The organism is Microcoleus sp. S1D4 (genome assembly GCF_036700765.1).
Taxonomy (GTDB): Bacteria; Cyanobacteriota; Cyanobacteriia; order Cyanobacteriales; family Microcoleaceae; genus Microcoleus.
This window is the reverse complement of record NZ_JAUBPP010000024.1, coordinates 57,672-103,288: the sequence shown is the minus strand read 5'-3', so window position 1 is coordinate 103,288 and position 45,617 is coordinate 57,672. Positions and strand designations below refer to the sequence as shown.

At 45.6% G+C, this 45,617-nt stretch carries 45 protein-coding genes (1 of these 45 only partly in view); 27 read left to right on the top strand and 18 right to left on the bottom strand.

The window, feature by feature from the left end; genetic code table 11:
- Positions 1-131 precede the first annotated feature (131 nt).
- A complete protein-coding gene (locus QT998_RS22110) occupies positions 132-332 on the bottom strand; it encodes a hypothetical protein (protein WP_333117721.1) in 201 nt (66 codons plus the stop codon).
- 227 nt (positions 333-559) lie between these two features.
- Between QT998_RS22110 and QT998_RS22105 the strand changes: the two genes are divergently transcribed.
- Positions 560-1,060 carry a helix-turn-helix transcriptional regulator gene (locus tag QT998_RS22105; RefSeq protein WP_333089592.1) on the top strand — a complete coding sequence of 167 codons (501 nt, stop codon included), beginning with the start codon at positions 560-562 and terminating at the stop codon, positions 1,058-1,060.
- A gap of 125 nt (positions 1,061-1,185) precedes the next feature.
- A complete protein-coding gene (locus tag QT998_RS22100; RefSeq protein WP_333089590.1) occupies positions 1,186-2,046 on the top strand; it encodes an Rpn family recombination-promoting nuclease/putative transposase in 861 nt (286 codons plus the stop codon).
- Positions 2,047-2,060: 14 nt separating this feature from the next.
- On the opposite strand, the gene QT998_RS22095 is transcribed toward QT998_RS22100, so the two are convergent.
- The 4 genes from QT998_RS22095 to msrA all read right to left on the bottom strand — a co-directional run bounded on the left by QT998_RS22095 (position 2,061) and on the right by msrA (position 4,186).
- Positions 2,061-2,636 carry a DUF948 domain-containing protein gene (locus tag QT998_RS22095; protein ID WP_333089588.1) on the bottom strand — a complete coding sequence of 192 codons (576 nt, stop codon included), beginning with the start codon at positions 2,634-2,636 and terminating at the stop codon, positions 2,061-2,063.
- A 37-nt stretch (positions 2,637-2,673) separates the two neighbouring features.
- Positions 2,674-3,015: a YtxH domain-containing protein gene (locus tag QT998_RS22090; RefSeq protein ID WP_265236682.1), complete on the bottom strand. Its 342-nt coding sequence runs from the start codon at positions 3,013-3,015 to the stop codon at positions 2,674-2,676.
- A 38-nt stretch (positions 3,016-3,053) separates the two neighbouring features.
- Positions 3,054-3,359, bottom strand: coding sequence for a hypothetical protein (locus QT998_RS22085; protein ID WP_194067960.1), 306 nt, complete (start codon positions 3,357-3,359; stop codon positions 3,054-3,056).
- A 173-nt stretch (positions 3,360-3,532) separates the two neighbouring features.
- Positions 3,533-4,186: a peptide-methionine (S)-S-oxide reductase MsrA gene (msrA, locus tag QT998_RS22080; RefSeq protein WP_333117722.1), complete on the bottom strand. Its 654-nt coding sequence runs from the start codon at positions 4,184-4,186 to the stop codon at positions 3,533-3,535.
- Between the two features lie 317 nt (positions 4,187-4,503).
- On the opposite strand from msrA, the gene QT998_RS22075 reads away from it, so the two are divergent.
- Positions 4,504-4,638: a hypothetical protein gene (locus QT998_RS22075; RefSeq protein WP_255515882.1), complete on the top strand. Its 135-nt coding sequence runs from the start codon at positions 4,504-4,506 to the stop codon at positions 4,636-4,638.
- A 308-nt stretch (positions 4,639-4,946) separates the two neighbouring features.
- On the opposite strand, the gene QT998_RS22070 is transcribed toward QT998_RS22075, so the two are convergent.
- Positions 4,947-5,873, bottom strand: coding sequence for a DUF6999 family protein (locus QT998_RS22070; RefSeq protein WP_333117723.1), 927 nt, complete (start codon positions 5,871-5,873; stop codon positions 4,947-4,949).
- Positions 5,873-7,741, bottom strand: coding sequence for a 3-oxoacyl-[acyl-carrier-protein] synthase III C-terminal domain-containing protein (locus QT998_RS22065; RefSeq protein WP_333089578.1), 1,869 nt, complete (start codon positions 7,739-7,741; stop codon positions 5,873-5,875). Before QT998_RS22065 ends, QT998_RS22070 begins: the two co-directional genes overlap by 1 nt.
- Before the next feature lie 235 nt (positions 7,742-7,976).
- Between QT998_RS22065 and QT998_RS22060 the strand changes: the two genes are divergently transcribed.
- The gene (locus QT998_RS22060; RefSeq protein ID WP_333117725.1) at positions 7,977-8,996 is read left to right on the top strand and encodes a hypothetical protein; all 1,020 of its coding nucleotides are present in this window, start codon (positions 7,977-7,979) and stop codon (positions 8,994-8,996) included.
- A 32-nt stretch (positions 8,997-9,028) separates the two neighbouring features.
- Here the strand turns inward: QT998_RS22060 and serS are convergent, their stop codons facing one another.
- The gene (serS, locus tag QT998_RS22055) at positions 9,029-10,309 is read right to left on the bottom strand and encodes a serine--tRNA ligase (RefSeq protein WP_333089575.1); all 1,281 of its coding nucleotides are present in this window, start codon (positions 10,307-10,309) and stop codon (positions 9,029-9,031) included.
- Positions 10,310-10,712: 403 nt separating this feature from the next.
- Here serS and QT998_RS22050 point away from each other — a divergent pair, with 403 nt between their 5' ends.
- Together QT998_RS22050 and QT998_RS22045 are read left to right on the top strand one after the other, a co-directional pair.
- The gene (locus QT998_RS22050; RefSeq protein WP_333117727.1) at positions 10,713-11,834 is read left to right on the top strand and encodes a glycosyltransferase family 4 protein; all 1,122 of its coding nucleotides are present in this window, start codon (positions 10,713-10,715) and stop codon (positions 11,832-11,834) included.
- Between the two features lie 136 nt (positions 11,835-11,970).
- Positions 11,971-12,351, top strand: a complete 381-nt coding sequence (locus tag QT998_RS22045) for a hypothetical protein (protein WP_194009028.1) — start codon at positions 11,971-11,973, stop codon at positions 12,349-12,351.
- Positions 12,352-12,463: 112 nt separating this feature from the next.
- Here QT998_RS22045 and QT998_RS22040 read toward each other — a convergent pair whose 3' ends face one another.
- Entirely contained in the window at positions 12,464-12,712 is a 249-nt protein-coding gene (locus tag QT998_RS22040) for a chlororespiratory reduction protein 7 (RefSeq protein WP_333089572.1), read from the bottom strand.
- A gap of 286 nt (positions 12,713-12,998) precedes the next feature.
- On the opposite strand from QT998_RS22040, the gene sir reads away from it, so the two are divergent.
- The 7 genes from sir (at position 12,999) to QT998_RS22005 (ending at position 19,424) form a co-directional block, all read left to right on the top strand.
- Entirely contained in the window at positions 12,999-14,984 is a 1,986-nt protein-coding gene (gene sir / locus QT998_RS22035) for a sulfite reductase, ferredoxin dependent (RefSeq protein WP_333089570.1), read from the top strand.
- Between the two features lie 318 nt (positions 14,985-15,302).
- The gene (locus tag QT998_RS22030) at positions 15,303-16,136 is read left to right on the top strand and encodes an RsmE family RNA methyltransferase (protein ID WP_333089569.1); all 834 of its coding nucleotides are present in this window, start codon (positions 15,303-15,305) and stop codon (positions 16,134-16,136) included.
- 59 nt (positions 16,137-16,195) lie between these two features.
- Positions 16,196-16,426, top strand: a complete 231-nt coding sequence (locus QT998_RS22025; RefSeq protein WP_333089568.1) for a hypothetical protein — start codon at positions 16,196-16,198, stop codon at positions 16,424-16,426.
- Complete coding sequence (locus QT998_RS22020) at positions 16,416-16,805, top strand: type II toxin-antitoxin system PemK/MazF family toxin (RefSeq protein ID WP_333089567.1); 390 nt, start codon at positions 16,416-16,418, stop codon at positions 16,803-16,805. Before QT998_RS22025 ends, QT998_RS22020 begins: the two co-directional genes overlap by 11 nt.
- A 62-nt stretch (positions 16,806-16,867) precedes the next feature.
- Positions 16,868-17,284: a lysozyme inhibitor LprI family protein gene (locus tag QT998_RS22015; protein ID WP_333117730.1), complete on the top strand. Its 417-nt coding sequence runs from the start codon at positions 16,868-16,870 to the stop codon at positions 17,282-17,284.
- Between the two features lie 53 nt (positions 17,285-17,337).
- Complete coding sequence (locus QT998_RS22010; RefSeq protein ID WP_333089564.1) at positions 17,338-17,808, top strand: hypothetical protein; 471 nt, start codon at positions 17,338-17,340, stop codon at positions 17,806-17,808.
- A gap of 458 nt (positions 17,809-18,266) precedes the next feature.
- Entirely contained in the window at positions 18,267-19,424 is a 1,158-nt protein-coding gene (locus QT998_RS22005) for a tetratricopeptide repeat protein (protein WP_333117731.1), read from the top strand.
- A gap of 110 nt (positions 19,425-19,534) precedes the next feature.
- Here the strand turns inward: QT998_RS22005 and QT998_RS22000 are convergent, their stop codons facing one another.
- Positions 19,535-20,056, bottom strand: coding sequence for a hypothetical protein (locus tag QT998_RS22000; RefSeq protein WP_333089560.1), 522 nt, complete (start codon positions 20,054-20,056; stop codon positions 19,535-19,537).
- 315 nt (positions 20,057-20,371) lie between these two features.
- On the opposite strand from QT998_RS22000, the gene QT998_RS21995 reads away from it, so the two are divergent.
- Together QT998_RS21995 and QT998_RS21990 are read left to right on the top strand one after the other, a co-directional pair.
- Positions 20,372-20,989, top strand: a complete 618-nt coding sequence (locus QT998_RS21995; protein ID WP_333089557.1) for an esterase/lipase family protein — start codon at positions 20,372-20,374, stop codon at positions 20,987-20,989.
- A 2-nt stretch (positions 20,990-20,991) separates the two neighbouring features.
- The gene (locus tag QT998_RS21990; protein ID WP_333089556.1) at positions 20,992-21,603 is read left to right on the top strand and encodes an esterase/lipase family protein; all 612 of its coding nucleotides are present in this window, start codon (positions 20,992-20,994) and stop codon (positions 21,601-21,603) included.
- A gap of 126 nt (positions 21,604-21,729) precedes the next feature.
- Here the strand turns inward: QT998_RS21990 and QT998_RS21985 are convergent, their stop codons facing one another.
- Complete coding sequence (locus QT998_RS21985; RefSeq protein ID WP_333089555.1) at positions 21,730-22,161, bottom strand: VOC family protein; 432 nt, start codon at positions 22,159-22,161, stop codon at positions 21,730-21,732.
- A 19-nt stretch (positions 22,162-22,180) separates the two neighbouring features.
- Here QT998_RS21985 and QT998_RS21980 point away from each other — a divergent pair, with 19 nt between their 5' ends.
- Positions 22,181-22,993, top strand: a complete 813-nt coding sequence (locus QT998_RS21980; protein WP_333089821.1) for a TIGR00297 family protein — start codon at positions 22,181-22,183, stop codon at positions 22,991-22,993.
- Between the two features lie 354 nt (positions 22,994-23,347).
- Here the strand turns inward: QT998_RS21980 and hetR are convergent, their stop codons facing one another.
- The 3 genes from hetR to QT998_RS21965 all read right to left on the bottom strand — a co-directional run bounded on the left by hetR (position 23,348) and on the right by QT998_RS21965 (position 27,076).
- Positions 23,348-24,253 carry a heterocyst differentiation master regulator HetR gene (gene hetR / locus QT998_RS21975; protein WP_333089819.1) on the bottom strand — a complete coding sequence of 302 codons (906 nt, stop codon included), beginning with the start codon at positions 24,251-24,253 and terminating at the stop codon, positions 23,348-23,350.
- Positions 24,254-24,867: 614 nt separating this feature from the next.
- Positions 24,868-25,095 carry a heterocyst-inhibiting protein PatX gene (gene patX / locus QT998_RS21970; protein ID WP_194011834.1) on the bottom strand — a complete coding sequence of 76 codons (228 nt, stop codon included), beginning with the start codon at positions 25,093-25,095 and terminating at the stop codon, positions 24,868-24,870.
- Positions 25,096-25,189: 94 nt separating this feature from the next.
- On the bottom strand, positions 25,190-27,076 hold the full coding sequence (locus tag QT998_RS21965) for an FAD-dependent oxidoreductase (RefSeq protein WP_333117733.1): 1,887 nt from the start codon (positions 27,074-27,076) through the stop codon (positions 25,190-25,192).
- A gap of 290 nt (positions 27,077-27,366) precedes the next feature.
- Here QT998_RS21965 and cysC point away from each other — a divergent pair, with 290 nt between their 5' ends.
- The 7 genes from cysC (at position 27,367) to QT998_RS21930 (ending at position 36,699) form a co-directional block, all read left to right on the top strand.
- Positions 27,367-27,891 (top strand): adenylyl-sulfate kinase, encoded by a 525-nt coding sequence (gene cysC, locus QT998_RS21960; protein ID WP_333089551.1) that lies wholly within the window; start codon positions 27,367-27,369, stop codon positions 27,889-27,891.
- Positions 27,892-27,934: 43 nt separating this feature from the next.
- Complete coding sequence (locus QT998_RS21955; protein WP_442921991.1) at positions 27,935-29,653, top strand: SLBB domain-containing protein; 1,719 nt, start codon at positions 27,935-27,937, stop codon at positions 29,651-29,653.
- Between the two features lie 142 nt (positions 29,654-29,795).
- Positions 29,796-32,123: a GumC family protein gene (locus QT998_RS21950; protein WP_333117737.1), complete on the top strand. Its 2,328-nt coding sequence runs from the start codon at positions 29,796-29,798 to the stop codon at positions 32,121-32,123.
- A 382-nt stretch (positions 32,124-32,505) separates the two neighbouring features.
- On the top strand, positions 32,506-33,873 hold the full coding sequence (locus tag QT998_RS21945) for an NAD-dependent succinate-semialdehyde dehydrogenase (protein WP_333117739.1): 1,368 nt from the start codon (positions 32,506-32,508) through the stop codon (positions 33,871-33,873).
- A gap of 138 nt (positions 33,874-34,011) precedes the next feature.
- The gene (locus tag QT998_RS21940) at positions 34,012-35,652 is read left to right on the top strand and encodes an acetolactate synthase large subunit (RefSeq protein ID WP_194067973.1); all 1,641 of its coding nucleotides are present in this window, start codon (positions 34,012-34,014) and stop codon (positions 35,650-35,652) included.
- 407 nt (positions 35,653-36,059) lie between these two features.
- Positions 36,060-36,398 (top strand): UPF0175 family protein, encoded by a 339-nt coding sequence (locus tag QT998_RS21935; protein ID WP_333117741.1) that lies wholly within the window; start codon positions 36,060-36,062, stop codon positions 36,396-36,398.
- The gene (locus tag QT998_RS21930) at positions 36,355-36,699 is read left to right on the top strand and encodes a type II toxin-antitoxin system RelE/ParE family toxin (RefSeq protein WP_333117743.1); all 345 of its coding nucleotides are present in this window, start codon (positions 36,355-36,357) and stop codon (positions 36,697-36,699) included. The genes QT998_RS21935 and QT998_RS21930 overlap by 44 nt, the downstream gene beginning before the upstream one ends.
- Before the next feature lie 44 nt (positions 36,700-36,743).
- On the opposite strand, the gene QT998_RS21925 is transcribed toward QT998_RS21930, so the two are convergent.
- Positions 36,744-37,460, bottom strand: coding sequence for a leucine-rich repeat domain-containing protein (locus QT998_RS21925; protein WP_333117745.1), 717 nt, complete (start codon positions 37,458-37,460; stop codon positions 36,744-36,746).
- Positions 37,461-37,595: 135 nt separating this feature from the next.
- On the opposite strand from QT998_RS21925, the gene QT998_RS21920 reads away from it, so the two are divergent.
- The 3 genes from QT998_RS21920 to QT998_RS21910 all read left to right on the top strand — a co-directional run bounded on the left by QT998_RS21920 (position 37,596) and on the right by QT998_RS21910 (position 41,842).
- A complete protein-coding gene (locus QT998_RS21920; protein ID WP_333089541.1) occupies positions 37,596-39,545 on the top strand; it encodes a long-chain fatty acid--CoA ligase in 1,950 nt (649 codons plus the stop codon).
- A 393-nt stretch (positions 39,546-39,938) separates the two neighbouring features.
- On the top strand, positions 39,939-40,379 hold the full coding sequence (locus QT998_RS21915; RefSeq protein WP_194011841.1) for a YlqD family protein: 441 nt from the start codon (positions 39,939-39,941) through the stop codon (positions 40,377-40,379).
- Between the two features lie 176 nt (positions 40,380-40,555).
- On the top strand, positions 40,556-41,842 hold the full coding sequence (locus QT998_RS21910) for a dihydrolipoamide acetyltransferase family protein (protein WP_333089816.1): 1,287 nt from the start codon (positions 40,556-40,558) through the stop codon (positions 41,840-41,842).
- Between the two features lie 607 nt (positions 41,843-42,449).
- Here the strand turns inward: QT998_RS21910 and mscL are convergent.
- Positions 42,450-42,887 carry a large conductance mechanosensitive channel protein MscL gene (gene mscL / locus QT998_RS21905; protein ID WP_194067975.1) on the bottom strand — a complete coding sequence of 146 codons (438 nt, stop codon included), beginning with the start codon at positions 42,885-42,887 and terminating at the stop codon, positions 42,450-42,452.
- A gap of 428 nt (positions 42,888-43,315) precedes the next feature.
- Between mscL and QT998_RS27580 the strand changes: the two genes are divergently transcribed.
- Positions 43,316-43,477: a transposase gene (locus QT998_RS27580; protein ID WP_194067976.1), complete on the top strand. Its 162-nt coding sequence runs from the start codon at positions 43,316-43,318 to the stop codon at positions 43,475-43,477.
- A 201-nt stretch (positions 43,478-43,678) separates the two neighbouring features.
- Here QT998_RS27580 and QT998_RS21900 read toward each other — a convergent pair whose 3' ends face one another.
- Together QT998_RS21900 and QT998_RS21895 are read right to left on the bottom strand one after the other, a co-directional pair.
- Positions 43,679-45,112, bottom strand: a complete 1,434-nt coding sequence (locus tag QT998_RS21900) for a DUF3370 domain-containing protein (RefSeq protein WP_442921992.1) — start codon at positions 45,110-45,112, stop codon at positions 43,679-43,681.
- A gap of 298 nt (positions 45,113-45,410) precedes the next feature.
- Positions 45,411-45,617: the final stretch of a PEP-CTERM sorting domain-containing protein gene (locus QT998_RS21895; protein ID WP_333117749.1), read on the bottom strand. The gene runs 528 nt beyond the window's last position; the window shows 207 of its 735 coding nt (coding positions 529-735); its start codon lies beyond the right edge, outside the window; the stop codon is at positions 45,411-45,413.

The window sequence follows — 45,617 nt, the reverse complement described above, 5'->3', positions numbered from 1 at the left end:
GGTTATTAAATGGGATCGAAAAATCAAAAATAAAGGCAATGCTATTTTATCCGGTTTAGCTGCGTAGCAGCTTATCAACAACAGACTTTAGTTATTAGCCAGAAACTTAAGTCTCTGGCGCGAGTCAATGTTTAGTCAGAAAGAGCCTTGCTAATCCCATAAAATGCCAAACCAGCCAACGCACCTACGGCTACACCAACGGGGCCAGCAGCAGCACCCATACCAGCACCTCCACCAATAGCACCAATTGCCGTAAAACCAGAAGCAGCTACCACAGCAGCACCCGCAGCAGCGGAACCTGCTGCTTTCGCTATTTCATCACCTTTAGCCATTGAAATACCTCAGTGTAAGGAACAAAAACTAACTGTCTGACTAACGAAAGTTAACTAAACAGGCAAAATTTGAAATATTGAGATCGCACTTTCCCGCTTATCTAAGTATTTGCACTTAGACAATGAGTCGGTAATTTAATACTAGACTACCTATTGTTAGCCAGCAACTAACAAACGCTAGCAATTTCGGTTATGCTATCGTTAGCCACATCTCAACACACCCGACAATGGCATCAAAAGAAGACTTATTTGCCGAAGCCGGCAAACACTGGGACTTAGAAAGGCTATACCAAGCTTTCGCAGAAGCTAAACGGCAAATCTCACCCCGATCGCGCCGAGGACTCACAGAAACCGAAAAACTCTACCTCCGAGGCTTGCTTTCCGGTTGCAGCCCCGCCGAAATCGCCCGCCAACTGTTTCAGACTTCCAAAAGTGCAGAGGTTTATTTATGTAAAACTTTATACCAATATGTGAAAAAACTCGCCGATGTACCTAACGAACCTGTAGGAAATTGGCGCAATATTTGCGATCGGCTACAGGAAGCCGGATATAAAATACTCTCTTCTCCAGAATTTAAAATAAATAATTCTATACCTACAGAAGCATTAGTAAAAATAGTTAATATAGGTTTTAAAGAAAGTACAGTATCAATTGATATTAACATTCGACTAGAATTCCCCTCAACTTCAGAAACCCCAAAAACCGAAGACTTGAATCAAGACGGTTAGATGGGCGATTCCCCCTCAACCAGCAATCTTACAGAAAAGCTTGAAGGTCTGAGAATAACATATAAAACAGTATAAATGGTATAATTACAATCGAGAGCAATTCCTTCACGGTGGAGGTTTGAAAAATGAGATTTATCAATCCCAAAACAGATTTTGCCTTTAAAAAAATCTTCGGCGACGAACAAAACAAAGACATCCTCATCAGTTTTCTCAACGCCATCCTCTATCAAGGCAATTCTGCGATCGAATCTTTAGAAATCCTCAATCCCTATCAACCACCCAAAATTAGAGGAGTTAAAGATACTTACTTAGATATCCGAGCCAAGCTGAATAATGAGCAAACAGTTATTATCGAAATGCAGGTATTGAATGTAGAAGGCTTTGAAAAGCGGATTTTGTACAATGCTGCTAAAGCTTATTCGATTCAACTCGATACGGGAGCAGATTACACGCTACTAAATCCGGTAATTGCCTTAACTATTACTGACTTTGAAATGTTCCCCACTCTCGACAAAGTAATTTCCCGCTTTGTCCTAAAAGAAAGAGATTATCTGGTTGACTATCTAATTTATGATATTGAGTTAGTATTTGTCGAATTACCTAAATTCGGCAAAAAACTAGAGGAATTAGAAACGCTAACCGATAAGTGGATATATTTCCTGAGAAATGCCAAAAGTTTAGAACTCGTACCGGAACAAATGGGAGAAGTGCCAGCAATTCAGAAAGCTTTTGAAGTTGCAAATCGCGCCGCTTTAACCCGCGAAGAGTTGGAAGATTTAGAACATCAGGAAATTTACATACAAGACCAGCGGAATGCTATTACTAAAGCTGTTAAGCAGGCTGTTTCACAGGCTGTTTCACAGGCAATGAAGGAAAAAGCGCTTGAAATTGCCAAAGGACTTCTGGATGTGTTAGATGAAGCAACGATCGCCCAAACAACCGGATTGAGTATTGAGGAAATTCAAAAGTTGAAACAATCAAGGTAAAAAGCGATCGACTATCAAGAATCCTTCGACACTTGCTCAAAATCTTCCGAATCCCCCGCTAAACCAGAACCCTCGCCATTCCTCAACCGTGGCGATTCCCCATTACCCGCACTCGCAGCGTAACTCCCAGAATACCTGTCATCCAAACCCGAATCCCTCAGCGAAATCGCACTTCTTTGACTCGCCGACAATCTATCTGATCGGCGATTTGTCCCAGAAATCGGCGGCTTCCGAGTTAAACTTTTCCAAGCTGCCATCACCCCAGTCACCACGCTGCGAGTTGTCACCTGCACGTTGTGCGCCTGCTTCTTGGCGCTACCAATACTGCGATCGACCTGTTTGACAACCTCCCCCGCACTTTGCACCCCATCGCTAACATCATCCGTCAACTCGCTAATTTCCAGCCCCGTCAACCGAATCGCCTCCAAAGTAGGCGGAAACTCGCGCGCAAGCGTGTCAGCGAGCTTTTCGACGCTGCGGGCTGCCCTTGCTAGCGCTTGCACCGCAGGTATTAAAGTCACTAAAACAGCAGTTAGGCTAACCGCCACTAGCAAAATTGAAAGTCCTAGCCAGAATATGGGATCACTCACTTGAATCTCGGATTTGGGGTTTGGGATTTCATGTAATTTAGCGGACAGGAGGGCGCAACGGAGGACTTACTTCGACTTCAGTTTCCGACAGTGTTTGGCGTTCCCGCTGAGTTGCTTCCAAACCGGCCGCGATCGCCTCTTTGAGTCTAACCAAAGTTTCGTCCCAATTACGCAGTGCAGTTTCCGAAAGTCGATCGGCCTGCAACTGCACGCTACTCGATAAATCCTCCGCCAACTCCGGCAAAGCATCGGCCGATTTTTTCAATATCTGCCGCGTCTCCTTGCCCGGTCGCGGCGCCATCAGCAACCCAGTCACGGCCCCGATCGCAGAACCCACCAACAGACCGCCAATAAATAATCCCGAACGTTTAGATGACATTTTTATAACTACTCTCTCTCCATACGTTTTAGGATAGCTTACCTCAAAGCTCGATCGCGCCTGGACCAGAGCATTCGCCCCAAACCCACCAATCCCAAAAGTTGCCGAACCTGTTGCAGTTGCAATTCCAGTTGTTGATAATTCCGTCGCAGTTGATGAGCACCTTGTTGCCTTTTAGCAAAAAAATTCGGTGATTTACCGAGGACATTGCTGCTGCAGCGATCGATTGCTGCAATCCGAAACTCCAAAAGTGCGATCGTCCGCCTAATTTTCCACACTCTCGCAGCTATATAAAAACACACCAGAGATATTAGTAGATTGATAATTACAACACCCGTCAGCATTTCTCACCTATTTTCAACTACTAATCTACCCGGATATTTGTGGCGGGCTAGCAGCAACAGCCCGCCAAATATTTTTTAGACATACCACAATGTTGTGTCATAAAATATGTTGTAGAGACGCAACATTGTGGTGTCCCAATCTATTTGTCCCTATCCATCAGGCGCGTAAAATTTTAAGCCTGAGACATAGCAGGCAAACAAACCTTAGTACCGCCCAAACCGCAATAACCGTTCGGGTTTTTAGCAAGATATTGCTGGTGATAGCTTTCTGCGTAATAAAACTCAGGAGCCTCCAGAATTTCCGTGGTAATCTTGCCGTAACCTTCCGCCGTCAGAGCTTGCTGGTAAGCATCGCGCGAAGCTTCAGCTAGCTGTTTTTGGTTGGCTGAATAGGTGTAAATGCCCGATCGATATTGAGTACCCGAATCATTACCCTGCTTCATTCCTTGAGTCGGATTGTGACTTTCCCAAAAAACTTTAAGCAGCGTTTCGTAACTAACTACTTTCGGATCGAACACAACCAAAACAACTTCATTGTGTCCCGTCATCCCGCTGCAAACTTCGTTATAAGTAGGATTCGGAGTAATCCCCGCCGCGTAACCCGCAGCAGTCGAAAAAACTCCATTTTGCTGCCAAAATTTCCGTTCCGCGCCCCAAAAACAGCCCAAACCAAACAGGGCAATCTCCATGCCGTTTGGAAAGGGAGGTTTGAGCGGATTGCCGTTAACAAAATGAGTTGCCGGTACCGACATCGACTCTGCCCGTCCCGGTAAGGCCTCTTGGGGAGAGGGCAGGCTCGACTTTTTGCCAAATCCAAATAGCACCATAAATTTGTGAGGGCGATCTCTGATAAACGTCTTTACCTTACTTAATAATATCAGATATTCACTGAAAATAGTGGCACTTTTGAAGGTAAAGGCTAAGGAGCATAAGGCTGAGTTGTTTTTCCGAGTGTTGGTGATACTGCTCACATCCAATGCAGCTTGCAATCACATTAAGCCGTGTTATGTATCACCCAAAATAACCTAAAATATCACTTATTCTTGAGAAATAAATCACGCAGATTTTAGGCAAAATAGCCGATTATTAAATTATGGGGTTGTAGTAGAAGTTATGGAAAACAATTTCTAAGGAGTGTGGAAAAATGGCAATTAAATCTTGCAGTGAACCTTTAAAATCTAATCCGTTTATTACTTACCGCGATCCGATTACAGGTAAGTGGATTGTGGTTCAGGAATTGTCGAAAGTAGCGGAAAATTCACAGCTAGCAGCAGCTTGATATTTCTTTGTGATTCGAGCTAAAAATCAACAATGTTTGGCAACTCCTTGGGTACATAAGCTTAGAGGTTTTCGATGATTAAGCAAATCCTATCATATCGAGCAATTGTTCCGAGTAAAATTGGGAGCATTTCATTTTTACAAAACTGAGATGCTCTCCTTTATTATTTTGGGTTTTATGCGGATTAAAGTCCTCACTACGAACCTATTTATAGCGGTTATCAAAAAAGTGATGTATGCCCTATGCCGCATAGTACCTCATCTTTCTGATAAAGGCTATAATTGTTTTTATGCCAGAGCTAATGAATTCTAATTTTCAGCATTGCTCATATCTTTTCGCAGTTCCAAGTACCGATAGAGATATTCCGAAATTATCCCATGCAAAAACAAGTCGCGCGCTGCATTAAACGGACTGTTTGGCGCTAGCGGATGGCGGTTCACAATGACATGATTCCAATCGCAATTTTCCGTAATTTCGCTGACGTACACTCCGAAGTTTTCATCTAACTGAAGCGACATCACTGCTCGCGCAAATTCGTCGCTAGTCAAACACAGAGAATAAAATACTTTAAACAATTCGATCGCCGATTCTAAATCCAGAATCCTCAGCCACCTCAGTCTTTCAAAATCAATTGCAACTTCCACAGGTTGAATGCTATCATAATTTATTCCCCGTTTTTTGACAACCTGCAACCAATTGGGATTTGTCAGCATTGCCTGGTTGTAATCCCAGACAAAGTTATACAGAATTAAGTCGTGTTCGAGAAAGGCATTATCAGCTAAATCGCTAACTGTGCGCGGATAAAGTTTTGATTTTTCAATCTGGGTGTCCGGGCCGTTATCAATCAAGAAGTTGATAATGTTTGAACCCGCGTTTATATGCCGCACAATTAAATAACAAGCTTCTGGCGAGACAAAGTTATTTAGGAAAAATGCGGCCGATTTGTGCATTAAAGTGTAAGCGCGAAATTGAAAGGGCAACAGGCGCTTTGTTGTCATAATTACCGCCAGCAACAAGTTAGCAATTACTTTGATCGGGATGAGCAAATAACTGCGAGTCCAGTTTTGTAAATCCCGGATCATGTATGCTTTTGCAACTAAATCGACGGGAATTGACCGATCGCAAAACAGGACATCCCAAACATTCGGATCGCGGCGGTTGTAGGGTTTCGTAACATAAGGGATTTTTCGCTCATCCTGGAGATTTTCCGTATCTTGTTTTTGCAGCTTTTGCATTAGCGGATTTCCTCCAATTGCAGCAAATATAAACGAGCAGTAACGCGGGCAGTTTTGACAATGCGGTGGGCGATATCATCCGTCATCCATTCGGCATTAATTAAATTTTCTAGTTTAGCTAAATGCGACTCGTCATTAACTCCGTGATAAGCTAAAAACGATACTTGTTCGTCTTGCAAACCGAGAGTTTCCTTAATTTCTTTTGCCCACTTGAGAGCCAACCGATTTCCCAATCCTTCGATTATAAACATACTACCAATTAAATCGACCGGATTTTCCCGCGATGCTTGGTGGAAGATAAAAGCTGATAGAGCTTCGCTGCCAATATTCTTATCATATTCGACAATTTTTGACAACTCGCCGCCGACAGAAACATAATTTTTTTCTAGCATTTGATAGTCGCGGTGTTCGTCTTGGGCGTGGCCGATAAAAGTCGATCGCAGGCGAAAGTCAGTCATGTTAGAAGCAGCACGCGCAATCCAGCGAGCACCCTCGACAACTTGCGGGCGGAGATTGCACAGCAATGCTTGATAGTCTTCTATTGTAAACTCTCCCCGGTACAATTTGCGGACAATGGGAACAGAACGAATTTCGCGATCGAACTTCAGCCAAATCCAGGCTAACTCCCGCAACAAATAAGCTTGCGGAGAGTTGGGCTGTTGCGGTTTAACACTTTCGAGAGGCGAAGCTTCGGGAACATCAACGGATTTAGAGATTTGAGAAATCATAGATTTCTTGGCATTTTCCACAACAGTTAACATCATGTAAGCTGTTGTAAAGCGGCCGCTTTCCGGGACAAAACAAAAGATTTTTTGTCCCGGCTGCAATTTGCCAGAATTGAACAATTCTTCTAACATTAAATAAATCGAGGCGCAGCCTGTATTTCCTCTGGTGTACAAGTTGGTAAACCATTTTTCTTCAGGAATCATGCAGCCTGCTTGTTCCAGAAGTTCCACAATTTGTTCCCGAAAAAAGTGAGAGGAATAGTGGCACAACAGCCAGTCGATTTCCTGCGGAAAAACTTTTCCTGCTTTAATCAATCTCAGCCAACCTTCAACGCCTAATTGCATTACATTGTCGAGCAAGCGAATATTTTGCCGCAAGTCAAAAGCTCCTGCTGCGGCTGCATCGAGGTAGGAAGAATAATCTAACCAGCTTTTGGTTGCTGTGGGGCTGGCTAATCCTGAATACATACAAACTGGATAGGCGTTGGCGTGGGAAATTAATTCAATCCATTCTATTTTTAAGCTAATTCCTGTGTTGTTGGGATGGTTTTGCAGCAAAAATGCTCCGGCACCGTCTGATAGCATCCAGCGCAGAAATTCTGTATCGAAAGGCAGGGGTTTTCCGGCTTGGACTGATGTTTCTGCTTCAAATTTGGTGTTTTTGAACAGGCGCGAGGGAAATTCGGAGGCGACGGCGATTGCTGTTTGTTTTTTGCCGAGTTCGAGTTGAGATGCGGCGTAGTTTAAGGCGGTAATTCCGGCACAGCAAACTCCTTGAGTGGAAACTATTTCTAGGGGAGATAATTCGGAAAGTTCGCCGTGTACTGTGCTGGCAAATCCCGGTACTAATAAGTCTGGTAAAGTGGTGGCGCAGGCTAGCAAGTCGATCGCCCTTGGTTCCAAATTAGCTTGGGCGATCGCGTCACGGACGGCAAAAGCTGCCATTTGGCTGTTAGAATACAGTGTTTGCTGCTGTTTGTCGATCGCGTAATAGCGCTGTTTAATCCCGTTGCTGTTGAGAATGCGCTGTCTGACTCGCGAAGGGCGCGAGGCAATTTTGCCCAAATACTCCTCCATCTCATCATTATTAATTGGTTTTCCCGGCAAAAATTTTCCAATCCGATTGATATAAGCACTGTACATCGCGTCAACCTCTAAAATTGCTAATTTACTTTGTTAAATCAAGCCCGAAAATATCTAAAATTAATTGTGCTTTGGGAAGCAGCGAACTTGCAATGAGCAACCAGTTATATTGTAGAGTTGGGCGAAATCAGACAAGTTGACCAACAATAGCAAGAAGTAATGTGAAGCGGGGTGAAGTTTTTTGTAAAATTGAGCCAATATGTAACTAAAGTTCCTTCGCTGCTTCCCGACTCAAATGGATATTGCTTCACTAGATGCTTGGTATTCTCAATCACAGCGCCGCGCGGCTGTTTCGCTGTTGATGAAACGAGTAGGCGTAACTCGCACTAGGGCTGAATGTTTTATACGGCTTTGGATTTACCTATCAGTCAAACAGCTTCAGGAAAGCCAGCCCAGCCTCAAACCGCCGCTGGCTAAACTGGAATTGCTAGCAACAGAAGTGCAGTGCACTCATCGGGAAGCAGCAGAACTATTTTACTCTGATTCCGATCGCGGGAGCGATCGCGCCGCCGGCATGATGTTAGACAAATTAGCAGCACTAGGATTGATCGCAAAACACTTTGACGGTAACGCTACAGCAATTCAAATTCAACCAGTTTCCGACATTTTAGATCCCGCGCCGCCGGAAAATTCAGTCAAACTCAAATTAGATAATTTTAATCCTCGGTGCGATGCAATTCCCGTTGCAAATTTACTAGCAACCAATTACAACTGGATGAATCGCAGCACTAACGCAGTTCCCTACCAAATCGCTAAAATTCTCCGACTTTTGGCAGGCAAATATTCAAAAGGAATGCGAGTTTTGCGCCGCTGCGACAATCTGAATCCTGTAGGTTTTTACTTATTGTATCCCACCGCAGCCGAATCGGAAGTTAATTTTTTTAACGCACCCAGTAAAAGCCTGCATTTAAGTTCGGTTGCTGCTGAGATCGATCCTTTTATCATGGCACTTCCGGGAGATGAAAATTGCCAGTCAGTATTTGTTCGCAGTTGGATGATAGATCCGCAATATTTAGAAGAATACCGCGTTATTTTTCTCGAACACATCCAGAAAGTTTTAGTAGAAATGAAACAAGATTTTCCCAATCTTTGCGATTTGCACACGCTAATCATTCACCCGATGTACGAAAAAATGAGTTTTGCTTTGGGGTTTCAAAAGACTAATAGTGATGCTCAACTATCTCTTTATTGGATGTATTTAGCGTTGGATAGATTTTTAGCGCTGGATATTAAGGAAGCGCTAAAAAATTTGTAAGTCGGCGGTTTTAACCGCCCCGTCTTCGTAGTTTACAAAACCTCGCGATTGAGATAAGGTTGCAGCACTTCCGGCACTTTTACCGTCCCGTCCGGCTGCTGGTAATTCTCCAAAATTGCCGCCATTGTCCGGCCCACAGCTAAACCGGAACCGTTGAGGGCGTGCACGAATTGAGTGCCTTTTTTCCCCGCTTCTTTAAAGCGAATATTAGCCCGCCGCGCCTGAAAATCTGCGACGTTGGAACAACTGGAAATCTCGCGGTATTTGCCGGCATTCGGCAGCCACACCTCTAAATCGTAGGTTTTTGCTGCTGCGAAACCCAAGTCGCCGGTACAAAGCTCGATCGTCCGATAAGGCAATTTTAGCGCCTGCAAAACTCCCTCAGCATCCTGCACGAGCTTTTCGTGTTCTGCCTCGGAGGTACTCGGATGCACCAGTTTCACCAATTCTACCTTATTAAATTGGTGCAACCGAATTAATCCCCGCGTATCTTTGCCGTAACTGCCAGCTTCTCGGCGAAAGCAAGGAGTGAAAGAACAGTGATAAATTGGCAACTGTTCCGCTGTTAATATTTCACCTCTGTACAAATTCACCACCGGAACTTCGGAAGTAGGAATTAACCACAAATCGTCTCTATCGCACTTGAAACTTTCTTCGGCAAATTTTGGCAATTGACCCGTAGCAGTCAGAGATTCTGAGTTGACTAAAAATGGGGGAATTACTTCTATATAACCAGCTTTAGTGTGGCGGTCGAGCATGAATTGAATAATCGCTCTTTCCAGGGCTGCACCAGCTCCAATTAAGGTAATAAATCGAGGCGCTGCGATTTTTACTGCCCGTTCAAAGTTAATGATTCCTAGTTTTTCGCCAATTTCCCAGTGCGGCAAAATATCGGGATTTTGGGGAATGTATTCGTCTCCCCAGCGCCGAATTTCGATGTTTTCTTCTTCGTTTTTGCCCAAGGGGGTTGATTTACCCGGCAAGTTGGGCAAGGGCAGCAATAGAACTTCTATTTGAGCTTTGAGGTCTTTTTCCTGTGCTTGCAATTCGTTCGACTGCGCGCCGACTTCGTTGCCTTCTGCTTGCAAAGTCTGAATTTCGGGGGATTCGAGGGGTAAACCCGATTTTCTTTTTTGGCCGATGAGTTTGGCTATTTCGTTGCTGCGGGCTTGCAGTTGCGATCGCTTGCCTTCCAACTCCCGCTGCTGTTTGTCTAACTGCAAAATCGGCTCGATTTCATAGTTGCCTCCTCTAGTGTTGAGGCTTTCTTGCACGGCTTGCGGGTTTTCTCGGATTAATTTGAGGTCTAGCACAGATTTTTTCTAAATTTTCAATTTTATAAGGATTTGCGATCGGAAACCCGATTTCGTGGAAAATATTGGCTTTGGCAAGCATAAATCTACGAATTCACAGGGTTTCTGAGGATTCTTGCGTCTGTCTTATCTTAGGTTAACAGGGACTATATCCTCAGACATACAAGCTTTGGCAATCATTTAGCACCTCAACGATAACTTATTCTCATTGAAAAATTTGCTTGGTGTCACCCATGATGGGTGACACCCCACAAAATGATGCTATAGTAAGCACATTAGTAGATGCACCCTGATAATTTTCTCCCCTAACCAGCGATGGTGAGGGGATTTTTGTTTTGGGGATCGCAGGAAAGTTAAGATAAGACGGCGGTTGAAACCGCCCAGTCTTCTTATCGGGAGAAAAATGCGATCGACAAATCACCTATTCTGTTTCCTAGAAATATTTTCCAGCGAAGGCGGCATTCAATCCTACGCCCGAGACATCCTGAAAGCTTACCTGTCACTAACCGCAGCCAACAACTTTCCGCCACAAGCAGAAGTTTTGCTATTGCGAGATTCTCCTGATTGCCAAAATCCCTTCGAGTCAAAAAATCTCAAATTCTCTTACCTAAAAACTCATCTCGTTTGGCTTGGTCGTCTTAAGTTTGCCGCAAAATTGCTAACTTGTTTGCTGCAAAAACGACCGGAACGGGTTTTTTGCGGTCACATCAAACTCGCACCGCTAATTAAAACCTTATGCCAGCCGCTGGGAATTCCCTACACAATTTTAACTTACGGCAAGGAAGTTTGGGAACTGCTGCCACCAAAATATCAAATAGCAATGAGAGACGCTGACAGCATTTGGACGATTAGCAGGTACACGCGCGATCACACTTGCGAACTTAACAATTTAAATCCTGACAAATTCCAAATAGTGCCTTGTACTGTAGATGAAAATATATTTACGACTGGGCCCAAACCTTTGCATTTATTAGAAAAATACGATCTGGTTGGTGCTAAAATATTAATAACTGTAGCTAGATTGCGATCGCACGATAGTTACAAAGGAGTCGATGTCACAATTCAAGCTTTGCCGGAAATTGCCAAAAGTTTTCCCAATGTGAAATACTTAGTTATTGGACGCGGGGACGATCGCCCGAGATTAGCTAAACTCGCCGCCGATTTGGGAGTTACCGAAAGAGTAATATTTGCGGGTTTTGTACCGACACAAAATTTAGCAGAACATTACCAGTTGGCGGATGCTTATGTAATGCCCTCCCAGGAAGGCTTCGGTATAGCTTATTTAGAAGCTTTAGCTTGCGGAGTACCGGTGCTGGCGGGGGACGCGGACGGTTCGGCAGATCCGCTGCAAGATGGTAAACTGGGATGGCGAGTTCCTCACCGAGATTCGGCAGCAGTAGCGGTTGCTTGTGTAGAAATTTTGCGAGGAGAGGATCAAAGGTGCGATCGCCCTTGGTTGAGGGAACAAACCCTGGCAAAATTTAGTTTTCAATCGCTTTGTCAATCTTTACAAGGGATTTTTTAACCCTCTGACTCCGATCGACTTATGCTGTAGAGAGCGGTTTTGGCCTGTACAATAGCCAAATTAACTCGATCGACCGCGTGAATTTCTCAGTAGGATAGAGTTATGCCTACCCGCAAAGACACCAAAGGAGACCACCGTGAACCAAGGCACCCCCAAAATATCTTTAAATCTACCCCGTATTAGCAATTGGCTGATACTGCTGGGCATCGCCTGCGTGTTGGGATCAATTGGTTTGGGTTGGATAGTTAAATCAGTATTGATTGTAGTAGGTTTGTTGCTGCTGACACCTGTAGTCGCATTTTTCGCACTTCAGTGGTGGCTGAAACGCAATTTAATTGAAGACAATTGTCCAGTTTGTCAATACGAATTTACAGCTTTAAATCAAACTCAGTTTCAGTGTGCTAATTGTGGCGAACCTCTGAAAATAGAGGAAGGTCATTTTAGCCGTTTGACGCCGCCCGGTACGATCGATGTTACCGCCGTGGAAGTATCATCAGTACAACAGTTGGAAGAATAGTTAGTTCTTATTGGTTATTGGTGATTAGTGTTATTGGTGATTGGTTATTATAACTAACAAATAACAAGCAACAAATAACAACTAACAACTAACAACTAACCAATAACAAAAATTATTTTTCTAAACGCACTGCATACCACTGCAAAAATTTTCCGGGACCGACATCTAATTCACAATAAGTATCAATTAAATACTTAGCTTGTTCTTCCACAGAAGATAATTTGAGCAAATCCTGTGGCAAATCTTCGTGTTCCCCGGCTAAAACCTCTTTCAGCTTTTCTAATAATTCCGCCGCCGTCAAAAACTGCTCCGGCTGGTTTGTTTCTAACACCACAAAAGTGTCTTCGTCATACAGTGACATAATTTCAAAGGTTCAGGTTAATTATTTCTAAAGTTTCGTCAAGTTAAGCGATCGAAAGTATACACTCTGAATTACCATTTTTCAGCCCCGGTTCGATCGTGTTACAATTGAACAACATCAGAATTCCTACCGGATTACCGTTGTTAACTTAGTTATTAACCGAGTTATCAACAGATCCGACACAGCATTTCTGAGGAGATTTGTCAAGTAAAAACTTGTCAAGTGTCAAATTGTCAAGAAATATTCGATCGGCTGTATCTAATTATAACTGGCACTATACATTCCCATGATCACATCTTCCACTTCAACCCCCGTGGCGCGCAAGCCCTCAAAATCAGAAGGTCTCAAAGAACGCAGCAACTATTTGCGAGAACCCGTTGCGAGTGAACTGTTAGAAGAGACAACCCACTTCACCGAAGAAGGGCTTCAGATTCTAAAATTTCACGGTTCGTACCAGCAAGACAACCGCGACAATCGAGTTAAAGGACAAGAAAAAGACTATCAGTTCATGCTCCGCACCCGCAATCCCGGCGGTTTCGTACCCCCAGAACTATATCTTACCCTAGACAAGCTATCCGAAGAATACGGCAACCACACGCTCCGCGTCACAACGCGCCAAGGTTTCCAAGTGCACGGCGTGTTGAAGAAAAATCTTAAAGCAGTGTTTTCCTCAATTATAAAAAATATGGGGTCAACCTTGGGAGCTTGCGGCGACTTGAACCGCAACGTCATGGCACCGCCAGCACCGTACAAAAATCGCCCAGAATACGAGTATGCGCTGCAATACGCCAACAATGTAGCCGATTTGCTGGCACCGCAAACCGGTGCTTATTACGAAATTTGGCTGGATGGCGAAAAGGCTGTTTCAGGCGAGGAAGACCCAGCAGTCAAGGCCGCCAGACAGCGAAACGGTAACGGCACAATCTTTCACGACAAGGAAGAACCGATTTACGGCACCCATTATATGCCGCGCAAGTTCAAGTGTTCTGTTACTGTACCGGGAGACAATTCGGTTGATTTGTACTCTCAAGATTTGAGCTTGGTGGTAATTACCAATGAAGCTGGCGAGTTGCAAGGTTTTGATGTGTATGCCGGCGGCGGTTTGGGACGTACTCACAATAAAGAAGAAACTTTTGCGCGGCTTGCGGATGAGATTTGCTATGTTGCCAAGGATGATGTTTACGATTTGGTCAAGGCAATTGTAGCAACGCAAAGAGATTTTGGCGATCGCACAGACAGACGACACGCGCGACTGAAATATCTGATTAACGACAAAGGCTTGCAGTGGTTCCGGGCAAAAGTAGCCGAATATTTTGGCAAGCCGCTAGAAGCATTTAAACCCCTGCCTGATTGGAAGTATTTGGATTTCTTGGGCTGGCAGGAACAAGGCGACGGCAAGCTGTTTGTCGGCATTTCCATAGACAATGGCCGAATTAAGGACGAAGGTTCGTTTCAGTTAAAAACGGCTTTGCGGGAAATCGTGCAGAAGTACAATGTGCCGATGCTGGTAACGCCCCACCAAAACGTTTTGATTTACGATATTTCGCCGGATTTCAAACAGGAAATTCAGGGAATACTCGATCGCTGCGGCATTCAGCGGGAAACAGCGATCGACCCCATAGTACGCTATGCGATGGCCTGTCCGGCATTCCCGACTTGCGGGCTGGCGATTACCGAGTCCGAGCGCGTGATGCCGAGCTTTTTAGAGCGAATTCGGGCACTTTTGACCAAAGTTGGTTTAGAAGACGAGCATTTTGTGGTGCGGATGACCGGTTGCCCCAACGGATGCGCCCGCCCTTATTTAGCAGAATTGGCGTTTGTCGGGAGTGCGCCGGAATCCTACCAGATTTGGCTGGGAGGTTCCCCAGACCAAACGCGGCTGGCACAACCAATTGAGCAAAAGCTGCACGTAAATGATTTTGAAGCTTTTCTGGAGCCAATTTTTGTTTATTTTAAGCAAAAACGGCACTTGAGCGAGAGTTTTGGCAATTTTTGCGATCGTGTTGGGTTAGAATCTATCCGTCAATTTGTAACCAATCACCAATCTGCTGACTCGATGACAACTGAGATAAATGATTTAGATGTTACGTCTAGTAACGGCGAAGAGAATGAGACTGCTACTGCTGGCGGCAAAGTCCGTCGTCGAATTAGCGTCCGCGATGAAATCTACAACGAACTCAAGGAAGAAGCCGCCCGTCAGAGCAAGCCGATTACACAGCTAGCGACAGAAGCGATTTCCACTTATCTGAAGAAGATTAAGGAGGAAGGATAAGCCGATTTACGATTGTCAATTTTCCATCGCATCAAATAGAGTTTAGGCAAAAGTAACATAAGGGCAGAGCATTTGCAGAAAAAAAACTTGAATTTGTCAAATAATTCCGGTTGTAAATGCTTTGCCTTTAATATTTATGAGGTGCTTGGTTTTTAGATAAAAACGGCGATTGAAATCACTTCTAGACAAACGATGTCCGCCTGCGCGGACTAAGAAATACATCAGGTAAACAATCCATCTCCTCTCTTCCTCTGCGTTCTCTGCGCTCTCTGCGGTTAAATAAAAAAATCTAATAGAAAACGAGCAATCTAAAATTCAATGGCTCAATTACAAAGATTAGCAGTTACCGCAGCCCAAATTTGTGCTAACCAAATCGATTTAACTAAGGAACAACAGCATTATTTAAATCGGGTGTTGCGGTTGCAAGCGGGCGATCGATTTATTGCGATGGACGGCCGCGGACATTGGTGGTTAGCAATTCTAGCCGCCACGGAAACCGGGTTATTTGCCTCGATAACAGAGGAGATTGCCGCGAACGGGGAGCTTCCGGTGACAGTAACTTTGATGGCGGCATTGCCCAAGGGAAACGGCTTTGATGAGGTTGTCAGGCAGGCGACGGAGTTGGGTGTGGCTAGTATTGTGCCGGTGACGAGCGATCGCACTTTGCTCAAACCTAGTTCTCAAAAGGTCGATCGTTGGAGAAGGATTGCTGCAGAGGCCGCAGAACAGTCGGAACGTCAAATTGTCCCAGAAATTTTAGAGCCTGTTTCCTTTGATTTGGCTGTGAAAAATTGCGGTCAAAAACATCGATTTATTTGTGTGGCTCGCGGGGGAAATCGCCATTTGTGGGACTGCGTGAGCGGTTTAGAACCCCCCCAGCCCCCCTTGTTAAGGGGGGAGCAAGAACCGGAGGAATCCCCCCAGCCCCGCTTGCTAAGGGGGGAGCAAGAAACGGAGGAATTATCGATCGCGATTGCGGTTGGCCCGGAGGGTGGGTGGACTGATGGTGAAGTGGAAAGGGCGATCGAATTTGGTTTTGAGCCTGTCTCTTTGGGTAGTAGAATTTTGAGGGCGGTAACAGCGCCGATGGTGGCTTTATCTTTGGTGGGAGCCGCTTTTGAAAAGTGTCAATCCCCAAAAATATTTCCCTGAGCTGCTAGATATCCTAAACAAAGCTAAAATGTCAATAAGTCGTTGGGCATAAAAGTAAAATGTTAAAATCAGTAAAGGGTATATATCGAGACGGCAAAGTTGTGTTATTAGAAACTCCTGGCGACTTAACAGAAGGGAAAGTTATTGTTACTTTTCTCGCCGAATCAGGATTAGTCGAACTACAATCTCGCGGTATAGATCGCGAACAAGCAGGAGATTTACGCATCAGGTTGAGCAGATTTGCCGAGGATTGGGAACAACCGGAAATGGATGCTTACGATGATTTATAAACGCGGTGATGTAGCGCTGGTTCTGTTTCCCAATGCTGATTTGCGTACTGCGAAGCGCCGCCCAGTTTTGATAGTTCAAGCTAATAATTTGGGGACTGGTTTAGGACAAACCATTACAGCAATGATTACTAGCAATTTAGCTCGTGTTGGACACCCAAGCCGGGTTTTTGTTTCCCTCGCCACAAGGGAGGGCCAGCAAACACGATTGTTGGCTGACTCGGTAATCATGACAGACAATCTGGTGACACTTCTAGAAGTTGAAATCGATCGCAAAATTGGTATTTGGTCAAATATGGCCGCAGTAGATGCAGCTATCAAGCATACTTTGGGAATTCGACCGACAGAGCCAACCCTCGCCCAATCTAAAAATAATCTTTAAATTTATTGAATAAAATCTGTCTTGTGTTATAAAAAATCGTAAAATACGTGGGTTTTATGGTAATGAAAATAAATTTACCGAAAAACCGATCGCCCTTGTGGTCGATCGCACTTGTGACAATCTTAGCTACAGCATCAATTTTCGCACGATCGGGGCAATCTGTCATTGCTCAACAGATTAATTGCGATCGGCCGCAGGGAGATGTGGAAGCCAGAACTTGTATTAGGTTTAGGTATGAAGCCTCAGACAAACGGCTGAATGAGGTTTACAAGCAACTGGTTGCTAAATTGAGTCCCGAAGAGCGATCGATCCTTGCAGAAGCACAATTAGGGTGGATTCAGTTAAGAGATAAAACCTGCGAATTTGAAGTTTATAAAAATCGCGGCGGTACTGGTTATGGAGGTTTTCTCAATGAATGTTTGGATCGGATGACAAAAGCCCGCACAGCGGAATTAGAACAGTATTTAAAAGAAAGATAAAATACCAAGTACACTGTACAACACTTGATACAAATAAATAGAGGCAAGTATTTATGAATAGCCGATCGTCCTTCACCCTCACCCTCAGCCTCATCTCAGCAATTGTTACCGCGATTGCACCAGGAGTTTTCGCCCAACAATTGCAACTACCAGCCAACGCAACCTACATCGATAAAAATTGCAACCTCAACCAACAATTAGCCCCACTTGAAAGATACACTATATTTAGCAGAGAGGAATTTACAACTAACCGTAAAAAATATTGGTTCTACGCAGCCCGCTATCAAGACGGAGCCTCACTTTTCTGTATTTCCGAAAGAATTTTCATCAGGCCTCAAGTTTTAAATGTCGAAAAAATACAAAGACAATTTATTGACAAAGTAGTCCGAGACCCCAAAAACCCAACTGGCTTTATTATCACAGTCCGAGGAGGCAACGGGCCTGGTGCAACAACAACAAATTATCGCTTAGATTTGAGCAATGTCGATCGACCAAAACTCACCCCTCTGTCCGTCCCAAAATAGCGGACGACTCTATCCCCAAATCTTCTATCCATCCTTCAACCGCAGATATAAGGCAGATAAACACACCCCATAGCAGATAATTTCAGGAATTGAAAGCCAATGAAGGCAAGAAATCCAATCAACTTTCACAAAAAACCGCCCAAATATTAGACCAATTTAATAAATACTTCCTAATATATGAAGTTCTAGCCCCTTAATAAGGGGGCGGTTGGGGCGTTCTATGTAGCACTTATTTTGCTCGCATGGTATTACATATTTGCTCGTTACCAGGCTTTGCCTGGTAATGCAGATCCGCAGGCTATGCCTTCTTTGAACTCACAACTTACAGGAGAGAAGACTGCAAAAGATGCTTAAGTTATTAAGTTTTATATCCTAATATAAAAGCCAAACCTATTAACCACTAGCCAAAGCAACAAAACATCAGCCAAGATAGAAACAACCCCATTCCCGCAACCGCCATGACAGACATCCAGGAAATAGTCGCCTCCCTAGAAAGCCAAAACTACAAACAAGCCGCCCAACTCATCAAACAACTGCAAAAAAAATCCCCCGAAAACCCCTGGGTGCAATACTACATCGGCCGCTACTACGAACTCACCAACAACCCCGACAAAGCCCAAACAACCTACAAACAAATACTCCGCGACATCACCAACCCCAAAATCGTCACCCAAGCCCGCCAAGGCATTCAACGCATTGAAACCGCACAACAAAACCTCCGCCAACAAGCCATCGAAACCGCCAAAAACGACCCCAGCAGCCTCGAACCCGGACTCCTGATCCTCGAACCCGTGAGTCCCGAAGACAAGCCCGCCGCCGTACAAAATATCAGCAGAATCTTCAAAATCGATGCCTACACCACCCGGATGCAAATCCAAAGCCGTGGCTGGAGACTCTACAAAACCGGCCCCATCGCCGAACTCCGAATTTACGGTCAAGAACTTCTCAGCGCCGGGATTCCCGTATTTTGGACAACCCTAGCCGACATTCAAAAAATCCAAATTTTCCGCGTTCAACACTTCCAGTCTCTCTCTTCCCCAGCCGTTGTTTGCAAAGATCATCTAAATCGACTCGGTTCTATAGAATTCAATTGGTCAGAAGTCAGCCAAAGAGTAGAAGGTTTGTTACCGATGTTCATGGAAATCATGGACTACTCACCCAACCGCAGAACCGATCAATTTCGCCACAAAGAAATTACCCAAGATTACGCTCAAATCTGCGACTTGCACATTCCCAGCCGCAACTGCATCCTGCGAATTTGCGACCAAAGTTACGAATTTAAAGTAGGTGTTGACTTCACCCAAATTTCAGCAGCTATCCCAGCTTCACCGAACCTGAAAAACCCAACTTCCAGAGTCGAAAAATCCCCACAAATTCCTCAAAGTACCACCCGAATTAACTGGAATCGCTTACTGGAAATATTCGATCGCCAGCTTGACGTTACAGTGTGGTCAGAATTTACGCCCTTTGCTGAGACAGTCCTCGATTACACGCATATGTTGAGCAAAATTAAATCTCACGTAGAGGTCGATCGCAAATCCGAAACTCCTTGGGATCCCGCTTTCCAGCTATACAGCACCCTAGCCTTTCTCAGAAACCAAGGAAATAGGGAATAGAACCAAAAAAAGAGTTAAAAATTAAAAATGCCATTGCTCATTTTTAAATTTTTAACCCCAGCATTTGCAATTGTCAAATGCCAAATTCCCTATTACCAAATCCCTAACTTCTACTTCATTTTCACCTGACGAGCCATTTCCCGGAAATTGTTCATGCTAGGGCCAGGGCTGCGACGAGTGGTAGTTGGTATCGGCATTAAATTATTAGGAGCAAAAGTGCGATCGGATTCAGCTTGACTCGACACTTTCCCGTTAGTTACAGCAGCAGGAACCTTCGCCGGTTCCGAAGTCTTAGCAGGAAGACTAGCGACTGCTTCCTTTTCTTTCTTCTTAGACTTTTTCTCTACCTTAGCCTTCTTCGCCGGTTCAGACTTGTCTGACATAACAGCCTCAACTTTTGCAGGTACAGCCGCAACAGCATCCTCTACCTTCGCAACAGCATCACCTACCTTCGCAGGTGCAGCCTCTACCTTCTTCGCAACAGCAGCCTCTACCTTCGCCGGTGCAACCTTAGCGGGTTCCTTCGCGGAAGATTCGCCTAAATCCATGAAATATTCAGACTTTTTCAAGCCCAACAGTCTGCCGAAAAAGCCGAAAATACCGCCGAAGAAATTTTTGATAAAACCAAACATTAGACTTACTCCTTTTGTTCTTTTAGAGAAATTTGTACAAGCTTGTCAACAAGGTTAGCCTACGAGGTTGGGCAACTTTTGTCTATATTTCTTAATCAAAATTAACAATATTTTGATTAAAAACAGGGACATTCTAGTAATTTTTACTCAAGAATCCCAATTTTACTTTGCACTTGTTTACGATTATCTCAGAATTTATGAGATATTGCCTACTAGCCTGGGATACATCGAGCCGATTCGCTAGCTGTCCCAATATGGGTAAAATTACCTAGGCGATCGATTTATGCTTTAATCTGTAAGCAATTTTTTAGTAAAATGAACAGTACGCTCGATCGCAATCCTGTCATCCTGATCCACGGAATCTGGGACACAAAGGCTATTTTCAGCAAAATGTCCGCCCGCCTCACCGAACTCGGATGGTGTGTCCACAGCCTCAACCTCACCCCCAACGACGGCAGCCTCAGCCTCGACTCGCTAGCGAAACAACTAGCAGACTACATCTCTCAAAACTTCGAGCCACAACAGACTTTAGACATAGTAGGCTACAGCATGGGAGGCATCATCAGCCGCTACTACGTGCAGCGACTCGGAGGAATTAACCGAGTACAGCGTTTCATCACCATATCTGCCCCTCACAGCGGCACCCTCACCGCCTATTGCCTATCTTTACCAGGATACCTGGATATGCGGCTCAATAGCGACTTGCTGCGCGATTTAAATCAAGATGTGATGGATCTCAGACGAATAAACTTTACATCAATTTGGACCCCGTTTGACATCATGATTGTACCGTCGAAAAGCTCCAAAATGCCAGTAGGTAAAGAAGTTAAACTCAATGTAATGCTGCACCGCCAAATGGTGACAGACGACCAAAGTATTAACGCATTAATTGAAGAACTAAAAGCACCAATTAAAAATAAAATTTCCCCTTAAAAATGAATAGCAATTTCAGCCGCAACCCAGTCTTGCTAATTCATGGCATATTCAGAAAATCGGGAATCTTTCACAAAATGTCTGCCTACCTCAGAGATTTAGGCTGGTCAGTCTACAGCCTAGATCTTTCGCCCCACTGGGGCAACGCCAGCATCGACGAATTAGCCCAACAAATGGCAAATTATATAGACAAAAACTTCGAGCCACAACAGCCTTTAGATATAGTAGGATTGAGCATGGGCGGCTTAGTAACTCGCTATTACTTGCAAAGGTTAGGCGGAATTAACCGAGTCCAGCGCTTTATTGCGATATCTTCCCCTCACAACGGTACTTGGACGGCCTACACTCTCTGGGGAAAAGGCTGCGTTCAAATGCGTCCCGGCAGTGCTTTTCTGGAAGATTTAAATCGAGATGCTGAATTGTTGGCAAAGCTCAATTTTACTTCGATTTGGACAGATTGGGATTTTATCATCGTCCCGGCTTCTAGTTCCCAAATATCCGCAGCCAAAGAAGTAAAAGTTTCTGTATTCGCCCATGCTATGATGGTGAGACATGACCGCAGTTTAAAAGCGGTTGCTGAAGCACTTTCAGAACCATTGAAAGTTCATGATTAACCGTTTGATTCATTCTTGTATAAGGTCAAATTTTGTAGGGCGGGTGTCACCTACAATAATTGCCTAAAACCAACAATCTTGTAAACCCGCCCCCACGAACACGGCAAATCGCTACCGGACTAGATATCAAACAGCATCGCCGACTTCAGCGTATTCGCTGAGGCCAAAAATTGCTTCAGCTTCGCAGTAATACTTGAACTCTAGTATATTGTGGAAAGGGTCTTCTAAGAAGAAGGTGCGGTGCTCTGTAGGCAAACCGACAAATCGCCTTCTGGCTTCTTGATAGAAATTTAAGTTGTTTTGCTGTGCTTTTTCTAGCAATCCTTCCCAGTCAGCTTCTGAAGTGAAAATTAACCCAAAATGCCGGGGATAGATGCCTCGCTGAGGTGTCAAGGGTTCGCGGCTGACGTGGGCGACAATTTGATGGCCGCACAAACCCATAATCGCAGAATTCGGGGATTCGCGACCTAATGTGCAGCCGAGCCCGTCTACGTAGAAGGCTTTTGTTTGGGCAAGATCCGTTACGGGGAAGGCAAGATGAAATAAGATTTGGCTCATGGAGGTATATAAAGTGACTGTGCAGAATTCAGAATTGTTCTTTAATTATTTATCTTGGTCTAATCCTTGGTTGGTGGCGATCGCCCTTAATACATTTTTACTCGCGATCGCCACAGTTGCTCCCAAAAAATTGCTCACTCCCGCCGGACAATTTCACGGCTGGCTGCTAGGTGTAATTATCTGGGCGAGTTTGGGATGGCGGGGCTATGCGGTGGTGATGTTTTACTTTCTTGTGGGATCGGGAGTTACCCGCATCGGCAAAGCCCAGAAAGAAGCAGAAGGGATTGCTGAAAAGCGATCGGGCGCGCGAGGGCCGGAAAATGTCTGGGGTTCGGCTTTAACAGCTACTTTTTGTGCTGTGGGAGTTTTGGCATTATCTATTTTCGGAGATACGGGCAATATGCCTGTGCCACAAGATGTGATTTCTCTGTTGTTGCTGGGTTATGCCGCGAGTTTTTGTACCAAACTTTCCGATACCTGCGCTAGCGAAATCGGCAAAGCTTACGGCAAACATACGTTTTTGATTACTACGCTGCAGCCTGTACCTAGGGGTACGGAAGGGGCGGTAAGTCTGGAAGGAACGATCGCGGGCATTGTCGGTTCGATCCTGATTGCGTTTTTGAGTTGGGCTGTGGGTTTAATTGACTTGACAGGAGTTGTTTTTTGTATTATTGCAGCTTTTATTGCTACCAACATCGAGAGCGTGATTGGCGCGACGGTGCAATCAAAGTTTGAATGGCTGACGAATGAGGTAGTGAATTTTTTTAATACGCTGATCGGAGCGATTTGTGCGATCGTCTTGGCCTATGTCTGGAAAGCTTTTTTAGTTTAGTAATTTTTGAATGTCGCAAACTCAAGAAACCGGGTTTTTTACCAGCATTCAAGGCATTAACGCAGTATTTGCGGAAAACAACCCGGTTTCTGCACTATTAGTGATTAATCATTAATCATTAGTTTCGAGCGATCGACTAATAACTAATGACTAATCACTGAATTGTTGACTGTTGACTGTTGACTGTTAACTGCTAACTGTTGACTGTTGACTGTTGACTGTTAATTACTAACAACTGCCAACTGCCAACTACCAACTACCAACTGCCAACTACCAACTACCAACTACCAACTGCCAACTGCCAACTACCAACTAACAACTGCCAACTACCAACTACCAACTGCTTTCCTGACATTAAGCGTCGTCGTCTTGCGGCCCAAAAACCATTTGTACAACCATCGTTGGTTCGCCTCGCTTGTGATAGCGATCGGCCCAATTGCGAATAATTTCATCTAATTCTTCAACAGCTTGATCCAGCCGTTCCGGTGGGATATCCAAAGTCTCCATAACTCGCATCACGTTCGGTTGCTTTTCCGCCCAATCTTTCATCAGCCGGAAATATCTAGCCGTATCCTCCACCATCGTAAACGTGCGCTCTTCCTGCTCTGCGGGAGAGTAGGTAGCACGGGTGAGAGCATAAAACGGCATTCCCCAAGGAGAATCTATGCGAGTAACTGTTCCCGAATAGATCAAGCGGCGCTTGATGTGTTCTGCTAGAGCTTCGCTCAAAGGCATTCGCCTTTCTGGGTGCATCTCTTCTTGCGATCGCCTGTGCAGAAACTCGATCAACTCCATAAACTGAAAAGAATTGATCAGTTGAGCATCAGGCGGATTAGCAGGAACCTTGCCTTCGAGATATTTTTTTTCATCAGCATTCAAACTATTTCCCGGAATGCGGGGGCGGCCCGGCAACCAAGCATACTGTTCCAGCCAGACATAGGGAAACTGAATCAAATATCTAGGTTCTTGGGAACCCAACATTTTCAGCAATTTTCCCTTAGTCAGAGCTTCCTGAACTTCTTCGACAATCACCTTCACCCGTTTAGGCTCAATGTGATGCAAGTGTCCGGTCATCCGCAGGTTATCCTGCTCCATATAAGTCATATAAATGGCACACTTAGCCGCCGTTGCGGCCGCGTCTAGAAACGCCCCGTGCCTGTGCCCGCTGGTTCTCATGGCGCTAAACGCCAGATATAGCATGATCTGATCCATTGCACTAGGGCTGAGGCTTTTGACCAGATCTAAAGAGTCATTTTTCATCACAATCCCCGAAATAGCCAAACTAGGAGGCATCTTGCGATCCTCCATTAAATTATTGCGAGAGCGCCGAATCTAGCATAGCCGACTGTCGCCGGAAAGCTTGGCAGGTATCCTAATATTCAGGCCTATTAATTTCCCTGAGTTCACTGGGGCATTGGCTTAAATGCGACCGACACCAAATAAGTGGTTCTTATTGGCGAATTTAAGTAGATTGCTCTACCCTCTGCACTCAGGGTTTACCTATATTTAAGTTAGTTATCGCACGTTAATTATAATACAGCCGTTGAAAATTCAACCGCACCTGGGGGCGGCAAACGTAAATAAGTATTGCGATCGCAGGAATTTGAAGTGGCTCCGACAACGGGCGAGGGTCTGATGGGGCAGAGGAAAGCGTTTTCAAAACAAAACCGCCAAATACTAGAATCTATCTCTAGCTAGATGGCGGTTGCAGATTTATATGCTAACATATATCGCACACAAAGAATCTCCTAAGAAGTGTCAACAAAAAGTGCAGTTACCGTTTAACCTGAAAAATTAGAATTTCAGAAAATCAGATCCATCGAACCAACGGCCCGAACCAACTCAGTTGTGGCACTCGCTGAGATAGATTAATATTAGAAATCTTGTAGCGCATGAGTAACATTAGGCTCGATAAAGCTTCTGCGTCCGCTGCCTCTCTCTGGGCCACGCTCGCCCTTTTGTTGAGTTTGCGCTGACAACATATAATATTGGGCGGTAGCAGTTTCGAGCATTGGGGCGGGAGATTCAAAAGCTCGAGCGGCGCTGGCACTCAAGGTAATGCCCAACAGGCTCAGTAAAGCAATTGCAGTGTAGGTTTGCATGGGTAGTATCCGTGTCAGTGTCTATTACCTGATACGGACTTGGCCCGATCGATCAGGATAGATTTCTGCCAATTTCGGAACTTTGCAAAAAACCTTACTCTTGTAATGCTACAGATGTCAGCCGCAGCCAACCACCGGCTTTATTGGGCCAGCCCCACACTACGATCGGCTGTTCGGTTTCGCAATTGTCTAAAAAGCTGTCAGTTTCCCAGTCCAAAGTCACGAGTTGCCAAGTTTGACAGGCTAAGGATGCGGGACTTGTCAGGGTTAGCGTCCAGTCTTGCGAGCCTTTTCGGCGGAAAATGCCCGAAAATTCGTTGTGGGTATTTGCTGTCTGACTGCTGGGGTTTGGGCAGAAACTAAGTTCAGATGTCAAGGTTCTGGGTTCAAACACAGAAGTTTCGTTGAGAAACCGGGTTTGTCGCGATATTCGATCTGAGGAAGGACATTCGCCGCTGGCGGGATATGCTTGAGGTCGATCGAGATAATAGCGCTGGCGATCGAGCCAATCCGATCGATCCGGTGTCAAATTAAATAAAGGAACAACCGCCGCCCTCGCCTCGGAATCTTGCAGCAAAGCTTCCTGCAAAACCCTCACCGACAAATCGCGCGGCCCACATCCAGCTTCCACGCACAAAGCCGCCGCCATCCCCGCCGCCTGTCCGATATTCATCACCACCGGCTGCAAGCGAGTTGCACCGTTGGCGATGTGAGAGACAGAAATATTTTTTTCGCAAACCAGCAATCCGTCTGCACTCGCAGGAATTAACGCGCTGTAAGGAATTGTAAAAGTTGTGCCAGTCCAGCGGCCGCCCCAGCGGATAGATTTTGGCTGCAAGGGAATGTCGCCGCAGGGATAGTGATGATCGTTGGCGTAGTTGCCGATCGCAATTGTCTCACAAATTCCCTGAGAATTTATCGGCAATTTCGCAACTCTGCCGCCGACAATGGGCAAAATATCTTGTTCTGTGACTGTACAGAGTCCCCGCAAACGGCGGCTTTCTCGGTAGTAAGGATGCAGCGCGAAAGCAGAGGAAAGCAGGGGAGAATTTGGTGAATTTTCGGGCTGGGAAATCGGGAAAATATTCTGTGCTAAACCGTAGCGGCGGCCGAGTTGAGTTTGAATGAAGCGGGCGAAACTTTGACTGTGCCAGAGACTTTCTTGGTAGAATGCTTGTCGAGATGCTGTTGATTCAATTAGTCGATCGACCCCTTCACCATAATCATTACCGCGAATCGGCCAATTAATCATCAACAATCCCCCCGGTAGCCTGCCGTAGTTGAGAAATTGTTCGGGAGTGTAATCTTTCCAAGCACCGAAAAATCGATCGGGATTGTCAACAGGAGGCGCGGGAATTTCTGGTGCCGCAGCACCTTCCCCAAAATCCTGCATGACAACCACCCGAGTCGGAGCTTGCACCGAATACCGTTGTGTGAGATCGTTAGGGGCGATCGGCGCGCTGGGTTCTCCCCACTCGGCTTGAAATTCCCAACCCCAGCGGTGCCCGACTTCCGCTAAAGCCAATAAATCTCCTAATTCCGTTGCATCCAAAGTGACTTTTGCCAAAACAGTAACATCTGCAAACCGAACGCCAGAAATTCTGTTACCTTCGCAAATCACATCGCGAGCTATTTGTCCAGAAATCCAGTGCAAGTTCGGCAAACACTTAACCCAATCAGCAAAAATTTCCGCACCGACGCGGGGATCGTAAGTAAAAAAACTGACCCAGCCCCAATCCAAACCTCCCGGCTGTCGCTGCTGAAGTTCCCGGAGAAATGCACCCCACAAACCAGTTTGAAAAGCTGCTAATTCGTTACCATCCGGCGCACAAACGCCAGCGGAAGTCAGCATTCCTCCCAGCCAAGGGAATTCGCTGACTAAAATAGTTTTGGCACCGTGGCGGGCTGCTTGCACGGCTGCTGCAGTGCCGCCGGTGCCGCCACCGACGACTAAAACATCTGCTTTTAAGAGAGAAGACATGAAGATTTTAGATTTTAGTTACGCATGGGGCCAGAAACCGGGTTTTTTGCGAAAAGACGGCTCGCAGCCGACAGGCGATCGTAAAAATTGTACAACGGATTTTAAGACTACCTATTTTTCCTCCCTTTCCTTCCCCCTTCCTCTGCGTCCTCTGCGTCCTCTGCGGTTAATAAAAATCTGAAAATTAGAGCGCATCTCAAATCAAAAACAATCAGAAAATGGGAACCAAAAGATTAAAATAATAAATCCCACTATTTCCTCACTATTCACTACTAACCAAGCAATTAAAAATGGAAAAAGGTTTTATTTTGTGGTTCACCGGCCTGAGCGGTTCCGGTAAGACAACTATCAGCGAAGCTCTCGAACCAGAATTGAAGCGTCGAGGCTGCAAAGTGGAAATCTTGGATGGAGATGTCGTGCGTACCAACTTGTCAAAAGGTTTGGGATTTAGCCAAGAAGACCGGGATACTAATATTCGGCGGATTGGATTTGTCGCTCACCTGCTGAGCCGCAATGGAGTTGCCGCAATGACCGCAGCTATTAGCCCCTACAGAGCAATTCGCGACGAAATTAGAGCGATGGAGCCAAATTTTGTTGAGGTGTATGTCAAAGCGCCCTTAGCAGTGTGCGAAGGTCGCGATGTCAAGGGGCTGTACGCTAAGGCGAGAGCCGGAGAAATTAAGGGTTTTACCGGAATTGACGATCCTTATGAAGAACCGCTCAATCCTGAGATTATTTGCTACACAGAGCAAGAAAGTGTAGAAGAGAGTGTTAAAAAAGTTCTGAACAAGTTAGAACAGTTAGGTTACATTTGATGTTGGCGGGGTAGGAAGAGGATAGGGGCAAAAAGCGATGGTGGTGAAAAGTTCTTCGCGCGGCGTGCAACTTGATAAAAAACCTGACCCTCGGGCTTTCTTGGCTTTGACGGAAATGGTTCGATTGTTCGCTTCTGTTTCGAGGAAAGGAACCCGGAGAGATGTTTCCAGCAAAAGCTGCAAGCTGGGTTATTTGACAAGTAATGCCGTCAAAAATTTGATTGTCCAAAGTTTAACAGTTTCAGTGCTGGGGGCTGTGGGTTCGTTTCCGGCGGCTGCTCAGTTTTTGCCTCCTCCTCCTCCTCCTCCTGCTTCGGGCGAGCCGATATCCGTACCCGCAGCGCCGGGATTTCCGGGACTTCCGGAAAGTGCGCCTGCAAGTTTTCGATCAGAAGTTTACACTTTGGGCGCGGGCGATCGCATTCAAATCGACATCTTCAACGTCCCGGAATACAGCGGCCCCAACGGTCAACACCAAATACAGGCCGACGGTTCCCTGAGTTTGCCCTTAATTGGCAGCCTGGAAGTGGCAGGAATGACCTTAGAACAAGCTTCTAATGCTGTCAAGGAGCTATACGGCAAATATCTCAAACGTCCTTGGATTACGCTTAAACTGCTGGCGGCGCGTCCTTTGCAAATTGCGATCGCCGGTGAAATCAACCGCCCCGGAGCCTATACAATATCCTCAGCAGCAGGCCCCGGAGGCACCTCAGAACAAATTGGCATTCAAATGCCCACGATATCGCGGGCTCTGCGAATGGCGGGAGGAATTACCCAATCAGCAGACGTGCGGCAAATCAAAATCCGTCGCCCCCAGCGCAACGCACCGGAACAAATTATTAGTGTGGATTTGTGGGACTTATTGCAAAACGGCAATTTGCGCGCCGATTTGACTTTGCGCGACGGCGACACGATATTTATTCCCACTGTAACTAGCCTCAACCGTCAAGAAGCACCCACTTTAGCAGTAGCTAACATTACCGGACAAAGCACTCAACCAATTAATATTGCTGTGGTGGGCGAAGTAACTCGCCCCGGTACTTATACTCTGGCAAAAGAGGTTCAAAGTAAAGTACAAGAGAATGAAATAGGTGCAAATTCTGGTTTGTTTGCTGCCAGCGAAACTCCCGCCGGCGGGGAAACTCTCGTACAGCAAACTGTAACTAAGGCGATTAAAATGGCCGGCGGCATTACACCGGTAGCCGATATCAGACAAATACAAGTTCGCCGCCTGACTCGCGCGGGTACGGAACAAATTATTAATGTAAATTTGTGGCAACTTTTAGAAGGGGGAGATGTATCTCAAGACTTAGCGCTACAACAGGGAGATACGGTAATTGTTCCCAAAGCCGATAATCTTGATGCAGTCGAAGGTGAACAAGTGGCTAGTTCTACTTTTTCACCGGATACAATTAAGGTGAGCATTGTGGGAGAAGTCGTGAAAGCCGGATCGTTTGCGATGATGCCCAACACTTCTTTAAATCAAGCGCTTGTAGCAGCCGGAGGTTTTAATAAATCGCGCGCCGAAATGGATTCTGTAGATTTAATTCGCATGAATTCTAACGGTACTGTTTCCCAGCTAAATGTTAAGGTGAATTTTTCTGCAACAGCCAATGAGGAAACTAATCCCAAACTGCAAAATAATGATGTAATTATGGTAAGGCGATCGGGCCGTGCTACCTTCTCGGATAATGTAGGCGGAACTCTCGCTCCTTTGAGCCCGCTGTTGGGAATATTTCGGTTGTTCAATATTTTTCGGTGATTTGAATAGACTAGCGCTAGGCATTCAAAAACCAGGTTTCTAGAAAAAATTTCAGTTGGGTAACTAGATATCTAGTCAGAAACCGGATTAATGAAACGACTCCAGCCTTACAGACGTTTAAACTAATAAGTTGTAAAATCAAATGAAACCAGGTAAAAAGTCTCAAATAACACAGTTTAATAACAATAGACAACTTTTGGATCGACAAAAAATATCAACAGCAGTTTATCAAGACAATCAATTTTTAGACAGGGAAAACACACAGGAAGAAGAGTTAAGTTTTTGGGAGATTTGTCGCAGCCGTTCCTTCTTAGTCATCGGCGTAGCAGTGGCAGTAACAACAGGAGTTTTTGCCTGGACGTTGACTCAAAAAAGCGAATACGAAGGGCGGTTTCAATTATTAGTAGAACCCGCTGTTACGCAAAACACTTTAGCAAAAGTCTACTCCGGCGAGCTGAAACTGCAACCGGCGACTCCCGGCACGCCAGAAAATCCGGTTTTTGACTACGAATCGCAAATTCAAGTTTTGCAAAGCCCGCAAGTGATGTCGCCAATTATTAAACAATTGCAGGCTAAATATCCCGAAATAAATTACAGCTACCTTTTGAACCAAAAAGCAGATAATTTACCGTTTTCGGGACAAACTAGGCTGTCAGTCAATCGGTTCAAAAATACCAAAATTATCGAAGTTAGATATCGAGATTACGACCCGAAAAAAATTAATTTTGTTTTGGAAAAAGTGGCTGTTGGTTTCCGCAACTACAGCGTGCAAGATACCAAATCACAAATTAACCAGAGTCTAGATTTTGTGAAATCGCAACTTCCGAACCAAAAAAAGCGCCAACAACTTCTGCAAACCGAAATTCAAAAATTGCGGCAGCAATACAATTTCATTGATCCGCAAATTCAGAGCCAACAACTAGCGCAACAAATTAGTCAAATTCAAGCGCAACGATTAGACGCGCAAACACAGTTCAACCAGCAGAGATTGCTCTATGCTAACCTGCAAAATCAGCTCGGATTGAACCAGAAACAAGCGCTGATGGCTTCGGCTTTGAGTCAAGCTCCCCGCTATCAAGCAATGCTGACTCAATTACAGCAATTGGAAGGGCAAATTGCCATTAATTCGGCTACATATACAGACCAAACTCCGCAAATTCAATTGTTGCGAGAACAGCGCAATAATTTGATTCCTTTGTTGCAGAAAGAAGCCCAACAAGTTTTGGGAACTGATTTGGCTAAGGTGAATTCGCAGGTGCTGGCTTTTCAAGATCCGGTGCGGATTAAGTTGATCGAGCAGTTTATCGGTACTGCTAATTTGATTCAGGTGCTGGGGGTGCGAAATGTGGTTTTGGAACAAGCTGCTAAGGAGTTGAATCAATATTCTCAAGGATTTCCGGTGATTTTGCGCCGCTATTCGGATTTGCAGGGGGAAGCGGAGTTGACTAATAATACGCTGAATAGTTTGCTGGCGAAACAGCAAGCTTTGCAGCTAGAAGCTGTCGGTCAAAAAGAGGTGGCTTGGGAGGTGATTGCGAAGCCGGAAATTCCGCGCTATAGAAATGGCGAGTTGATGGCTGTTGCTCCGATTATGCCTTTGAATTTGGCTTTGGGGGGATTGGCTGGTTTGGTGTTCGGTATGCTGATGGCGCAGTTGGCGGAACGGTTTAATAATAAAACGGTGTTCGAGACTCCCGAGGATGTCAAACATTCGATTCACCTACCTTTGTTGGGGATAATTCCTGCTAGCGATAAAATTTTGAGACTGCCGCCTGCTGAGAAGACTTCGGTGGATGTGGAAATTTCGCCGATGCCGACGGATGCTTTTCAAGAGGCTTTTCGATCGCTCAATGCTAATATTCGGTTGCTAAACGTTGATACTCCGATCAATTCTTGTGTAATTTCGTCTTGTCAAGTAGCTGATGGCAAGTCTACTGTGGCAGTAAATCTGGCACGGGCGGCGGCTGCAATGGGCCAGCAAGTGCTGTTGGTGGATGCGGATTTACGGCGGCCGCAGGTGCACGAAATGCTCGGTTTGCCGAACTGGCAAGGCTTGCACAACGTGATTGCTGAGGATTTGGATGTGGAAGATGCGATCGTGCGATCGCCCAGGGATGAAAACCTATTTGTGTTAACATCCGGGCCAGTACCTCCAGACCCCACCAAGGTGCTTTCTTCGCGAAAAATGCAGCATTTAATGGCAGCTTTGGCAAGTCATTTTGACTTAGTTATTTACGATACTGCGCCGCTTTTGGGTTTGGCAGATGCAAATTTGTTGGCCGGTCAAACTAACGGATTGATGCTGGTAGTTGGGCTGCATCAAACTGAGCGGGAGGCACTGTTGTTAGCTTTTGAGGATTTGAAAATGGCAGGAATTCCGCTGTTGGGAATGGTGGCTAATAACGATAAGGGCAGCAGGTATTACTATCAGTCTTACGTGCAGAATTACATTGAGGAGAAGTCTGTTTAACCCAGATGTTGTACCATTCTCAACAAGCCTTTTATGGACGGGATCTCCTGCCCATCCCACAAGAGATGAATTTTCTTGTGGAACGGGCTCTGCGGCCCGTTCTTGACAATGGTGCAAGATGTCTGTTTGACAGGTGCAGTCGGTTTCAAACAGGTTGACGGCGAACATAAACTTTAATAACAAAATTTCTTAAGATTTGCGATTGCTCCCCTGCCGTATAATTGAAAATTGAGACATTTAAACAAATATCGGGAGTTGCAAGTTAGGAAGACCTAAAAGTATGGCTGGCAAATTCCAATTTTGTAATACATCTATACAACAACTCCCAGTTAGCTTGCAAACTATAAGGGAGTTTTGTGTTTTTTGAAAAGGAGATGAAACCATGACTATTGCTACTATCAATCCCGCAACGGGAGAAACGCTCTCAACTTTTGAGGACATAACGGATGAGGCAATTGAAGCTAAGCTGGAATTAGCACAGCAAGCTTTTAACAATTACCGCGACTTGCAGTTTGAGCAGCGAGCAATTTGGCTGCAAAAAGCTGCGGATATCTTGGAGCGCGATCGCGAAATTTACGCCGAAATGATGACGCTGGAAATGGGCAAAACGTTCAAATCGGCGATCGGCGAAATAGAAAAATGCGCCTTAGTTTGCCGCTACTACGCCAAAAATGCCGCTCAATTTATGGCAGACGTACCGGCAACCACCGACGCTAGCAGTAGCTTTGTCCGCTACCAACCGCTGGGCGTTATTTTAGCCGTCATGCCCTGGAATTTCCCATTTTGGCAAGTGTTTCGGTTTGCCGCACCGGCGCTGATGGCGGGCAATGTCGGCTTGCTCAAACACGCTTCCAACGTGCCGCAGTGCGCTTTAAAAATCGAGGAAATTTTCGCGGAAGCTGGCTTTCCCGAAGGAGTTTTTCAAACTTTGTTAGTGGGAGCCGACAAAGTAGCTAAGATAGTTGCGGACGATCGCATCAAAGCAGCAACTCTCACCGGTAGCGAACCCGCTGGGGAAAGTTTGGCAGCAAATGCCGGCAAAAATCTCAAAAAAGTAGTGTTGGAATTGGGAGGAAGCGACCCATTTATTGTAATGTCCAGCGCCGATTTAGAATTAGCTTTATCAACAGCAGTCACATCGCGGATGCTGAATAACGGCCAATCTTGCATTGCCGCCAAACGCTTTATTTTAGCAGAAGAAATCGCCGACGAATTCATCAAAGGATTTATCGAAAAATTCGAGCAATTAAAAGTAGGCGATCCGATGTTACCCGAAACCGATATCGGCCCTTTGGCTACCCCAGCAATTCTGAAAGAATTGGACAATCAAGTGCAAACCTGCATCAAATCGGGGGCCAAACTTCTCACTGGCGGCCGCCCGCTGTCAGAGAAGGCGGGCAATTTTTACTTACCAACTATCCTGTCAGATATTCCTGCGGATGCTGCGGCGCGTCAAGAAGAGTTTTTCGGCCCGGTAGCCTTGGTATTCCGGGTTGCAGGCATCGATGAGGCGATCGCCCTAGCTAACAACACATCCTTTGGCTTGGGTGCCGCAGCTTGGACTACAGTAAGAACAGAGAGCGATCGGTTTATTTCGGAACTAGAAGCCGGCGCAGTATTCATTAACGGCTTAGTCAAATCCGACCCCAGACTGCCCTTTGGCGGCATCAAACGCTCCGGTTACGGACGCGAATTGAGCATCCAAGGAATTCACGAATTTGTCAACATCAAAACAGTGTGGGTAAAATAAACAAAATTTGACAAATTTTTCGTCAAAACATCAATTAATCTGCGTCAATCCGCGTTCATCAGCGGTTAAAATTAATCTAGTATCTTGACGAAAAGTTTGTCAAAAAATACCGCCCCATTTAAATAGGAAAAAACCGAAATGAACACAGCTCAACTACTTGTCAAATGTTTAGAAAACGAAGGCGTAGAATACGTATTCGGACTTCCCGGAGAAGAAAATTTAGAAGTTTTAGAAGCCCTAAGAACCTCTTCAATTAAATTTATTACTACTCGCCACGAACAAGGCGCAGCCTTCATGGCCGACGTTTACGGCCGCCTCACAGGCAAAGCCGGCGTTTGCTTGTCCACCTTGGGCCCCGGCGCAACTAACTTAATGACAGGAGTTGCTGATGCCAACTTAGACGGCGCTCCTCTAATAGCAATTACCGGACAAGTCGGTACAGACAGAATGCACATAGAATCGCACCAATATTTAGATTTGGTGGCTATGTTTGCGCCTGTTACTAAGTGGAACGCTCAGATTGTCCGTCCCAGCACTACCTCAGAAATCGTCCGCAAAGCTTTTAAAGTTGCTCAAAGCGAAAAGCCCGGAGCCGTTCATATTGACTTGCCAGAAAACATCGCCGCAATGCCTGTGGAAGGAAAGCCGCTCACCAAAGACAACCGCGAAAAAACTTTTGGCGCTTACAAAAGCCTGAATAAAGCAGCCATAGCAATTTCTAAGGCAAAAAGTCCTTTGCTGTTAGTAGGAAACGGCGCAGTCCGCGCTAACGCTAGCGATACTTTGACAGAATTTGCTACTCGATTAAATATTCCAGTAGCTAATACTTTTATGGGCAAAGGCGTAATTCCTTACACTCATCCTTTGGCACTTTGGACGACGGGATTGCAAAAGCGAGATTACATTAGCTGTGCTTTTGAAGAAACGGATTTAGTGATTGCTGTTGGCTACGATTTAATTGAATATTCCCCGAAAAAGTGGAATCCTGACGGGAAAATTCCGATTATTCACATTGGAGCTTTGCCTGCAGAAGTTGATAGCAGTTATATTCCTATTGTAGAAGTTGTGGGGGATATTTCTGATTCCCTCAATGAAATTTTGCAGCGCGCGGATCGCATGGAAAAAGTAGACCCTTTTGCGAAGCAATTGCGGGCGGATATTCGCGCTGGGTACGAACAATATGCAGCGGATGATGGTTTCCCGATCAAGCCACAAAAAATCATTTACGATTTGCGGCAAGTTATGGGCCCGGAAGATATTGTCATATCTGATGTGGGAGCTCATAAAATGTGGATCGCGCGGCACTATCATTGCGATCGCCCGAATACCTGTTTAATTTCCAACGGATTTGCGGCAATGGGAATTGCGATTCCCGGCGCGGTGGCTGCAAAACTCGTTTATCCCGATCGCAAAGTAGTAGCAGCCACCGGCGACGGCGGTTTTATGATGAACTGTCAAGAGTTAGAAACTGCGTTGCGCGTCGGTACTAATTTTGTGACTCTCATCTTTAATGACGGCGGCTACGGGTTAATTGAATGGAAGCAGGAAGATCAGTTTGGCCATTCAGATTTCATCAAATTTGGCAATCCCGACTTTGTAAAATTTGCCGAAAGTATGGGTTTAAAAGGTTATCGCGTGGAAGCTGCTAGCGATTTGATTCCTATCCTGAAGGAAGCGCTTGCTCAAGATGTTCCCTGCGTGATTGACTGTCCGGTAGACTACCGAGAAAATGCCCGTTTCAGTCAATTATCTGGGGATATGAGTTGCAATATAACATAAATTAGATCGGGCGGGTTCGCGATTATTCATACTTTAGATAGGTGAGTATTCGTCAACCCCTCTCAAAAAGCTGAGATACAGGTTCAATAGGGTTTACTGAAGTGATAAGTTGTAGGGTGCGTCGCTGGTTTAATCCGGCGTTGTGGGGCGAGAGTTGGGATTGGCGATGCACCCTAGGTTGACTTGAATTTGAGATATTGCACCATTGTCAAGAACAGGCTTTCCGGCCTGTTCCACAAGAGATAAATTATTGTGGAGGTAAGGTGGGCCACAAACCCCCAGCACTGTTAAAGTGCTGATATATCTACTCGTTTCAATCTTGAAGAATACAGCGAATCAATCAAAGTTTAATGAATCTGTATCGATCGCACTTAAAAGCCTATACAAACCTAAGATTACTATAAATCATGCAAATTACGATCGACCTTCCCGACAATCTCCCCCTGACTGAAGCTGATGTGAGGATCGAATTGGCGATCGTACTTTATCAGCAGCACAGCCTCAGTCTCGATAAAGCCGCTCAACTCGCTGTAATGTGTGTGGACGACTTCTACCAACTATTAATCGATCGCCATATTGTCAGTCCGCCCGCAGATGCCGATGACGAACCCGCCGAACTCGTCCTAGCCAGCCTCCGTACCTCCCTCCAGCAAATTAAAGAAGGCAAATTACATCCTATTTCTGAACTGTGGGATGGTATTGATGAGTGGCGAGATACCCCAAGTCCAGATTCTCTTTTCCGATGAGTTCAAAACACGACTTCGCACCCTCATTAAACGCTACCGAAGCATCCGCACCGACATACAACCACTACTTAATGAACTCCAGTCTGGCAACTTTATCGGCGACCAAATCCCTGGTACTGGCTACACTGTATTCAAAGTCAGACTGAAAAATAGTGACATCCAAAAGGGCAAAAGTGGCGGCTACCGAGTTATCTATCAACTCAGGGGCGATACCTACATCTTACTGGTCGTTATCTACTCCAAGTCAGACCAAGATGACATCCCAGCTAATCAAATTCGAGACATTATCGATGGCGTTTGAAAAAGCAACCAAATTCATAAAAGTCTGAACATTTAATTTCAGAGTTACCACTGACAGATAGACTCGGGATTGAGAGGACAAGTCTTGGGTGCGATCGGGTTTCCCATGATGTTGAGCCGAGTCAGTTTAGTTAAGGAGTGTAAGGGTTTGATGTCTCTGATTTGATTGCTATCGAGGTTGAGCACAGTCAGATCAGTCAAAGATTCTAGCGGTTTGATGTCGCTGATTTGATTATTGTTGAGACCAAGCTCCTTCAGGTTAGTCAAAGATTCTAGGGGTTTGATGTCGCTGATTTGATTGTTGCTGAGGACAAGATGCTTCAGGTTAGTCAAGGATTCTAGGGGTTTGATGTCGCTGATTTTATTGCCAATGAGGATGAGCACAGTCAGGTTAGTCAAGGATGCTAGCGGTTTGATGTCGCCGATATTATTGTCAATGAGAAACAGATCCGTGAGAAGAGAAAGTTTCTGATTAGCAGCATCGCAATCAGTAGTCCCTGCTTCCTTCAACAGCACATCAACAGTATGTTTAGTTTCAGGACTCAAATCAGCTTTTTGGCGACACCAATCAGCAAATGTTCGTTCACTTTTTGTCGGTTGCGGTTTGGAGACTAACGCGGAAGGTCTATTGTTTCCCGGTTGCGGATCTGCGACTAACTTGGAAGGCTTATTTCCACATGATGCTAGCCCGATCGCACTCCAAGCAAATACTATCAACCTTGATAAATTAATCTGTTTTTGTGCAACTATAATTTTCATCATTTTGTATCCCTAATTTTCTAAATAAACAATGGCAGGTTGGCAAACTGTCACGAGACTGCCACAAAGTTCTAAAATAGCTCTGATATTAAACTTGTACCCAATAACTTTATCTCCGAAAACCCCGGAAAATACCCTATGAACGGCCCAGCGTCTTACACATTGCCTCAAATGACCGATCGCGATCGCGCGAACCTCAGCCGCCTGATCGACTATACTTCCATTAAATCCGTACCCGAAATTTGGGCGATCGTCAAACAGCGATTTCCCCAAACCGTCGCCCTCCACGATCCCCACAGCCAGCCAGAAATCAAACTCACCTACACCGACCTCTACCACCAAATCCAGCAATTCGCCCGTGGCTTGCAAGCCCTAGGCATCGAATCCAATCCCGAAGAAGCAATCCCTCCCCGCGTCGCCCTCTTCGCCGACAACAGCCCCCGCTGGCTGATAGCCGACCAAGGCATCATGACCGCCGGGGCCGCCAACGTCGTTCGAGGTGCCACCGCCGACCCCGGAGAACTCCTGCACATCATCCAAGACAGCGGCAGTACCGCCTTAGTAGTCGAAAACCAGGCATTACTCAAAAAACTCCAACACCGCCTCCCCGACTTACCCATTCAACTCGTCGTCCTCCTCTCCGACGAAGAACCAGAAACCAACCAAACCCTCAACACAGTCAAATTTTCCGAAGTCATGGCCACAGGGGCAAGTAGCACCCTCAAACCCACCAACCACAACCCGCAAACCCTCGCCACTCTCCTCTACACCAGCGGCACCACCGGCAAACCCAAAGGCGTTATGCTGACCCACGGCAACTTGCTGCACCAAATCACCACCTTCGGGACAATTCTCCAGCCCGAAGCCGGCGATGGCGTTCTCAGCATCCTCCCCAGTTGGCACGCCTACGAACGCACGGTTGAATATTTCATGTTTTCCCAAGGATGCACCCAAATTTACACCAGCATTCGCTATTTCAAACAAGACTTTAAAACTTACAAACCCCAGTACATGGTTAGCGTTCCGCGCATCTGGGAATCGATTTACGAGGCAGTACAAAAGCAATTTCGGGAACAGCCGCCCAACAAACAAAAATTGGTGAATTTCCTGTTATCTGCCAGCCAACAATACATAGAAGCCCGCCGCATTTCCCAAGGATTAACTCTCAATTTACAACCTGCCTCAGTTGCTGAAAACTTGATCGCCCGGATCAAAATCATTCTGTTGTCGCCCGTTTACGCCCTTGCCGAAAAACTCGTTTACCAAAAAGTCCGGGAAGCTACGGGAGGACGTTTTAAGTGGGCAATCAGCGGCGGCGGTTCTTTGGCCGCGCATTTAGACAATTTCTTTGAAATTGCGAATATCGGTTTGTTGGTGGGATACGGTTTAACCGAAACATCCCCGGTTTTGACAGTCCGCCGCCCTTGGCACAATCTTAAAGGTTCTGCCGGAGGGCCTATTCCGGGTACGGAAATTAAAATAGTAGACTCGGAGACTCGGCAACAACTGCTTCCGGGCCAGCGCGGCTTGGTATTGGCAAAAGGGCCGCAAATCATGGCGGGCTATTATCTCAATCCCCAAGCTACCTCAAAGGTGATGGACTCGATGGGCTGGTTTGACACCGGCGATTTAGGCTGGCTGACACCTGGAAACGACTTAGTTTTGACCGGGCGGGCCAAAGATACGATCGTCCTCAGCAACGGCGAAAATATCGAACCGCAGCCGATCGAAGATGCCTGCATCCGCAGCCCCTACATCGACCAAATTATCGTAGTAGGTCAAGACCAGAAATCGATCGGCGCCTTAATTGTCCCCAATTCAGAAGCCCTACTCAAATGGGGCGAAACTCAGAGTCCGCCCATACAGGAAATTGACTGGAATAGCAAGATAATTCAAGACTTATTCCGCCAAGAGTTGAACCGGGAGGTGAAAAATCGCCCTGGATACCGCGCGGACGATCGCATCGGCCCGTTCCGGTTAATTCAGGAGCCATTTTCAATGGAAAATGGAATGTTGACCCAGACCCTGAAAATTAAGCGCCCGGTTGTGACTGAACACTACCGCGATATGATTGACGGGATGTTTTGAAAATATTCGCAGGACTTGGGGAATGGAAAAGCAAAAATGATCCCAACAACCGAGTCCCAATTGGTGTCAACAATCGCCTGAAAACCTTTGTATCTCTCGTTGATAGCAGAGGCCAGAGCCCCCTCGCATCCCCTTAAGAAGAGGGGTTGACTTTGAGAAGATTCTTATCCCCCCCGACCTAGGGGCGTGCCCGCCCTGGGCTAGGCGGGATCTGGTCTAAATCGCCAGACAGAAGACCGATCGTAGGTTTGAAGGTTAAGTTGACACCAATGCCCTAGTCTCGAATCCGAGTCCTCAGTCATTAGGAAATGTTTGCGAACTAATGACTAATGACGGATGACTTAGGACGAATGACTAATGACTAATTCCCCTTGATAATTGACAAGCAACAACATGGAACCACAATTACTCTTGAAGCGATCGATTAGCGTGAAAGTCATCGTTACTCCCCGCTGGAAAGAAGAAGCTCAACAACAACTCCAAGGCCAAATCAACCAAATAGATTCTCAGCTACAACAGCTAGAAATGCAAGGGAGCCGGATGATTTCTGAAATCCAAAAGCAAAACCTGCAACCCCCAGGCCCGCAAGTAACCCAGCAAATAGAAAACATTCAAGTGCAAGTGAATCAAAGAAAAAGCGAACTGCTAGAACAAAAAAACCAAAACCTGCAACAACTCCAACAAGTACAGGTTTTAGACCTCGAACAAGAAGTTAGTCAAGGTCAAATTGACGGCACGTTCACCGTCGGGATGGGAGAAAACTTGATTCAAAAAATGCAAGTAGAAATTCTACTCCGCGACGGCATAGTTGAAGAAATTCGAGGTGATATTTAGAAGTTAGAAATTGGTAATTGGTAATTGGTAATTGCTAATTGGTATGTAATTTTGAGTTGATAGTCGCACATCTTCGGACTAGAGGCTGGCATAATAATTATTGCCGATTGCCGATCGCCAATTATCAATCGCCAAATACCGATCGCCAATTACCAAATCAAAAGGACTTTTTACAGATGATTCGCGAAGTTTTCATGCCAGCCCTGAGTTCTACCATGACAGAGGGCAAAATTGTTTCCTGGGTCAAATCCGCCGGAGACAAAGTAGAAAAGGGCGAAACCGTAGTCGTAGTTGAATCCGACAAAGCCGACATGGATGTCGAGTCTTTCTACGAAGGCTATCTAGCAATAATTATTGTAGAAGCTGGCGAAGTTGCTCCGGTGGGAGCCGCGATCGCCCTAGTCGCAGAAACAGAAGCCGAAATTGCAGAAGCTCAGAAACAAGGAGCAGGCGCAACCTCCGCCTCCGCCCCAGCCCCAGCAGCCTCCGCCCCAGTCGCAGCTAGCGCATCAGCAGGTTTGCAGCAAAACGTCAGCCGCCAAAACGGCCGCAGCGTCGTTTCTCCCCGCGCTCGCAAATTAGCCAAAGAATTTAAAGTAGATTTGAATTCGATCAAAGGCAGCGGCCCCAACGGTCGCATTGTTGCAGAAGACGTGGAAGCAGCAGCCGGTAAAGCCCAACCAGCCCCGGTTCAACAACAGGTAACAGTCCCCGCCGCAGCCGCACCCGCCGCAGCCGCACCCGCCGCAGCCAAACCTGCACCCGCACCAGTCCCAGCAGTGGCGCTTTCCGGTAACAGAGTACCGATGAACGCGCTGCAAAATGCGGTGGTACGCAACATGGAAGCAAGTTTGAGCGTGCCCTGTTTCCGCGTGGGTTACACAATTACTACTGACAATCTCGACAAACTCTACAAACAAATTAAGTCGAAGGGCGTCACGATGACGGCTATGCTGGCGAAGGCTGTAGCAGTAACTTTACAAAAACATCCTCTGCTGAATGCTTGTTATGTAGAGTCGGGAATTCAACACCGCGCTGATATTAATGTAGCGGTAGCGGTGGCGATGGAGGGTGGCGGTTTGATTACGCCGGTGTTGCAAAATGCCGATCGCCTCGACATATATTCTCTCTCCCGCACTTGGAAGGATTTAGTCGATCGCGCCCGCACCAAACAGCTAAAACCCGATGAATACAGCACGGGAACTTTTACTCTTTCCAATTTGGGAATGTTTGGAGTAGATAAGTTTGACGCGATTTTGCCGCCGAATCAAGGCTCGATTTTGGCGATCGGTTCTTCGCGGCCGCAAGTAGTAGCAAACGAGGAAGGTTTGATGGGAGTGAAGCGACAAATGCAGGTGAATATTACTTGCGATCACCGAGTAATTTACGGTGCTGACGCTGCATCTTTCTTGAAAGATTTAGCCAAATTGATTGAGACAAATCCTCAATCTTTGACACTTTAATTAGGACTAAAGTCCTGACTACAAACCTTACTCTGAGGTTCGTAGTCAGGACTTCAGTCGGGAACATCTCAGTATTGCAAAAAGGATTTTTATGATTATAGAACCCATTTAACATCTTTTGTAAAATCCTTACAGGGCAACTATTCTAGCCTAAATTTAGGATTCTACTGATTCGCCCCAAACCTAGTTGTGGTAATAAGTCTGGAATAGATGTCAAATGGGTTCTATAGGCCTGAACTATGCCTACAGCCATACCCTCGATAATAAAGAAAGCATCTCCAAATTGAACGTTAATAACGTGTAATTTCTCAGCGTTAAAAAAGCACGCAATTCGGAAACACGTAAAAGGAAAATTATGAAAAATACTGTTTATTACCACCAAACTTTGGATTCAGGGTGCCGGTTACGAAATCGCAAAGAAGGCTTTTGAAATATCTTTAGTCTTAGTGTGCAAAAAAGGAGATAACAGCCTAAACTTTTGCCTGCATCCCCTAAAAATCAAGTATTAAGTAGTTGTACAAAATTAACTACACAAAATCTCCCCTGAAAGCCTTACAGCGTAAAGAGTCTTTATCTAATTAATTTCGTTTGGTTACTTACGTAGGCTCTAAATACCACGCGATTCCAATGCTTTTGCTAAGCGTTCTAAAACTTCTGTCATCTTTTCCTGGTTGAGAGTAGCAGCATCAACAAGTGCAACTTCTGCTTCTGCTTCTGCTGCTTGCCGACGAATTAATCTTTTTTTTGCAGATTCTACGCTTCGGAGTAATAGAAAAATAACAAAGGCGATAATCACAAAACTAATTACAGATGCCAGGAAAACACCCCATTTTATACCTCCTGGTGCCCAACTTTCCAGGTCTTTAGCTCCCGCAGCCGTTAAAGCAGGATTAAGAAGAATGGGAGTAATAATATCTTTGACTAAAGAATCAATGATTTTTCCAAAGGCTCCACCAATGATGACGGCAACTGCCAGTTCAAGGACATTTCCCTGAACTAAAAACTTCCAGAAATCGCTCCAAAATCCGCTACTACTTCTTGCCATGATGGATGTTCCCCTATAGATATGCCAGTAAAATTTATTTTCTCATGATTCAGGAAAAACTTTATTATATTTTAAACCAAACAAACTGGTCAAAGGCGATCGGGTTCAATCGAAGAACGGAGTGGCGCGACTTTTTGGTGCAACGGATGTTGTCCTTACTTTTCACGCTATCTCTGAAAGCCCTGTCAGGCAAGGGTTTCATCTGAAGACGTTTGTCAATGATTTCTACTTAGGGCTTGCTGAAAAAGTGTACGCAGTGGAAAAACGAGGCTACACAGCTTGAAAAATAGTAGGTTTATTGGTGAATTCCCAAATTTAGCCAGAGACGAACAACCAAGGTGCAAACGTTTTGAGCCTCTATAAAACCCGTTTGACATCTTTTATGCTGTTATACGTGACCGCAAAAGCATTATCCAGCAGCAGCAGCCATGCCTTATTGTAGCAGTCTGACGGATTCAGAATGGGAAATAATTGAACCCATACTACATGAGATATTGCCCAGGAAGAAGCTAACTAAACCATGTAACTGGACAAAAAGAGAAATCTTAGACGGAATCTTCTATCAACTAAAAAATGGCTGCAATTGGTAAGACCTACCCAAGGATTGGCCCCCTTACAAGGGCCGTATATTGGCTTTACTTGCAGTGGCGAAAGGGAGTGATAGAAGAGCTGATGAGAGTGCTACATGGGCAAGTGCGTGAGCAGGTAAAAAAAGCCCAATGGACTACATTTTAGTTTTTCTTGATGCGGACTAAAGTCCTCACTACAAACCTTTGACTACTGACTATAAACTAATTACTCGATCGCACAGTCAAGACTTGCGGCGGCGTCGCATCCGGCGGATACAAGAAATCCACCTGCACCAAACGGCGTTCCCCCGGCTTCATATTCACATTCACCAAAGGTTCCCCCTGCTGTCCCCGGCGCTGCACGATGTGAATGTAGCGCGTCAAAGTCTTACCCGTATCGTCATTAAATATCACCCGCACCGTACCTCGGAAAAATATCCGATTTTCCGGCGGATCGTAAAACATCAATCCCCCCGATTTTGTATTTGTTTTAATCGGTGTTTGCATTCTAATACTCACCGATTGAGACTCGCGAGATTTGTTATAAAGCGGAAAAGCTAAGTTGTATTGAATTCCGTAATTGCCGTGAGCAAAATAAGCAGTATCGGGATAGCGAGCTAACATTTTAGCGCTTTGAATTTGGCCTGTGCCAAAAGTACCCGTATCCGTAGTGCTCAGAGCATAGGAAAATGACTCGCCGCGCTTGGGAACAGTTAAATAATCGGTTCTCGAATTATCAGTAATTTTAGCTTTCCACTCCGAACCTTCAGCTACTCCCGCCACGCGGCCGTAAATTTTTTGCAGCGGATTTTCGTCTTGCGGAGTTGGTGCCAAATCTCTCGGCCCCGCTAAACCTTTGGTATTTAAAATATTTTCCCACTGTTCTAATGTCGGAGATTGTTCGACTCCATTTTTAGTTGGAGGAGCAAACATTGCTAAACTAGCAACATAAACCGAATTGCTGCTCGACATTCGCATCAAAGTCGATCGACCGTTGGAAGCAGGCCTAATATTCCCCACAGGTATCGGCAAATTCATCAGCATTCGGCTCTGCATGGCCGGAATTTCGATCGCAGCGGGCAAAATGGCTTGTCTGTACCCCCGCAGCACATCGCTGGTAATCCGGCTTCCAGGCCCCGCAAACACAGTGCCGAATCGATTTTCTAAATACGACGGCAAATCGACAAACAACGCATCCGGCTGAGTTAAATAGGTAGCTCCTTGCAAGACTTTTAAAGTAACAGGTTCCGAGTTGGGATTGTAGACAATTATTCCTTGAAATAAGGTGCGAGTTTCGTTGCGATTTTTAGCTTTGGCGATGTGGTGGGCGAAGATATCAAATCGATTTTTGAAGGGAAAGTTTAAGTGTGCAGAAGGTACTTGTTTACCTTCTTGGGGAAATGTGGAGAGCAAAATGCCTTCGGTTTGCACGACTTCCGGGCTGTTGCTGTTGAAAACGGGAATGTTGTCGAGTTTTCCCGGCAAAACGCGCACTTGCTGGGGCACTGTCACAGTATTCAGCGGGCTGCTGCTTGGCGGCGGCGGCTGCACATCCCGTTCGTTTTCCGGTAGGGGAACTTCTGGCTGGATAATCAGTTGCTGTTGGGTGGGAGGTGCGGCAATTGCTTGAGCTAAGGGTAGAATTGGTAAAAACATAGCTGCGATCGCGTTTAACTGAACTTGTGCTGATAATTCGATCGGGCGATCGACACAAAACTTTACCACAAGTTGGTTGATATTTTTTGGGGAATTTGGGATGTTAGGTCAATTTTTGTGGAAATTCTGGCATCGCAAATTTTTTGTTCTACTTAATGACAAAATGTAGAGCAAAAATAAGAGCCAGAAGCACTATAGCTGCGCTGGCTCTTATGAATTGATACTAGAAGTTAACCTGAATCCACTAGAAATGCGACGAGCTTTTCTGCCGATGGATGACCTGCACCCCTGAGAAAATTTAAGCAAGAGCTTTTTTTGCCTGCTTGCGGCGTGCTGCTACTAAACTTCCCAACCCCATCACCATGCCTGCAATAGTAGTTGGTTCGGGTACTGGCTCAGCATCAGCCGAAACTCCGGCCATAACTTTGTCACTCTTACCAACATTAGACCCAGCTACCTGTTGGAAGCGAACCCCTGCCTTGAGCGTACCATTCTGAAATCCCGT

Bases quoted from the DNA above. Each gene is read 5' to 3' on its own strand.
- QT998_RS21915 (WP_194011841.1), top strand. From the start codon at position 39,939: ATGGAACCACAATTACTCTTGAAGCGATCGATTAGCGTGAAAGTCATC.
- QT998_RS22100 (WP_333089590.1), top strand. From the start codon at position 1,186: ATGAGATTTATCAATCCCAAAACAGATTTTGCCTTTAAAAAAATCTTC.
- QT998_RS21965 (WP_333117733.1), bottom strand. From the start codon at position 27,076: ATGTCTTCTCTCTTAAAAGCAGATGTTTTAGTCGTCGGTGGCGGCACC.
- QT998_RS22010 (WP_333089564.1), top strand. From the start codon at position 17,338: ATGAATAGCCGATCGTCCTTCACCCTCACCCTCAGCCTCATCTCAGCA.
- QT998_RS21940 (WP_194067973.1), top strand. From the start codon at position 34,012: ATGAACACAGCTCAACTACTTGTCAAATGTTTAGAAAACGAAGGCGTA.
- QT998_RS21900 (WP_442921992.1), bottom strand. From the start codon at position 45,112: ATGTTTTTACCAATTCTACCCTTAGCTCAAGCAATTGCCGCACCTCCC.
- QT998_RS22065 (WP_333089578.1), bottom strand. From the start codon at position 7,741: ATGTACAGTGCTTATATCAATCGGATTGGAAAATTTTTGCCGGGAAAA.
- QT998_RS21925 (WP_333117745.1), bottom strand. From the start codon at position 37,460: ATGATGAAAATTATAGTTGCACAAAAACAGATTAATTTATCAAGGTTG.
- QT998_RS22000 (WP_333089560.1), bottom strand. From the start codon at position 20,056: ATGTTTGGTTTTATCAAAAATTTCTTCGGCGGTATTTTCGGCTTTTTC.
- QT998_RS22110 (WP_333117721.1), bottom strand. From the start codon at position 332: ATGGCTAAAGGTGATGAAATAGCGAAAGCAGCAGGTTCCGCTGCTGCG.
- QT998_RS22090 (WP_265236682.1), bottom strand. From the start codon at position 3,015: ATGTCATCTAAACGTTCGGGATTATTTATTGGCGGTCTGTTGGTGGGT.
- mscL (WP_194067975.1), bottom strand. From the start codon at position 42,887: ATGGCAAGAAGTAGTAGCGGATTTTGGAGCGATTTCTGGAAGTTTTTA.
- QT998_RS22070 (WP_333117723.1), bottom strand. From the start codon at position 5,873: ATGCAAAAGCTGCAAAAACAAGATACGGAAAATCTCCAGGATGAGCGA.
- QT998_RS21910 (WP_333089816.1), top strand. From the start codon at position 40,556: ATGATTCGCGAAGTTTTCATGCCAGCCCTGAGTTCTACCATGACAGAG.
- msrA (WP_333117722.1), bottom strand. From the start codon at position 4,186: ATGGTGCTATTTGGATTTGGCAAAAAGTCGAGCCTGCCCTCTCCCCAA.
- QT998_RS22060 (WP_333117725.1), top strand. From the start codon at position 7,977: ATGGATATTGCTTCACTAGATGCTTGGTATTCTCAATCACAGCGCCGC.
- QT998_RS21920 (WP_333089541.1), top strand. From the start codon at position 37,596: ATGAACGGCCCAGCGTCTTACACATTGCCTCAAATGACCGATCGCGAT.
- QT998_RS22005 (WP_333117731.1), top strand. From the start codon at position 18,267: ATGACAGACATCCAGGAAATAGTCGCCTCCCTAGAAAGCCAAAACTAC.
- patX (WP_194011834.1), bottom strand. From the start codon at position 25,095: ATGCAAACCTACACTGCAATTGCTTTACTGAGCCTGTTGGGCATTACC.
- QT998_RS22030 (WP_333089569.1), top strand. From the start codon at position 15,303: ATGGCTCAATTACAAAGATTAGCAGTTACCGCAGCCCAAATTTGTGCT.
- QT998_RS22025 (WP_333089568.1), top strand. From the start codon at position 16,196: ATGTTAAAATCAGTAAAGGGTATATATCGAGACGGCAAAGTTGTGTTA.
- cysC (WP_333089551.1), top strand. From the start codon at position 27,367: ATGGAAAAAGGTTTTATTTTGTGGTTCACCGGCCTGAGCGGTTCCGGT.
- QT998_RS22105 (WP_333089592.1), top strand. From the start codon at position 560: ATGGCATCAAAAGAAGACTTATTTGCCGAAGCCGGCAAACACTGGGAC.
- QT998_RS21990 (WP_333089556.1), top strand. From the start codon at position 20,992: ATGAATAGCAATTTCAGCCGCAACCCAGTCTTGCTAATTCATGGCATA.
- QT998_RS21950 (WP_333117737.1), top strand. From the start codon at position 29,796: ATGAAACCAGGTAAAAAGTCTCAAATAACACAGTTTAATAACAATAGA.
- QT998_RS22020 (WP_333089567.1), top strand. From the start codon at position 16,416: ATGATTTATAAACGCGGTGATGTAGCGCTGGTTCTGTTTCCCAATGCT.
- QT998_RS21930 (WP_333117743.1), top strand. From the start codon at position 36,355: ATGAGTGGCGAGATACCCCAAGTCCAGATTCTCTTTTCCGATGAGTTC.
- QT998_RS22040 (WP_333089572.1), bottom strand. From the start codon at position 12,712: ATGTCACTGTATGACGAAGACACTTTTGTGGTGTTAGAAACAAACCAG.
- QT998_RS21985 (WP_333089555.1), bottom strand. From the start codon at position 22,161: ATGAGCCAAATCTTATTTCATCTTGCCTTCCCCGTAACGGATCTTGCC.
- hetR (WP_333089819.1), bottom strand. From the start codon at position 24,253: ATGAAAAATGACTCTTTAGATCTGGTCAAAAGCCTCAGCCCTAGTGCA.
- QT998_RS22085 (WP_194067960.1), bottom strand. From the start codon at position 3,359: ATGCTGACGGGTGTTGTAATTATCAATCTACTAATATCTCTGGTGTGT.
- QT998_RS21995 (WP_333089557.1), top strand. From the start codon at position 20,372: ATGAACAGTACGCTCGATCGCAATCCTGTCATCCTGATCCACGGAATC.
- QT998_RS21935 (WP_333117741.1), top strand. From the start codon at position 36,060: ATGCAAATTACGATCGACCTTCCCGACAATCTCCCCCTGACTGAAGCT.
- QT998_RS22050 (WP_333117727.1), top strand. From the start codon at position 10,713: ATGCGATCGACAAATCACCTATTCTGTTTCCTAGAAATATTTTCCAGC.
- QT998_RS22075 (WP_255515882.1), top strand. From the start codon at position 4,504: ATGGCAATTAAATCTTGCAGTGAACCTTTAAAATCTAATCCGTTTATT.
- QT998_RS22015 (WP_333117730.1), top strand. From the start codon at position 16,868: ATGAAAATAAATTTACCGAAAAACCGATCGCCCTTGTGGTCGATCGCA.
- QT998_RS21945 (WP_333117739.1), top strand. From the start codon at position 32,506: ATGACTATTGCTACTATCAATCCCGCAACGGGAGAAACGCTCTCAACT.
- sir (WP_333089570.1), top strand. From the start codon at position 12,999: ATGATCACATCTTCCACTTCAACCCCCGTGGCGCGCAAGCCCTCAAAA.
- QT998_RS27580 (WP_194067976.1), top strand. From the start codon at position 43,316: ATGCCTTATTGTAGCAGTCTGACGGATTCAGAATGGGAAATAATTGAA.